Annotated in this window: 50 protein-coding genes (1 of these 50 running past the window's edge); 31 read left to right on the forward strand and 19 right to left on the reverse strand. The window is 61.7% G+C overall.

Going from position 1 to position 57512, the window contains the following annotated elements; translation table 11 throughout:
- Nucleotides 1-213: 213 nt before the first annotated feature.
- Nucleotides 214-1956 carry a PAS domain-containing protein gene (locus tag EOB59_RS00410; protein WP_128287391.1) on the forward strand — a complete coding sequence of 581 codons (1743 nt, stop codon included), beginning with the start codon at nucleotides 214-216 and terminating at the stop codon, nucleotides 1954-1956.
- Here the strand turns inward: EOB59_RS00410 and EOB59_RS00415 are convergent.
- Nucleotides 1949-2623, reverse strand: a complete 675-nt coding sequence (locus tag EOB59_RS00415; RefSeq protein WP_127811191.1) for a response regulator transcription factor — start codon at nucleotides 2621-2623, stop codon at nucleotides 1949-1951. The two genes, EOB59_RS00410 and EOB59_RS00415, sit on opposite strands and share 8 nt — an antisense overlap.
- Nucleotides 2624-3133: 510 nt before the next feature.
- Here EOB59_RS00415 and EOB59_RS00420 point away from each other — a divergent pair.
- The 7 genes from EOB59_RS00420 to EOB59_RS00450 all read left to right on the forward strand — a co-directional run bounded on the left by EOB59_RS00420 (nucleotide 3134) and on the right by EOB59_RS00450 (nucleotide 10106).
- Nucleotides 3134-3856, forward strand: a complete 723-nt coding sequence (locus EOB59_RS00420) for a sugar phosphate nucleotidyltransferase (RefSeq protein WP_127396530.1) — start codon at nucleotides 3134-3136, stop codon at nucleotides 3854-3856.
- 39 nt (nucleotides 3857-3895) lie between these two features.
- Nucleotides 3896-5032, forward strand: coding sequence for a DegT/DnrJ/EryC1/StrS aminotransferase family protein (locus tag EOB59_RS00425; RefSeq protein WP_127811192.1), 1137 nt, complete (start codon nucleotides 3896-3898; stop codon nucleotides 5030-5032).
- Nucleotides 5029-5703, forward strand: a complete 675-nt coding sequence (locus EOB59_RS00430) for a sugar transferase (protein WP_127811193.1) — start codon at nucleotides 5029-5031, stop codon at nucleotides 5701-5703. Before EOB59_RS00425 ends, EOB59_RS00430 begins: the two co-directional genes overlap by 4 nt.
- A gap of 86 nt (nucleotides 5704-5789) precedes the next feature.
- Nucleotides 5790-6794, forward strand: a complete 1005-nt coding sequence (locus EOB59_RS00435; protein ID WP_127398900.1) for an SDR family NAD(P)-dependent oxidoreductase — start codon at nucleotides 5790-5792, stop codon at nucleotides 6792-6794.
- On the forward strand, nucleotides 6791-8050 hold the full coding sequence (locus EOB59_RS00440; RefSeq protein ID WP_128287392.1) for a hypothetical protein: 1260 nt from the start codon (nucleotides 6791-6793) through the stop codon (nucleotides 8048-8050). Before EOB59_RS00435 ends, EOB59_RS00440 begins: the two co-directional genes overlap by 4 nt.
- A 37-nt stretch (nucleotides 8051-8087) precedes the next feature.
- The gene (locus EOB59_RS00445; protein WP_236383137.1) at nucleotides 8088-9299 is read left to right on the forward strand and encodes a polysaccharide biosynthesis/export family protein; all 1212 of its coding nucleotides are present in this window, start codon (nucleotides 8088-8090) and stop codon (nucleotides 9297-9299) included.
- Between the two features lie 114 nt (nucleotides 9300-9413).
- Nucleotides 9414-10106: a class I SAM-dependent methyltransferase gene (locus tag EOB59_RS00450; protein WP_164873900.1), complete on the forward strand. Its 693-nt coding sequence runs from the start codon at nucleotides 9414-9416 to the stop codon at nucleotides 10104-10106.
- A 58-nt stretch (nucleotides 10107-10164) separates the two neighbouring features.
- On the opposite strand, the gene EOB59_RS00455 is transcribed toward EOB59_RS00450, so the two are convergent.
- The 10 genes from EOB59_RS00455 to EOB59_RS00510 all read right to left on the reverse strand — a co-directional run bounded on the left by EOB59_RS00455 (nucleotide 10165) and on the right by EOB59_RS00510 (nucleotide 24008).
- The gene (locus EOB59_RS00455; RefSeq protein ID WP_127398978.1) at nucleotides 10165-10431 is read right to left on the reverse strand and encodes an acyl carrier protein; all 267 of its coding nucleotides are present in this window, start codon (nucleotides 10429-10431) and stop codon (nucleotides 10165-10167) included.
- Between the two features lie 40 nt (nucleotides 10432-10471).
- Nucleotides 10472-12025 (reverse strand): AMP-binding protein, encoded by a 1554-nt coding sequence (locus EOB59_RS00460; RefSeq protein WP_164873901.1) that lies wholly within the window; start codon nucleotides 12023-12025, stop codon nucleotides 10472-10474.
- A complete protein-coding gene (gene asnB, locus EOB59_RS00465; RefSeq protein WP_128287393.1) occupies nucleotides 12022-14043 on the reverse strand; it encodes an asparagine synthase (glutamine-hydrolyzing) in 2022 nt (673 codons plus the stop codon). The genes EOB59_RS00460 and asnB overlap by 4 nt, the downstream gene beginning before the upstream one ends.
- 3 nt (nucleotides 14044-14046) lie before the next feature.
- Nucleotides 14047-15030, reverse strand: coding sequence for an NAD(+) synthase (gene nadE / locus EOB59_RS00470; RefSeq protein ID WP_281061695.1), 984 nt, complete (start codon nucleotides 15028-15030; stop codon nucleotides 14047-14049).
- On the reverse strand, nucleotides 15027-17720 hold the full coding sequence (locus tag EOB59_RS00475) for an AMP-binding protein (RefSeq protein ID WP_348629343.1): 2694 nt from the start codon (nucleotides 17718-17720) through the stop codon (nucleotides 15027-15029). Before EOB59_RS00475 ends, nadE begins: the two co-directional genes overlap by 4 nt.
- Before the next feature lie 1325 nt (nucleotides 17721-19045).
- Nucleotides 19046-19639, reverse strand: a complete 594-nt coding sequence (locus EOB59_RS00490) for a DJ-1/PfpI family protein (protein ID WP_013533129.1) — start codon at nucleotides 19637-19639, stop codon at nucleotides 19046-19048.
- 72 nt (nucleotides 19640-19711) lie between these two features.
- The gene (locus tag EOB59_RS00495; RefSeq protein WP_023808960.1) at nucleotides 19712-20662 is read right to left on the reverse strand and encodes a substrate-binding domain-containing protein; all 951 of its coding nucleotides are present in this window, start codon (nucleotides 20660-20662) and stop codon (nucleotides 19712-19714) included.
- 54 nt (nucleotides 20663-20716) lie between these two features.
- Nucleotides 20717-21715: an ABC transporter permease gene (locus tag EOB59_RS00500; protein WP_127395959.1), complete on the reverse strand. Its 999-nt coding sequence runs from the start codon at nucleotides 21713-21715 to the stop codon at nucleotides 20717-20719.
- A complete protein-coding gene (locus EOB59_RS00505; protein ID WP_127395958.1) occupies nucleotides 21703-23295 on the reverse strand; it encodes a sugar ABC transporter ATP-binding protein in 1593 nt (530 codons plus the stop codon). The genes EOB59_RS00500 and EOB59_RS00505 overlap by 13 nt, the downstream gene beginning before the upstream one ends.
- 11 nt (nucleotides 23296-23306) lie before the next feature.
- On the reverse strand, nucleotides 23307-24008 hold the full coding sequence (locus EOB59_RS00510) for a GntR family transcriptional regulator (RefSeq protein WP_127267874.1): 702 nt from the start codon (nucleotides 24006-24008) through the stop codon (nucleotides 23307-23309).
- 176 nt (nucleotides 24009-24184) lie between these two features.
- Here EOB59_RS00510 and EOB59_RS00515 point away from each other — a divergent pair, with 176 nt between their 5' ends.
- From EOB59_RS00515 to EOB59_RS00555, 9 genes are all read left to right on the forward strand, one after another.
- On the forward strand, nucleotides 24185-25411 hold the full coding sequence (locus EOB59_RS00515; protein ID WP_128287395.1) for an iron-containing alcohol dehydrogenase: 1227 nt from the start codon (nucleotides 24185-24187) through the stop codon (nucleotides 25409-25411).
- Between the two features lie 16 nt (nucleotides 25412-25427).
- Nucleotides 25428-26909, forward strand: coding sequence for an NAD-dependent succinate-semialdehyde dehydrogenase (locus EOB59_RS00520; protein WP_127811198.1), 1482 nt, complete (start codon nucleotides 25428-25430; stop codon nucleotides 26907-26909).
- 10 nt (nucleotides 26910-26919) lie between these two features.
- Nucleotides 26920-27744 carry an alpha/beta hydrolase gene (locus EOB59_RS00525; RefSeq protein ID WP_164895541.1) on the forward strand — a complete coding sequence of 275 codons (825 nt, stop codon included), beginning with the start codon at nucleotides 26920-26922 and terminating at the stop codon, nucleotides 27742-27744.
- A gap of 393 nt (nucleotides 27745-28137) precedes the next feature.
- The gene (locus tag EOB59_RS00530; protein ID WP_236383139.1) at nucleotides 28138-29091 is read left to right on the forward strand and encodes an ABC transporter permease; all 954 of its coding nucleotides are present in this window, start codon (nucleotides 28138-28140) and stop codon (nucleotides 29089-29091) included.
- Between the two features lie 35 nt (nucleotides 29092-29126).
- Nucleotides 29127-30143 carry a sugar ABC transporter substrate-binding protein gene (locus EOB59_RS00535; RefSeq protein ID WP_127320431.1) on the forward strand — a complete coding sequence of 339 codons (1017 nt, stop codon included), beginning with the start codon at nucleotides 29127-29129 and terminating at the stop codon, nucleotides 30141-30143.
- A 12-nt stretch (nucleotides 30144-30155) separates the two neighbouring features.
- Entirely contained in the window at nucleotides 30156-32273 is a 2118-nt protein-coding gene (locus EOB59_RS00540; RefSeq protein ID WP_127811199.1) for an SMP-30/gluconolactonase/LRE family protein, read from the forward strand.
- Complete coding sequence (locus EOB59_RS00545) at nucleotides 32270-33364, forward strand: strictosidine synthase (protein WP_127811200.1); 1095 nt, start codon at nucleotides 32270-32272, stop codon at nucleotides 33362-33364. Before EOB59_RS00540 ends, EOB59_RS00545 begins: the two co-directional genes overlap by 4 nt.
- Nucleotides 33365-33367: 3 nt before the next feature.
- Entirely contained in the window at nucleotides 33368-34867 is a 1500-nt protein-coding gene (locus tag EOB59_RS00550) for a sugar ABC transporter ATP-binding protein (RefSeq protein WP_127811201.1), read from the forward strand.
- Between the two features lie 125 nt (nucleotides 34868-34992).
- Nucleotides 34993-35889, forward strand: a complete 897-nt coding sequence (locus tag EOB59_RS00555; RefSeq protein ID WP_128287396.1) for a LysR family transcriptional regulator — start codon at nucleotides 34993-34995, stop codon at nucleotides 35887-35889.
- Between the two features lie 97 nt (nucleotides 35890-35986).
- Here EOB59_RS00555 and EOB59_RS00560 read toward each other — a convergent pair whose 3' ends face one another.
- On the reverse strand, nucleotides 35987-37483 hold the full coding sequence (locus EOB59_RS00560) for an aldehyde dehydrogenase family protein (RefSeq protein ID WP_128287397.1): 1497 nt from the start codon (nucleotides 37481-37483) through the stop codon (nucleotides 35987-35989).
- A 141-nt stretch (nucleotides 37484-37624) separates the two neighbouring features.
- On the opposite strand from EOB59_RS00560, the gene EOB59_RS00565 reads away from it, so the two are divergent.
- Together EOB59_RS00565 and EOB59_RS00570 are read left to right on the forward strand one after the other, a co-directional pair.
- Complete coding sequence (locus EOB59_RS00565) at nucleotides 37625-38368, forward strand: glucose 1-dehydrogenase (protein ID WP_128287398.1); 744 nt, start codon at nucleotides 37625-37627, stop codon at nucleotides 38366-38368.
- Between the two features lie 25 nt (nucleotides 38369-38393).
- Nucleotides 38394-39491, forward strand: coding sequence for an isocitrate/isopropylmalate dehydrogenase family protein (locus EOB59_RS00570; protein WP_128287399.1), 1098 nt, complete (start codon nucleotides 38394-38396; stop codon nucleotides 39489-39491).
- 70 nt (nucleotides 39492-39561) lie between these two features.
- Here EOB59_RS00570 and EOB59_RS37125 read toward each other — a convergent pair whose 3' ends face one another.
- Entirely contained in the window at nucleotides 39562-40416 is an 855-nt protein-coding gene (locus EOB59_RS37125; RefSeq protein WP_281061692.1) for a hypothetical protein, read from the reverse strand.
- A gap of 4 nt (nucleotides 40417-40420) precedes the next feature.
- Between EOB59_RS37125 and EOB59_RS37130 the strand changes: the two genes are divergently transcribed.
- Nucleotides 40421-40735, forward strand: a complete 315-nt coding sequence (locus EOB59_RS37130; RefSeq protein ID WP_281061693.1) for an alpha-hydroxy-acid oxidizing protein — start codon at nucleotides 40421-40423, stop codon at nucleotides 40733-40735.
- A gap of 192 nt (nucleotides 40736-40927) precedes the next feature.
- Here EOB59_RS37130 and EOB59_RS00580 read toward each other — a convergent pair whose 3' ends face one another.
- Nucleotides 40928-41527, reverse strand: a complete 600-nt coding sequence (locus tag EOB59_RS00580; protein WP_128287400.1) for a TetR/AcrR family transcriptional regulator — start codon at nucleotides 41525-41527, stop codon at nucleotides 40928-40930.
- A gap of 363 nt (nucleotides 41528-41890) precedes the next feature.
- Here EOB59_RS00580 and EOB59_RS00585 point away from each other — a divergent pair, with 363 nt between their 5' ends.
- Nucleotides 41891-42622 carry an NAD(P)-binding domain-containing protein gene (locus EOB59_RS00585; RefSeq protein WP_128287417.1) on the forward strand — a complete coding sequence of 244 codons (732 nt, stop codon included), beginning with the start codon at nucleotides 41891-41893 and terminating at the stop codon, nucleotides 42620-42622.
- Between the two features lie 249 nt (nucleotides 42623-42871).
- Here EOB59_RS00585 and EOB59_RS00590 read toward each other — a convergent pair whose 3' ends face one another.
- The gene (locus EOB59_RS00590; RefSeq protein ID WP_013533150.1) at nucleotides 42872-43777 is read right to left on the reverse strand and encodes a LysR family transcriptional regulator; all 906 of its coding nucleotides are present in this window, start codon (nucleotides 43775-43777) and stop codon (nucleotides 42872-42874) included.
- Between the two features lie 135 nt (nucleotides 43778-43912).
- Between EOB59_RS00590 and pxpA the strand changes: the two genes are divergently transcribed.
- The 10 genes from pxpA (at nucleotide 43913) to EOB59_RS00640 (ending at nucleotide 53118) form a co-directional block, all read left to right on the forward strand.
- Complete coding sequence (gene pxpA / locus EOB59_RS00595) at nucleotides 43913-44635, forward strand: 5-oxoprolinase subunit PxpA (RefSeq protein WP_128287401.1); 723 nt, start codon at nucleotides 43913-43915, stop codon at nucleotides 44633-44635.
- A gap of 66 nt (nucleotides 44636-44701) precedes the next feature.
- The gene (locus EOB59_RS00600) at nucleotides 44702-44935 is read left to right on the forward strand and encodes an acetyl-CoA carboxylase (RefSeq protein ID WP_013533152.1); all 234 of its coding nucleotides are present in this window, start codon (nucleotides 44702-44704) and stop codon (nucleotides 44933-44935) included.
- A complete protein-coding gene (locus tag EOB59_RS00605; RefSeq protein WP_127811208.1) occupies nucleotides 44935-46299 on the forward strand; it encodes an acetyl-CoA carboxylase biotin carboxylase subunit in 1365 nt (454 codons plus the stop codon). Before EOB59_RS00600 ends, EOB59_RS00605 begins: the two co-directional genes overlap by 1 nt.
- Nucleotides 46300-46308: 9 nt before the next feature.
- Complete coding sequence (locus tag EOB59_RS00610) at nucleotides 46309-47184, forward strand: carboxyltransferase domain-containing protein (RefSeq protein WP_127811209.1); 876 nt, start codon at nucleotides 46309-46311, stop codon at nucleotides 47182-47184.
- Entirely contained in the window at nucleotides 47174-48145 is a 972-nt protein-coding gene (locus EOB59_RS00615) for a biotin-dependent carboxyltransferase family protein (RefSeq protein WP_127319973.1), read from the forward strand. Before EOB59_RS00610 ends, EOB59_RS00615 begins: the two co-directional genes overlap by 11 nt.
- A 249-nt stretch (nucleotides 48146-48394) precedes the next feature.
- Nucleotides 48395-49147, forward strand: coding sequence for an ABC transporter ATP-binding protein (locus EOB59_RS00620; RefSeq protein WP_027163992.1), 753 nt, complete (start codon nucleotides 48395-48397; stop codon nucleotides 49145-49147).
- Nucleotides 49144-49878, forward strand: a complete 735-nt coding sequence (locus EOB59_RS00625; protein ID WP_027036290.1) for an ABC transporter ATP-binding protein — start codon at nucleotides 49144-49146, stop codon at nucleotides 49876-49878. Before EOB59_RS00620 ends, EOB59_RS00625 begins: the two co-directional genes overlap by 4 nt.
- 1 nt (nucleotide 49879) lies before the next feature.
- Nucleotides 49880-50785: a branched-chain amino acid ABC transporter permease gene (locus EOB59_RS00630; RefSeq protein ID WP_027036291.1), complete on the forward strand. Its 906-nt coding sequence runs from the start codon at nucleotides 49880-49882 to the stop codon at nucleotides 50783-50785.
- A 4-nt stretch (nucleotides 50786-50789) separates the two neighbouring features.
- Nucleotides 50790-51881, forward strand: coding sequence for a branched-chain amino acid ABC transporter permease (locus tag EOB59_RS00635; RefSeq protein WP_127326909.1), 1092 nt, complete (start codon nucleotides 50790-50792; stop codon nucleotides 51879-51881).
- 43 nt (nucleotides 51882-51924) lie between these two features.
- A complete protein-coding gene (locus EOB59_RS00640) occupies nucleotides 51925-53118 on the forward strand; it encodes an ABC transporter substrate-binding protein (RefSeq protein WP_127317803.1) in 1194 nt (397 codons plus the stop codon).
- Between the two features lie 156 nt (nucleotides 53119-53274).
- On the opposite strand, the gene EOB59_RS00645 is transcribed toward EOB59_RS00640, so the two are convergent.
- The 4 genes from EOB59_RS00645 to EOB59_RS00660 all read right to left on the reverse strand — a co-directional run.
- Complete coding sequence (locus tag EOB59_RS00645; RefSeq protein ID WP_127396157.1) at nucleotides 53275-53943, reverse strand: nuclear transport factor 2 family protein; 669 nt, start codon at nucleotides 53941-53943, stop codon at nucleotides 53275-53277.
- Nucleotides 53940-55322 (reverse strand): aspartate aminotransferase family protein, encoded by a 1383-nt coding sequence (locus tag EOB59_RS00650; protein ID WP_127396158.1) that lies wholly within the window; start codon nucleotides 55320-55322, stop codon nucleotides 53940-53942. The genes EOB59_RS00645 and EOB59_RS00650 overlap by 4 nt, the downstream gene beginning before the upstream one ends.
- Nucleotides 55323-55416: 94 nt before the next feature.
- Complete coding sequence (locus tag EOB59_RS00655) at nucleotides 55417-56148, reverse strand: LamB/YcsF family protein (protein ID WP_127317797.1); 732 nt, start codon at nucleotides 56146-56148, stop codon at nucleotides 55417-55419.
- A 12-nt stretch (nucleotides 56149-56160) separates the two neighbouring features.
- Nucleotides 56161-57512 carry the 3' portion of a xanthine dehydrogenase family protein molybdopterin-binding subunit gene (locus EOB59_RS00660; RefSeq protein ID WP_128287402.1) on the reverse strand. 997 nt of this gene lie beyond the right edge of the window, so the window shows 1352 of its 2349 coding nt (coding positions 998-2349); the start codon falls outside the window, past its right edge — the gene reads right to left on this strand; it ends in the stop codon at nucleotides 56161-56163.

The raw sequence follows: 57512 nt of genomic DNA on the forward strand, positions 1-57512 counted from the left end.
TTTCTTACCTCCCGCAAAACGGCAACGCCCCCTAGTCAAAAGGAGGTGCCTTAAACATGTCAGTCAGGTCGCTTGGAGAGTTGCGGTCAGATCCGCCCCCGACATCGGACAAAATGCGCGCTACAATCCCGGGGAACAATCCTGCGGTCGGACTAGTCTGTACGCTTTTCGGTCTAATCTCGACGGACTAGTCAGAAGGTTCTAATCTGGCACATGCGTTTGCATTCGCTCAGTTTGCACCCGAACAGCTCAAGCAAGTTGCTAACCCACCTTGCCTCGATGTCGCTCCTGATCGCGACACTTGCAGTGGAGACAGCGCTGCCGGCGTCTCTGGCATACGACATCGGCTTTTTTGAGTTTGTTCCCACCATTATTGCCATCTCATATCTCGAAGATCGCCTGGTCGCCCTTGCGGCAACGTTTGTGATGGCGGCTGTCGGCTTGTTGGCGCGGGATATCCTGAACAATCCAATTGACGTCGAGGTTTGGATTAGGGCCATTCTGCTGCTGGTTGCAGGCGGGATGATCGCCCTGACTTTCCACCGGCAGAGGCAGGACTACCGCACCCTTTTGCAGGTTGCAGAGGCCAGACTCGTGGCCTTGGAGGCAACCGAAAACAGCTATCGCTGGGCATTCGAACGTGCCGCCATTGGCTTTGCCAACATGAGCGAGAACGGAGAGTTGCGACGGTCCAACAAACGTCTTTGTGAGATGACAGGGTATGTCGAGGAGGAGCTTTCGAGTCTGCCGCTCAGGGCACTCGTCCATCCTGACGACAACCACACTTTGGCGGAAGCGTTGACTAGCCTCAAAGACACGACTTCTTTCGGCTCGGAGATCCGTCTCCTGAGAAAGGATGGCACGGTTTTGTGGACAAGATTGGCGCTGTCTTTGGCCGTGCCAGCCGATGCTCTCCCTCAAAGCATCTTTGTAATGGTGGACGATATATCTGGAGAGCGAACCGCCCGCGAGGCACTCCAGGCTCAAAAGGAATGGTTGGACCTGGCACTGTCGTCCAGCCGATTGGGAACGTGGCGTATAGATTTCGAGAGCGGGTCCGTGAATGGCTCAGCCGCGTTCTGGGAAATGATGGGACTGGCACCCGCGCCGAGCCGTCCATTGCAGGAATTGGCCGCGGTCGTTCACCCGGCCGACTTGCCTAATCTGGCGGCCCCGGGAGAGCTTGCATCAGGCGCCAACTATGATGCGGAGATCCGCATCAGGCGAGCTGGCGGGCATATCCGCTGGATTGCTCTTCGGGGCCGGGACGAATTGCGCGACGGTCGTGCACAGCGAATAGGAGTCGCCGCGGATCTCACCGATCGACGCATAACCATTCTGCTGCGGGCTGCGGCGAAGAAGCGAGAGCGGGCCATGCTTGAACAGCGCCATAGGCTCAACAATCTGTTTCCGGTGATCACGGCGCTTGTAAATATGGTCGGTGCCCCCGACAACGATATTGCCCGTTACAAGCAGACACTGATCGAAAAAATCGGCGCACTCCAGGCGACGCATCTGCTTCTTTCACGCGATGGCAGCCTGTCGGCTTCCCTCCGTGACCTCATTGCTCAGGAATTGCAGCCCTATATGGGGACGCACAACATTTCGATCAGTGGACCCGAAGTAAAAATGGCAGAGGGTTCGGCTGAGAGCTTCGCAATGATCGTTCACGAACTTACGACCAATTCCGTGAAGCATGGGGCTCTCGGCACTCCGGCAGGCCGGATCGAGGTCGTGTGGCAATTCGCAGCCCAAGAGCCCGGCGCCGACATAGTGTTTGAATGGTCGGAATCGGGAGAGCGCCGGGTCTCCACCTCGGCTCGGCGTGGCTTTGGGTCGTTGATTATTGGAGCTGACGGTGAACCTATCGTGGGCCACTCTTCCAAGCTTGAGATGCTGGATCACGGACTGAAATATTCGGTCCGGCTGCCGCCAAAAGCAATCGGCGCTAGTTGACGTCTCTGGCGGCCCATGTCTTCAGCAGAACCGCGGCCTCTGTCCGATTTCGTGCCCCAAGTTCGCGCAGGACGGCGGCGGCATGAATCTTCGTCGTCGCTTCTGCAATTTCAAGAGAGCGGGCAATCTCTTTGTTCGAGTAACCCTCGGCCATCAACCTGAGGACTTCCTTCTGTCTGGACGTAAGCCTGCCCAGATTGTTGACGCTGGTGGTCCTGTGGGGCATTTGCGTGGGAGCCACGGATGGAAGGCGTACCGACTCCTTGGGCCTTTGTGAAAGAAGTGCCGGAACGTAAATACGGCCGGCCAGGATTTCGTTCACCGCCAGGACCACCTCCTCGTCCGTTTGGGACTTTACGATATAGCCATGAAGCCCAATCGAAAGGGCAGTCAGAATCTCGGCGCGTGAATCGGTCCCCGAAACAATTGCAAACCGTGTGTCGGGATGAGCCGGTAAGACGTCGCGAAGATCATCCTGACCCGACAGTCCCGGCATGTTCAGGTCGAGGATGGCGAGATCGACGGGCGCCCGATCTTCAAGCAGGCTTAAGACGGTATCAAAACACGCCGCTTCGAATATTTCCAAGTCTGGCATGCCGGCCATCAATGCCAGTCGCAGCCCACGACGATACAGGCCGTGATCGTCGGCGATGATAATACGATACATGAACCACCCACCTTTTGGCAGCCCCGCATGTGTCCCTAGCTGCCGAAACCTCCGTCTGGATGGACCGTACGGTGACCCAACACAGATCAGCCGCCCGCTGATCCCCCGTATGTCGACGCTCGCCGCCGCCCATCCGCATATTTCAACTTTCTAATATAGCTTACACTCGCACGCATTTCAGGGCCAGATATTGAAGTGTTTTTTTCGTACGAATGGTAGCGATGCCCTTCCGAGAAGGTCGTTACCGGCGCCGGACATGCGCACAGCAGTTGCCAGTCGAGCGGCTACAGCTCCCCAGCGCTGATTGATTGCCCTGCCGCGCCATGCCCTGCCGGCTGGAATATTGAAATCAAAAGGCCGGGAAAGTGCCATTCAAATGCACGACGACGCCTTCTCGGGCGCCACTTACCATCGCTGCACTCCGGAGAGGCGAAGCCAACACTGGCGTACCTTCCGGCCGGGTGGGCTGGACCCATCACACCGCGACAGTCGTATCAACAGGAGGACGAGATGAAAGCGGTCATTCAGTGCGGTGGAATGGGAACACGCCTTCGGCCTTTCACATCCATCTTGCCCAAGCCTCTCATGCCGATCGGTGCTCGACCGGTTCTTGAATTGCTTTTGAAGTGGCTGCGACGGAACGGCATTCAGGATGTCTACGTCACGACCGGCTATCTGGGGCACTTGATCCGCACCGTATGCGGAGACGGATCACAGTGGAATCTAAGGATACGCTATACCCAGGAGTTGGAACCTCTCGGCACTATTGGCCCGCTCTCCCTGATCAGGGAGGAACTGGACGAGCCGTTCATTGTTCTCAATGGGGACGTACTTACCGATCTCAGTCTCAGCCGGTTTGTGGCGTCACACCGCACTCATACGGATCCAGTCACCATAGCCACAGCTTCCCGCATCATCAAGATGGACTTCGGCGTCATCGACGAGGTCGGCAATACTGTCCAGGTATTTCGCGAAAAACCGACGCTGTCTCATCTGGTAAGTATGGGTATATATTGCATGAATCCAGATGTTTTTCGTTTTATACCTGACGGCATCGCCTTTGGATTCGACGACCTCATGCTGCAGATGATGCAAAACGGCACGAATGTGCACGTCTACAAACATGACGGGCTTTGGCTGGATATCGGACGCGTTGAAGATTTTCAAAACGCACAAACCATCGCCTGGGAAGAGCAGTCCGCATCGATCGAGGTCTCGGCAGCGGCCGCTTGAGGGCTGAACGCCCTGCCGCGCCAATATGAGGAGGTCGTAATGCTCTTGGTCAGCGCTCCTATTCTTGGCTTTCCGGAAAAGGCAGCCCTGGCCAAAGTTGTCGACAGTGGGTGGCTGACGATGGGGGACCAGGTAAGAGCCTTTGAAGAGGCCTTCGCAGCCGTGCATGGTGCGGTCGATTGCGTCGCCGTCAGCTCTTGCACCGCCGCCCTGCATCTCATTCTCCATGGACTTGGGATCGGCCCCGGAGACGAAGTGCTGGTTCCCTCGCTGACCTTCGTGGCGACCGCGAATGCAGTGCTCTACGTAGGAGCAACACCGGTATTCGTCGACATAGAGTCGGCCGAAGTGCCACTGATGTCCCTAAGTGACGCGGAGGCCAAATGCACCGGACGTACCAAGGCTGTCATTCTCGTCCACTTTGCCGGCTATCTTGCCGACCGGGAAGAATGGCAGAGATTTGCCCGTGTGCGAGGACTGCATATCGTCGAGGATGCCGCGCATGCTCCCGGCCTTAAGGAGGTGGGGACTTACGGTGCGGCCGCGGCCTTCAGCTTCTACGGCAACAAGAACATGACCACCGCGGAAGGTGGGGCCGTTATTGCCCGGGATGCACAGCTCCGTGAAACGATCCGCCAGGCTCGCGGACATGGAATGACCAGTGGCACACATCAGCGGTTGAACAGCCGCACGCCGCAATACGACGTGACGATGCTCGGTTTCAATTATCGCATGGACGAGTTGCGCGCCGCTATTGGCTTGGTCCAACTTCAGAATCTGCAGGAATGGAATGAAATCCGGCGCATATTGGTCGTCCTCTATCGGCGTCTGATCGCAGATTATTGCTCCGCTGTGACAGTCCCGTTCGGCAAACCGCGGACCTCGGCGTACCACATCATGCCTGTCCTCCTGCCACATGACGTCGACCGGCAAACGGTGATCGACCATCTGCGAACGAAGGGGATACAGACTACAATCCACTACACGCCCGTGCACCAGATGACACTTTATCGCCAAATGTTCACTGAAATCCATCTGCCGAAGACCGAGGACTTCGCGCAGCGGGAATTGACGATTCCACTACACCCGCAAATTACGGCAAGTGCGATCGAGTCGGTGGTTGTTGCATTAGCCACCGCGATTGAAAGCAGCGGGCGTGCGGGAGCCGCGGCATGAACGCACTCGACGTGACGATGCATCGGCCCGCCGTCGCTGGCACCAGCCACGGAATTGCCAGACGCGCGATGGACATCATCCTCGCTGCAGCAGCGGGAATGGTACTCGCTCCACTAATGCTCCTGATTGCCGTTGCACTCTTTGTCGAAGGTGGTTGGCCGGTGTTTTTCGTACAGACGCGCCTGGGTGCCGGCGCAAAACCGTTTCGCATGTACAAGTTCCGCAAATTCAAGACGACAGCCGATCCTTTCGGCCTTGCGCTGACCATGAACGATGACAGCCGCATGACGCAGGTAGGCCGTTTTCTCGCGGCAACGAAACTTGATGAGCTGCCCCAACTGTGGAACGTTTTCACGGGGGACATGGCAATTGTCGGGCCGCGGCCGGAAAGCCTTGCCTTCGCCGATTGTTTCCGCGGCGGCAATGAAGCTGTCCTACAGTGGAAGCCTGGCCTGCTCGGCCCGACCCAGGTTCTCTTCCGTCACGAAGCCTGTTTTTACCCGCCCTCCCTTGATCCGCTCCTGTTTTATCGAGAGGTCCTGTTCCCGGCCAAGGCAACGATCGACCTCGCCTACTATCCGCGGCGCACGATTGCATCGGACCTCGTCTGGATAATGCGGGGCTTTAGGGCGGTTTTCGGCGTGTCCCTGCCTCCCGCGGCAAGTGGGTAGAGTTGGCAAGTGAGGAGAGTTGGCATGAATGGATTGTTGTTCGTTCGCCAGTTTGACGGCTCACACGATCGAAGGAGTGCACGGTCGTGAGCTATCGCGGCAGGAAAGTCCTGGTCACCGGTGCGGATGGATTTATCGGATCCCACCTCACGGAAGCGCTGGTGCGCGAAGGGGCCGATGTCACGGCACTGGCCCTCTACAACTCGTTCGACAGCCATGGCTGGCTGGATGATTTGCCCGACCACGTTCGAAGCCAGTTGCAATGCATTCGTGGCGACGTTCGTGACAGCGCGTTCATCAACCGGATCGTGCGCGGCCAGGCGGTGGTGTTTCATCTGGCTGCGCTGATTGCGATTCCCTATTCCTATGCGGCTGCCCAATCCTATGTGGAAACCAATGTGCTGGGTACCGTGAATGTCCTTGAAGCGGCACGCCACTGGGAAACCGAGCGCATTGTGCATACGTCCACGAGCGAGGTTTATGGCACCGCTCTGACCATGCCGATCCACGAATCCCACCCGTTGCAGGGACAGTCCCCCTACTCCGCATCCAAGATCGGCGCGGACATGATGGCGGCGTCTTATGCCAGGTCCTTCGATGTGCCGGTGGTAATCCTGCGGCCGTTCAATACATACGGGCCGCGCCAGAGCGAGCGGGCCATCGTGCCGACCATCATAAGGCAGGCTCTGGACGAGAACTGTCCGGCGATCATGGTCGGCGACACCAGCCCTATCCGCGACCTTACCTTTGTGGAAGACACTGCGGCGGCATTTGTGGCGGCAGGGGCCGCCGAGCTTGAATTTGGCCATGCCTACAATGCCGGCAGCCAGCGCGCCATCAGTGTCTCGGACGTTTTGGAGTTGGTGCTCGAGTTGAGTGGCACCAGGAAACCGGTCCGTCGCGACGAAAGCCGGATGCGGCCGCAGAACTCCGAGGTTCGCGCGTTGCTCGCCGATTCCTCGAACCTTGAAAGTAAAGTCGGATGGCGGGCGCATACAAGCCTGCGTGACGGTCTGGAAAGAACCATCGAGTGGTGGCGTTCGCGCCTCAGCGAGGGCCGCGTCCGTCGCGAAATGAGCTATATGACATGACCTTTCCGCGGCTCATACCGGCTGTGCTGCTGATGGCCGCTCTGCTGGCGCTGCACACAGCCGGAAACCGGCCGAGCGGTGCGGCAGGCACGCAGCCGGCAATGGATCTGCCCGCTTACCTGAAACCTGCAACCGATCCGGCGACAGGGATCAGCTTCACTCGGATCACCAAGCCCGGAGCTCTTGGCGGCGGAATTGTCTGCGGCAAAATATATTGCAGTCATCGGTACTCGAGCGCGCAAGCGTGGAATGCCGATCAGAGCCTCCTTGTCCTCATGAACGGCTGCAACGGCATGTGCTTCCTCGACGGGAAAAACTACGTTCCTTTGTTCCATCGCAACAAGCCGGGTGAGTGCGAATGGCACCCTCGAAACGCGGATCTGATGATTTGTGTCGATGATCAGAAGATCTCGACCTGGGCGCCCCGCAGCAATCGTGAGGACATAGTTTTTGCCGCTGCGAAATATCGGGATCTCAAATTCGGCCCGTCCAAGGGAAATCCAAGTCGTGACGGCAGCCGCATTGCCGTACGCGCGACCCGCGATGATGGTGCTGCCGTCGCCTTCGCATATGATCTCGACCGGCGTCTGAAATACCCGGACATCAATCTCGCCCAGGTTGCCGGAACGACCAGTTCCTGCACCATTTCTCCGCTTGGAGAAAACATCCTGTGTTTCCAAAACCTGGCCGACGGCACCGAGCAGCGAGCCATTTTCGCAATCGACGGCACCTTGCGCCAGACGTGGAAGGACCATCATCGGCCCGGCCATGGCGATATGACTCTCGACGCGGACGGCAGCGAAATTTACGTCGGAATCAGCAAATCCAGCCCGGACAAATATCAGGTGATCAAACGTCGGCTGTCCGATGGAAAGGTCACGTCGCTCATGAAGTTCGGCGAGGCCGAGCATGCGTCGCTGCGCGCTTTGGACCGGCCCGAATGGGCATTCATGAGTTACGGGGGCAATCCCGAGGAGGTTCGAAGCCAGCCGGACTGGGCTCCATACTCGCGCGAGGTGATCGCGCTGCGTGTCGACGGCAGTCGAGAGGTCCGACGGATCGTGCAGACGCGGAACGCTCCGTTCGATTATTGGAGCGAGACACACGCCTCCCCGTCCCCTGATGGGTCGCAAGTGATCTGGTCTAGCAATTGGGGGGTACCGGGCGGACCGGTCTACGAATTCGTCGCCCATCTCGATTGGCCGCCGCAGCCGGTTCTGAATCAAAAGGAGATTGCCACCAATGGCCTTCGTTAGCCGAATTTCCTTTGCAGCACTTGTCGGATGCCTGGCCTTGAGCAGCGCAACCGCGGCCGAAGCGCCGGCCGCCTACAAGCTCTCCCCCGGCGACACGGTGGAGATAGGAATTGCCTCCATAGCGGAACGAACGCAACGCGCGGTTGTCCAGATGGATGGCTCGATCGCGCTGCCCGAGTTCGGGATGATCCCGGTTGGCGGGTTGACGCCGGCCGAATTGCAGACGCGCATGGAAGCGGTGCTGCCAACCAAGATCGTCCACCAGCGTCTGCCTGATGGACGGGAGCAAATGATCGTCATCAAGCCGAGCGACGTCACGGCCGTGATCGCGGAGTACCGGCCGATCTACGTGACTGGCGATGTGCTGACGCCAGGGCAGCAGGCTTACCGGCCACTCATGACAGTCCGGCAGGCGATTGCGGTCGCCGGCGGTTTCAGCCTTCTGCGGTCGCGGGCAAGCCAAAGCGGACCTGATCCCGTTGATCTGCGACGCGACTACGAGTCGATCTGGGGGGATTACATCAGGGACTACTTTCATGGCGCCCGCATCCGCGCCGAACTTCAGAACCAGGCAGAATTTGACATGCAGCCGCCGCAGGGCTCGCCCCTGTCGAATGTATTGATATCGGCGGTCGCGCAGGCGGAAGCGGAGGGTCTCAGAATTTCGCTGAACAATTTTCAACAGGAGCAAAGCTATCTCGACAAGACCGCCAAGGATGCCGAGGCTGAGGTCGAGGTTCTGCTCAAGCGCGAGCAGACGGAAGCGGCAGCGGTGAAACAGGATGAGGACGATCTGGCGCGGGTCACCAAATCGTTCGAATCGGGCAACCTGACCAACAGCAGGCTCGCCGATGTCAGACGTGCGGTGCTGATGTCGTCGAGCCGGGCGCTCGAGACCTCGGTCGAACTCATGAGAACGCGGCGCCAGCAGGAAGACTTCGTCAGGCAGCAGGAACGCAATGAAAATCAACGAAGGATCGGCCTTCTGAACGAGTTGAGGGACACCGACCTTCGCCTCGCCGAGACCACTGCAAGGCTCCACGCAGCCAGCCAGAAGCTTCAGCCATCAGGGGCGTCCGCTCTTCCACTGCCGGTCGCCGGCGAAACCTTCCAGGCGCGGATCACAATAACCGGTGGAGCCGGCGACGCGTCGAGAAGTCGACCGGTCGACCAGGACACTGAGGTCGCGCCTGGAGACACCATCGAGGTGAGGTTCAGCAGCGACCTGCAGAGCGCGGCGATCCAGTAGTTACGCGACGTGAACCGACCCGGGAACGACGGTGGCTGATGCCTCGCCTCACGGCATGAAGACCCGGGCGACCTGAGAAATCGGGCATGGGCAAATCAAGAAAGCGGGGTTGTCGTGATTGGTGAAATAGATGTCGCCAGCGCCTACATCACCGGCCGCATCGGCTTCATGGGGCTGAAGTTGGTTGTCGCGCCCGGCGTGCTCGTCCCTCGCCCGGAGACGGAATTGCTCGGCAGCACCGCCCTCAATGTGCTTCGTGAACTTAATCGGCCGGTCCCGCGTGTCGTGGACATGTGCTGCGGAGCGGGCAATCTCGCCTGCGCCATTGGATACAAGGTCCCCACCGCGCGCGTCTGGGCGAGCGATCTCACTGACAGCTGTGTCGAAACCACCTGCCGGAATGTCGCCCATCTTGGCCTGGCCGGACGCATTTCGGTGCTGCAGGGCGACCTGTTCAATTCCTTCTCGGGTCTAGAGCTCGAAGGCACGATCGATCTGGTCGTTTGCAACCCGCCTTACATCTCCGAGAAGCGGCTCGAAAACGACCGCGCGCATCTGATGGAACTTGAACCACGTGAGGCGTTCGCTGCTGGGCCTTACGGCCTGAGCATTCATATGCGGGTGATCAAGGAGGCGCGGCGCTATCTGCGGCAAGGTGGTATGCTGCTTTTCGAGGTTGGGCTTGGCCAGGACCGGCAAGTCATGAATTTGGTTGAGCGTTCCAAAGCCTACGAGAGCATTCGCACGGTTGCGAACAAAGCTGGTGAAGCCAGGGTGGTTTGTGCACGGGCCAAAGCGCCAGTATGAGCCGCGCCATGGGTTGCGCGCTCGGTTGGGAAGACGCCCTTAAACCGTAGCCCGGCGATCAGTTTTCCTTGCTGAGGACGTAACGTGCAATTCCCTGGATGGAATCGAAATTCTCAGGCAGAAGTTCATTGTCCTCGACAGTGATGCCGAATGTCTCCTCGACGAAGCCGATAACTTCAAGCACTCCAGTCGAGTCTATGATGCCCTGGTCGAGCAACGACGTTTCAACCTCCAGCGCACGCGGGTCGGCCACGTAGAAGTTTGACGCCAGAAAGGCGCGTATCTGATCGCTGTAGGTGTCAATTCTGTTGTTCGTGCTCAGCATTGAATTGGCCTCCGATCCAAATGATTTCCAGGTGTTCGCTTTATGAAAGCGCTATTTTCTTGAGCTTGCCCGTGTCCGTCATCGGTAGACTGGACACAATCTGGATGGACTTCGGAATCATGAAGTTTTCCAGCCGCTTCTGACATTCCATCCGCAGCTGCTTTTCGCCCATGATCGTTCCTTGCTCCATGACGACAAACGCTTTCACTGCTTGCCCTAGCAGGTCGTCGGGAACTCCAACGACCGCGGCTTCCCGTACTCCCGGGATTTCCATCAGCACGTTTTCGACTTCCCTGGGCGCCACCTTTTCTCCCCGCGATTTTATGATCTCATCGCTGCGGCCGACAAAATAGAGGTAGCCTTCCTCGTCCATTCGGCAGTAGTCGCCGGTGTACAGAACCTGCTCGCCGGGCGAAGGGCCAGGCTTGAGCTTCCTCGCGGTAGCCTCCGGCTTACCCCAGTAGCCCTTCATGACCGTTGCCCCGCGAATGACCAGCTGGCCGACGACATTGGGACCGACCCTTCGGTCATCCTCATCGACAATCCACATTTCGGTGTTCGGGATGGCGATCCCCACGCTCAACGGTTTTCGAGCAAGATCTTCCGGCGGAAGATAGGTGCAGCGTTTGCATTCGGTCAGGCCGTACATCGAATAGATGCGAGCATCGGCAAACAGTTCCTGGAGCAGGCGAATGTGCTTGAGCGGCAGTGCCGCGGCAGTGTTCGTGACATACCTTATGCTTGCAAAATCATCTGCCTTCAGCGTCTTGAGATCCGACAGCGCGGCAAAGATGGTTGGCACGCCGGGAAAGCCTGTAACTCTCTCCCTTTCGATGATCGCAAGTATCTGTGCGGGGAAGGCAAACGAGCGCTCGAGGACCAAGCGCGCCCCGGTACGGAATGCCATTATCATCTGATAGAGGCCGTAGTCGAAGGCCAGGGGCAAGACATTGAGGATCACATCGTCTTCGCCAAGTTCGAGGTACGAGGCAATCGACGTGCAGGCTGCCATCATGTTCCTGTGCGTCAGCATCACGCCTTTGGGTTCGCCGGTCGAGCCCGACGTGTAGATGATGGCTGCGAGATCGATATCGATGCGGCGGCGGGCCGGCGCTTTGCCGTGGCCGGCAGCCGCCTCATCCCAGCGCACGGCATGCGGCAATCCCCGGAGCTCGGCGACGTCCACCGGACCGGAGACGATGAGCCGCCGCAGCGACGGACAGTTACGCGCCGGTTCAGTAAAGATTGCCTGCAAATGTTTGTCGGTGATCAATGCTGCCGGCAGGCAATCGTTGAGCAAATACCCCAGCTTGTCGCTCTTGGTGAGCGGATTGACGATGCACACAACGGCGCTCGCCTTGAGAACCGCCCAGAAGCTGACCACGGTCTCGACGGTGTTGTCGGCGAAGATCATGACGCGGTCACCGGGGGCGACCCCGGACGTGACGAGATGATGGGCGACCGCGTTGGAACGTGTCTCAAGCTCATCATAGGCGAGCCGGTGCCCGCCGCACACCAGCGCCACCTTGTCGCCGAGCCGGCCGGCCGAATGGCTGAGGTAGTCGTGCAGCAGAGGGACGGCGCCATGCATCATACCAGCACCTCTTCCCTGTGCAGGCGATCGACATCTATCCTGAGGTCGACCGCACGCCCGCTTGATGGACGGCTTGCGACAAACTGCTGATGGAGGAGCTGCGTCGACAGCACGCCGACCAGCGCCATGTTGTCCGAGTTGGACAGATCGCCATCGCCGGTCTTGGCAGCGCATTTGTCCAGCAGGCGCGCGACCGAGTTCGGATCAAAGACATTCGCCGCGCGCAGGGCAGTCTCCGAGAGTGCTTCGCGGACATAGGCGGGTGCGCTATCGCCCATGAAGCAAAGTGCGTTGGGCGCCCGGTAGGGCTGCTTCTTGCGGGCCACGACTTCCGCGGGGACGATCGATTTCGCCACACGCTTCAGCACGTGTTTCTCATCCAGAATGCGCAGCTTGTAGTCGGCCGGTAGCGAATTCGCCAAGGCCACGAGCCTGTCGTCCAGGAACGGGAAGCGCCCCTCGACGGAGTGGGCCATCAGCATCCTGTCACCCTGAGAGGAGAGCAGGTAGCCCGACATCAGCGTCCTGATCTCAAGATACTGGTCCTGCGCGAGAGGACCCCATCGTGGAAACTCTTCGGGCAGACGGCAGAGCAGGTCCGCCACTGCGTCGTGGCGCGCCGCTTCGGCATGCATGTCGGCCGAGAACAGCCGTTTGATGGCGCTGGTGGTGCGCCAGCGGGTGTCATGCGCGAAGCCGGGCGCGCCAAATGCATGAAGACCGTGTCCGAAGAACTGGCGCGCCATCGCCTGCTGCTTGACCGGCGAGCGGCTCAGATAGGGGTAGAGGCGTTCCAGCAGTCGCGCGCGGCGGGCGGATGCGGGCTGCCGCCCCCAGAAGCGGCGGACCTTGCCTTCCCGGAACAGGTCGTAGCCGGCGAACATCTCGTCGGCCCCCTCGCCGGTCAGCACGACCTTGATACCATGTTCGCGCACCAGCCTAGAGAGAAGGAACAACGGCGCCGGCGCCGTCCTGAGAATCGGACGCTCGGCGTGACGGATCACATCCGGGAAGATGTCGGCGATGTCACCGCGCGAAACCACCACCTCGTGGTGCTCGCCGCCGCTCGCACCGGCAACCAGCCGCTGGTAACGGGTTTCATCATACTCGGCGTCAGCAAAACGCAACGAGAAAGTCTGGAGCGGCGCGCCGGCGAAGCGCCTCCCGAGCATGGCGACAAGTGAGCTGTCGAGCCCGCCGGAAAGGTAGCAGCCGACCGGCACATCCGCCTTGACCATTCTAAGCGCCGTCGCGGCCTGCAAGGCGCCGCGCACTTCGTCCACCGCATCCTCCAGCGAGCCCCTGAAGGTGCCATGGGCCAGGTCCTCGCTCTCGGGATAGCAAGGTTTCCAGAAAGCGTGCTCACGAACGCTGCCATTGTCGTAGATGCGGACGTGGCCGGGGGTAAGTTCCTGTATCCCCTGAAATACGCCTTGCGGCGGTACGACCGTCCACAGCGTGAAAGTCTGGTCGACCCCCGCCGGATCGAAGGCCCGCGGTATCGCCGGGTCGGCTGCGAAGATGGCCTTAACTTCGCTGGCGAAATGCAGGCGGCCAGCGTGTTCGCACAAATGCAGCGGGCAGATGCCGAACCGATCGCGCGACAGGACGAGGCGGCCTGTCAGCGAGTCCCAGATGGCGAGTGCCCATTGCCCGTTCAGCCGCTCGAACGCGCCCACACCCCAGGCGCGGTAGGCATGCACGACGACCTCCGTATCGCTGCGGGTGCGGAAACGATGTCCCAGGGCTATGAGCTGGTCACGCAGCTCGACGTAATTGAAGATCTCGCCGTTGAAGACGATCCAGGTGGTATTGCCTGTGTCGGCAAGAGGCTGCTGTCCGGTCGAGAGATCGATGACCGACAGGCGGGTATGCGCCAGCCCCGCTCGCCTGTCGCGGTAAAGGCCGCTCTCGTCCGGGCCTCGATGGGAGAGCGCGGCTGCCATTCGTAGAAGCGCGGCTCGTGAAGGAGGCTCCGCAGCCGCGTTCAGCGCCACAATTCCGGCGATGCCGCACATGGGTCAGTCCCTGTCCATCGCAGCGGGCAGCTGTGGCCGTGCGTGAAGATAGCGTGCAGCGCGGCGTTTGCTGACGATATCCTTATAGACCTTCTCGACTTGCGCGGCAGTGAGGCCGGCGGCAGCGGCAACCACGCCGGCCGAAATTCCGTGATTCATGCCGTAGAGGCACAAATCCATCAGCTGATAGGGCAAGGCGAAGTAGAACTCCTCCTGGGTTTGCGCCATGGAAAACGTGTCCGTGGTCGGCGGCCTTGTTCGCACCTCCTGGTCAATACCAAGATATTCCGCCAGATGGTAAACCTGGGTCTTGTAGAGATGGACGATAGGCATCACGTCGGCGACGCCGTCGCCCTGCTTGACGAAGAAGCCTTGGTCGTATTCGAGCCGGTTCGGCGTGCCTGCCACTGCATAGTTGAGGCGGTCCGCGTGATAATATTCAGTCATCTTGCGAACCCGCTGCTTGTAGTTGGTGGCAGCGACGATCTGCAGGTAAGCCGCCGGCGACAGACGCACGGTGTCGATCTTTCCGTGCGGATCCTCGACCGTAAGGCGCGTGATATTGAGGCCGCTGCTCTCCAGCACCGATGCCATGACCAGCTTGCATTTCCAGCCTTCGCCATATCCAGGGACGGCAGTTCGGATGGCCTCGATCTGTCGGGCGTAGGCGCCGATGCCTTCAAGCGCCGGCTCGATATCTTCAAGGATTGTGTCGATGCCAAGCTGCCCGGCGACGCTGCGGCCAAGCCTCAACGAGTCGCCTGACGAATGGCGCTCCGGCATGAACAGGCCGAGCACCTTGTCCTTCCCGAACGCCCGTGCGCACAGCGTTGCGACGACCGAACTGTCGATGCCTCCGGAGAGCCCGACGACCACTCCGCGACGCCGTTGTGTGCCGAGAACCTGTTCGCGCAAAGTCTCGACGATGCGATCGATCTCCAGCCGGGCATCGAGCGCCAGCACATCGCTGCTGAATTCCCCGATCAGGTCGATGACACTGCCTCCTGTTGGCGTGACTCGACTGAAGAGTAGGTCTCGGTCACAGCGTTTTCGATGAGCGGGCGATTGATGGTCAGATGGGGCTCCACGACCATGTCGATGTGAGTGCCGGCGATCGGAATGACGTCCAGATGGACGAATGCCCGGTCCCACCCGAGTGCAAGCGGCATTCCGGGCCGCGCGCAACGGAACAAGGTGCCGGTGATCGGCAGTATCGGCCTGGGTTCTGCCAGCCATTGGAAGAAGGCGCGCGCCCGCAGAACCTCCTGCAGTTCCAGTTTGGTTCTGAAGCTCGTCGGGTTGAACTGACCCTCGGCATAGCGGTCGAGGAAGCTGGCAAGCCGGGATTCGCAGTGCATTTTGACCGCGACCTTGGCAAGCGCGCGGCACGCCACCCGACTAGCCGATATACGATTGGTTCGGATCCGGTGAAATGTCCGGGTAATGGTCTCCCAACGCTTGCTGCGCTCGCCGACCAGACTGGTATCCAGAATGCCCGTGAACGCTACCGCTCGCCCTTGATCAAGCAGACGCGCGGCAACCTCAAAAGCGACCGCTCCTCCGAGCGAGTGGCCAAGCAGGCGAACACAGCCGGTAGGCTGCACGCGGTTGATATGATCGATTGCAGCTTCGACCATTGCGGCGACAGTGTTCTGACCTTGCAGGATCATGCCCAGGGCCGGATATCTGATGGGAGACACCCTGGCGACCTTGCTTATTGCCGATGCGAACGAAGCAAGGCTCGGACCATAGCCGACCGAACCGGGGAAAAGGAAAAGCAGCGGAGGCTCGTGTTTCCAGGCGGGCGCGTGCTCTCCGCCTCCTTGAGCGGAAATGACCGCTGCAACCATCTCATCGAAGCTCATTCCAACCGTGAAGGCTTCCAATCCGAGCTCCTGCCCGATCGCGCTTTCGATTTCCATCACGCAATGGAGCAGCTTAAGCGAATCTCCCCCCGCTTCATCCCAGCACCCCAGGGCGACCCGCGTCTTAAGGACCTTGGTCCAGGCACGCCGTACTATCTGATGAGCAGGAACTTCATTTCCCGCATGGGCGATTTGCGGTGGGGGCGTTGTTTCCCGAACCGAAAGGTCGATTGCAGCCAGCGTTGCCATATCGATCTTTCCGCTGGCCAGTCGCGGTATCTCGGCGCTTGCATGGAGCCGCAGCGGGCAAAGCGCCGGCGGCAATTTTGTCCTGGCAAGTTGGCGCAGCTCGTCGCAAAAACTGGCTCCCGCCCCGCCGTGCGGGACGGCGAACGCAACCAGTTCATTCGCCGGGGTGACGATAACCACGGCATCCTTCACCGACGGCGCGCCACGCAGAACCCGTTCGAGTTCGGCCGGCTCAACGCGCCGCCCATTGACCTTTATCTGGCGCCCTTTGCGACCGATGATCCGCAACAGGCCATCACTCCCAATTTGCACAAGATCGCCCGTCGCAAAGATACGAAGCGTCTGGTCGTCGGGATCTATTTCAAACGGAACGACTGCCCCATTTTCCCAATATCCGAGTGCGACATACGGGCTTCTGATCAACAGTTCTCCGATCTTGCCGGGCTGAACCGGGTAACCCTCTTCATCGACAATCGCGAAGCCGATTCCCGGAAGCAGCCAACCGACGGGAGCTGAGGAATCGAATTCCGGCCAATCGTGCGGCAAGAACCACTGCGATCCAGTCGTTTCCGTCGATGAATAGCCGATCTGCACCAGGCAAGTTGGCGGGACAGCCTTGCGCACCAGGCGGATGTCGGCCGAGGACACCTTCTCGCCTCCAATTCGGGCAACCCTGAGTGAACCAAAGGCGTCCGCGGGCTCATCCGCCAGGAGAGCGCGAAGCAATGCCGGCACCAGATAGGTGATCGTCACGCCTTCCGATTGCATGCGGCCGCGAACCGCGCGCAGGCCCACGGCTTCGACCTCCACAAGCTGCAACGTAGCACCCGTAAGAAGAGCGGCAAGGATTTCCCGACAACCGGCGATGGTTGCCGGGCCGGTCAGGGGCAGGAAAACATCCTGCGCATTGATGTGGCACGCGTCGACATATTGCTGCACCCGGCACAGCAAGTTCCGCTGGCTGTTGACAATTCCCTTGGGGCGGCCCGTGCTGCCGGAGGTATAAAGCACGATTGCCGGTGCATCGACAGAAACGGTACGGTGTCCAGCTGGACGAAGCGTTGCCTGCAACGATTGCGCTATCTCGATCCGGGCAACGTGCTGGGGCAGATCAAGGCCGTGGAGGCCTTTGTCGCCAATTATGGCGGAGAGCCTCGCGTCGGCGACGATTTCGTTGATGCGCGAGTCCGGATCTCGCACGTTAAGCGGCACCGACGGTCGACCGGATGCCATGCTGGCCAGCATGGCAACGGTGTACCAGACCGAGTTGGCCTGAAGTATTCCAACCGCATTTCCGTCGGGAACGACGGCTTCAATCCGGCTGGCCAAGGCCTCGACCGCCCGAAAAAGCTCGGAATAGGTCAGTCGGTTGGTGCCGTCGCTGGCGGCTAATTTCTCGGAATAACGCCCGGCGATTTCCCTCAGGTGATCAAAGACCGGAATATCGACGAAGCCAGTTCCCATCCGTTGATGCAGGCGTAGAACGGGCCCGCCCTCGTCAAGAGCATGATCGGGAACTTTTGACCATCGACAAGAGACCACCGCTTGGTAGTCAGCCTGCACCGTTTGAATCGCCCTCGAAGATTCTAAATGCGCCAGAGACATAAGGGCCCCACGCTAGGATTGTTGCCGCTTATCGCCCCGCGGCATGATCTTTTCATCAATCATTCGGATGATGCGCGAGGCGGTCTTGATCGCTTAAATCGTTCGAAGTTGAGCATGCCAGCCTGCGCTCGCTCGGCTGTGCTACCTTACCGAAGTGTCGGGCTGTGCGCTGCGGTCCGCTTCGCCAGTGCCTGAAACGAAGCAGTATGCGAATACTTCCCCTCCAAGCTCATCCGTGACACGAACCCAGTTGTTTTCCCATGTCCTCAGGGTAACCTGGCGTCCTGTTGATATAGTCGCCGCCGTGAACGGGCTGGACGCATTGACATTACTCGCCGCAACCACGTCGTCCCCTTCCATTTGCTCTACCAGGTATGTTTGCATCACTGCTCCTGACTGCAGGGCATGGCCGGTTCAATTGCGTGTAGCTGGAGGCATGACCTTCCAACCGCAGGGAACGGATTTCGTTCCATGCAACAGGCAACCCTGCCGCCGGCAGTCAGCGTTCAGTCGCCCCGCCGCCCCCGGGCAGGACCATGGCCTAGCCGCTGAATGACTTGGTCAGGACTGAGCTATGCTTTGGCGAAGGTGGAGCCTCGCGCTGCGCCGCATGCTTCTGGAACAGTGCAATCTTGTCGGGATAAGTAATCCGGATTTCGCTGTGACACCCCTCGCAGCGATATTTGGATGCAACCTGAAACCAGCGCCCGGGTTTCAGCAAAGCCAATCCGCAACGCGGGCATTTGAACGTCATTTCAAGAGGGCATAGATTCTGACACAGCGGCATTTCGCAACTTCCATAAGAGATATCTAATGTTAGGCAACGGCAGCCGGCCGGAATCGTTCCTAGACGCCGTTCTTTTCGTCAGGCCGATGACCAACCCGGACGCCGGGAGACCATTTGCCCGCGATGCCAGCTTGACTGACGCAGGCCTGAACTCAGGCGCATCCCGCTTTCATGGTGACGTCGCGCCTGAGCGCCGATCGAACGGTTGTCAGAAGGTTTTGTGGGAACTTGTTCACCGGACCTCGGCACCGAGCGTGATCGCTTGGGGCGACGACGGGCCGCACGGTCGACGACACGACCTCTAATCCGGACGCCGAAACAGCGCCGCGCGCCAGCACAAGAAGGACGAAAGCAGCGCAACCAGGCGGCACTCCTTGAGCATCTCGCCTATACCGGTGCGCTCGACAGCCGCGATCCCGACCGAATTGATATGGATATGGAGGCGCTATTGAAGAGAACCGACGCATCCCTTGGGGAATGCGTCGGTTCCAGAAGCTTACGCGTGGCGGATTTCCGTTCCCAGCACCTTCAAACATTCGCGGATGAACGCAGCAAGCGCCGTCCAGCCTTTGGCAGAAACCATTGTCCCGTCCACATAGGCCTCGGTCGGCGACAGGTCGATATAGGTGCCACCCGCCAGTGTCACTTCAGGCTCGCAGGCGCCGAGTGCTGCGACCTTCTTGCCACGCACCACGCCGTCGACAGCGATCAGGATCTGCACACCGTGGCAGATGGTGAAGATCGGCTTCTTGGCCTCGTGGAAATGGCGCACGATCGCCTGCACGCGCTTGTCGGTGCGGATGTATTCCGGGCCGCGGCCGCCCGCGCAGTAGACGGCATGATATTGATCGAGCTGCCTCTCAGCTTCCGAGAAAGTCTTGTTGATCAGCGCATAGTGGCCGAGCTTTTCGGTGTAGGTCTGGTCGCCCTCGAAGTCGTGCAGCGAGGTCTTGATCAGATCTCCGGCGTTCTTGTCCGGGCATACCACGTGGATGGTGTGGCCGACGGCTTCCATGGCTTGCTGATAGACAAAGATTTCGTATTCTTCGGTGAACTCACCGGTCAGCATCAGTATCTTTTTGCCTGGCATGGCTCTTCCTCTCAGTGTTTGAGCTAGGCGAGGCGCAGACCGCGCCCTGCCTTTCGGTGAAATCGGATAGGGTTAGAATGGCGAGTCAGGGAAATAGTATTCCTTGGCGTTGGCTTGGGTGATCAACGGCGCGTCGAGCTTGACGGTGCCACGGACGGGTGCCTGGCCGATCAGGTTGGCGACGGTCATGTAGATCGCGGTCTTGATCATCGACGGCGGATATGGCGTCTCGACCGGCGTCATGGCGTCGCCGTCGATCACCTTCTTGACGATGTCCTTCATGCCGTTGCCACCGAGCGCCAGCTTGATATCGGTCCGGCCCGATTGCTTGACCGCTTCGAGCACGCCAAGCAGCATGTCGTCGTCATTGGCCCAGACCGCATCGATATGCGGGTACTTGGCCAAATAGTCCTGCATCAGCTTGAAGGCCTCGTCGCTGTTCCAATGCGCGTATTGGATGTCGAGGACTTTCAGGTTCGTACCCTTGATCGTGTCCTGGAAGCCCTTGATGCGCTCGTCGTCGATGACGGTCGGAATGCCGCGCAGCACAACGACGTCGCCCTTGCCGCCGAGCTTGTCGATCATGAACTTGGCTGTGTTGGTGCCAACCGCGATATTGTCGCCGGCGAGGTAAAGATCCTGGACGGAGGCGTCAGTCAGACCGCGATCGACGACGGTGATGAACGTGCCCATGTCCTTGATAGCCTTGACCGGCTGAGTCAGCTCTTCCGAGCTGTAAGGCAGGATCACCAAAGCGTCCAGCTTGCGGCTGGCCGACAGGTCCTCAAGCGCGCTGACCTGCTCCGCCGCGGACGGCGACGTCTTCACGACCACCTCGACGTTCGGGAACGCAGCATTGATTTCCTTGGCCGCCGCTTGTGCGTGATAGACGATGCCCGCCGTCCAACCGTGGTCGGCTGCCGGTATCGACACCGCGATGACCTTCTTGTCTTGCGCCATGGCCTGGCCGGCCAGCAGCAGCGCGCCAAGTGTCGCCGCCGCAATCCATTTTCTACTGAACATTGTCTTCTCCCTTGGACCTACAAGAACGTTGATCCGCGTGGTCCGGACGCGGCGCTATTTCGAATTCGAAAACCGCTGGATGAGCATGGCGATGATGATGATGACGCCCTGAACAGCGGCGACGAGGTATTCGGAGACGAAGTCCGACAGCACCATGAGGTTGGCGATGAGCTCCAGGATGACGGCGCCGGCGACTGTTCCCCACACATGGCCCTTGCCGCCGCGCAGCGCGGTGCCGCCAATCACCACTGCGGTGATGACCTGCAGTTCCCAAAGCTGTCCGGTCGTCGGCGTTGCGGCGCCCAGGCGCGGCACGTAGCAGATCGCGGCAATGGCCACGCAGACACCCTGGACGATATAGGCGACGGTCCGTGTCCTGATCACCGAGATGCCGGAATAACGGGCGACATCCTCATTGGCGCCGACCGCCGCGCATTTGCGGCCGTATTTCATCTTGTACAGGATGAAGGATGCGACCGCGGCGACGGCGATGGATATGAGGATTGGAACCGGGATGCCGGCAACCGTGCCGAAATAGACAGGCCGGTAGGCCTCGCGCAGCGATCGGTCGATCGGTATCGTGCCGCCGTCGGTCAGATAGGTTATCAGCGCCCGGAAAATCCCCATCGTGCCCAGCGTGGCGATAAACGGTTCGATCCTGCCGACCGTGACGATGAGGCCGTTGGCAAGCCCGCACAGCAGGCCGACCAGGATCGCCACCGCCATGCCGGCGGGAATAGCCCAGATACCGGCATGCGGCGCCACCGTGTTCATGAACATGATGGTGATGCCGGTGATGAAGGCGGCCATCGAGCCGACGGAAAGATCGAGCCCGCCGGACGAGATCACAAATGTCGCGCCGACCGCGATAATGGCGATGAAGGCGCTGCGAGTGATGACGTTGGCGAGGTTGGTGGCGGACAGGAAATCGTGGTTGATGAGGTAACCCACGACCAGGAGGGCCGCCAGCGCAAGGAAGGGTCCGATGTCGGTCCAACTGACATTGAGATCCAGGGCGCGACGCCTGGGTGCGGATTCGGTCATGACAGCCATTCTGTGCCTCCCTTGGCTTTTGGCCCTGGCTTGGGGCCACTGGTCGCCAGTACCGCCACGTTGCTTTCGGTCATTTCGGCGCCGCTGACCTCGCCGGTGATGCGGCCTTCGCGCATCACCAGGATGCGGTCGCAGATGCCGATCAATTCCTGCATCTCCGAAGAGATGACGATGCAGGCCTTGCCCTTCGCCACAAGCTCCTGGATGAAGGCATAGATCTGCGCCTTGTTGGCGATGTCGATGCCACGCGTGGGCTCGTCGATAATGACCACCGAAGGATCGGTCAGCAGCACCTTCGCCAGCAGCAGCTTCTGCTGATTGCCCCCGGAAAGCTGGCCCGCTTTGGCGCCGAGGCTCTTCAGCCTGATGTCATATGCCTCCACGGCCTGTTCCAGGGCCTTCGCTTCACTGCGCCGACCCATCGAGAGGCCGGGATGGAACACACCGAGCGCCGACAGCGTCAGGTTAGGCGCCAGGTGCTCCTGCAGCAGCAGTCCCTTGCCCTTGCGATCCTCGGTCAGGTAACCGACGCCGGCGTCGATCGCCGCGCGCGGCGATTGGAAATGGATCGACTTGCCCTCAAGTTCGACCTTGGCGGCCGACGGGCGCAGGCCGATAATGCCTTCGAAGAGTTCGGTTCGGCCTGCGCCGACCATGCCGGCGAACCCGAGGATCTCGCCTTTGTGGACCGTGAACGACACGTCCTCCGCATAGCCGGGAACGGAGGCGTTCCTCACGCTCAGCATCGGTACATCCGAAGGCGCTGCGGTCCTTTCAGGATAGAGTGCGGTCAGTTCGCGACCGACCATCAGCCGCGCCATATCCATCTGGCTCAGCGTCTTGCCGGGATAGGTGCCGACCATCTTGCCGTCGCGCAGAACGGTCACCTTGTCGGCCACCCGTTGCACCTCGTCCAACCGGTGGCTGATATACAGCACGGCGGTGCCGTGAGCCTTCAGTCGCAGGACGATCTCCAGCAGGCGCTCGACCTCGCCACCGGTCAGAACGGCGGTCGGCTCGTCGAAGATAACCAATTTATAGTCGTCAAGCAGAGCACGAGCGATCTGCACCATCTGCCGGTCTGCCAGCGAGACGTCGCGCACCAGTGCCCTCGGCGAGACCACGCAACCGATCTGCTCCAGTTTCTCGGCTGCCAGCCGGCGCATGGTGCGGTCATCCACGACCAGGCCACGCGAAAGCTCTCGCCCGAGAAACAGATTGTCGGTGACCGTGAGCCCCTCGGCGAGCAGGATCTCCTGGTGAACCAAAGCGATACCGGCATCCTGTGCCTGGCTGGGCTTGGCAAATTTCACCGCGTGTCCGTTCATCGACAATGTGCCGTGGCTTGGCTCGACATAGCCGGACAAAAGCCGCATCAACGTCGACTTGCCGGCACCGTTCTCGCCAATGATGGCGTGGATCTCACCGGGGAGGACGTCTAGGGTGACGTCCGACAACACCGTCACCGGGCCGTATTGCTTGGACAATTGCTGGGCGCGCAGCACCGGTTCGAGCGAACCATGCGCATTGCTGGACAACGTGCTCCCGCCCTCCCCGGCGATATTCGCGGCAATGGACATCCGTTCCGACCTCAATCGAATGCCGGGAGCAGGCGATCGCGCGAGTGCTCTATATGGATGCGCATCGCCTTTGCGGCGGCATCGGGATCGGCAGAGCCGAACGCGGCAAGAATCGCCTCGTGTTCGTCAAGTGCCTCTTCGGTCACACGTGCATGAAACATCAGGCGGAAGATGTGGAAGTGCGTGTGCTGGTGGCTCAACGTCTCGCGGATGAGTTCGTTTTGAGAAAACTCCAAGATCTTGTCGTGGAAGATCGCATCCTGCCTGGCGAAGTTCGAATAGCGTACGCGATCATCCTTGCCTTCGCGGCGTGACATCACGCCGGCGGCTTCGAGCAACACATTGAACTTGGCCTCGTCCATCATTGCGGCGGCCTTCGCGGCGCCATGCGGTTCGAGCAGCAGACGCATTTCGTACAATTCGTCGAAACGGCGCCGGGTGATCTGGGGTGCGGCACGATAACCGATCAAATGCGTCTTGAGCACGAGGCCTTCGCCTTCGAGCCGGCCAAGGGCTTCGCGGATCGGCGTGTGCGAGACGTTGAATTCCTTGACCAGGCTGTCGACTGTAATGCGTGAGCCTGGTGGGATCTTCAGCGCCATCAACTGCGCGAAGATGGCTTCATAGACATCTTCGACGAGACTGTTGGCGCGCTGGATGCGACCAGCTCCAATGGTGGCGTCGCTTGGGTCGGGTAAGTTTGCGGTCTGCATATTTTGCCTCTTGACAGTGAGGACTGCTAACACGATGGTTCCGTCGATGCAATCCTATATCCTATACGATTTTGAAGCGGATATTTTTTAAGGGCGTGAGACACGCTCTTAGACCGTCCGATCCAAGCCCAGTTCAATGCCTCCGTTTCCAGTCAGCCGCCGTCAAAGGACCGATCATGACCCTCTTCGCCGCCCTGCGGTTGCCGCGTGAAATCCTGTTCGGGAAGGGGCAGCGCCATGTGTTGCCGACGGTCGCCGCCCGGTTCGGCCGACGCGCGCTGGTCTGCACCGATGAGCGTTTCGCGGGCACAGCGGTATTCGCCGACATCATCAAGTCCCTTCAGTCAGCCTCGATCGAAGTCCTTGTGCATGACCTCGTTCTGCCCGACGTGCCACGCGACACGGTCGGCATCTGTGTCGAGGAAGCGAAGGGGTTCAGGCCGGACATGGTGATCGGAATCGGCGGCGGCAGCTGTCTCGATTTCGCCAAATGCACCACGCTGCTTCTCAGCCATGGCGGCAAGCTCCAGGACTATTACGGGGAGTTCAAGGTGCCGGGTCCGACACTGCCGCTGATCGCCGTGCCTACCACGGCCGGCACCGGCTCCGAGGTGACGCCGGTCGCGGTGATTTCCGACCCGGACCGGACGCTCAAGGTCGGCATATCGAGCCCTCACCTTATCGCCGCAGTAGCTCTGTGCGATCCCGAACTGACTATGACCTGCCCCCCCGGCCTGACCGCGATCGCCGGCGCTGACGCGCTGACCCATGCGATCGAGGCCTTCACCGCCATGCGGCGCGGTGAAGACCCCAATCTGCCGCAACAGCATGTCTTCATCGGCAAGACTGCGCTGACCGACCATTTCGCGTTGCTCGCGATAAAACTGCTTGGCAGGAGCCTGGAGAAAGCCTGCAGCGACGGCACCGATGCCGACGCGCGCGCCGATGTCATGATGGGCGCTCTGGCGGCGGGCTGCGCGTTCGGCACCGCCGGCACGGCGGCGGCACATGCCGTGCAATATCCGGCAGGCGCCCTCACCCACACCGCCCATGGTTTGGGCGTGGCGACAATGATGCCTTACGTGATGACCTATAACAGCCGCGTCGCCGCTCACGAGATGGCAGAGATCGGCGCGGCACTTGGCTTGGAGACCAAGGCCAGAACCGCCGCCGAGATGGCAGCCGCCACAATCGAGGAGATCAGGCGATTGTTCGCGGCGATCGGTATTACGCCGACACTGGCGGATTTAGGCCTCCCCGCCGATAAGCTTGACTGGACAGCCGAGCAAGCGCTCGGCATCGACCGCCTGATCAAGAACAATCCGCGTGCCTTCGATCTCGGCACGATGCGACGCCTCGTCCAGGCTGCCCATGACGGCGACCTCGCCGCCTGCGTTATGTGAAAAACGGAACAAAGCGATGAACTTGAACGCTCAGCAACTCGACCAGGACGGCTATGACGTGCGCGGTTTTTCGCACGGGCTCTACATTGACGGCACTTGGCGACCGTCCTCCGACGGTCGGCTCATCGATGTCGTCGATCCCTCCTCCGGGGCGGTGATCGCGGCGGTTCCCGATGCGACAGTCGAGGACGCGACCGCCGCCGTCGAAGCCGCGGCCAAGGCGGCCAAAGGATGGCGGGAGACGGCGCCGCGCAAACGCTCGGAAATCCTTCGGCGCTGTTTTGAACTCATGGTCGAACGCTCCGAAACGCTTGCCATGCTGATCTCCCTGGAGAACGGCAAGGCGCTGCGCGACGCGCGCGGCGAAGTGGCGTACGCCGCCGAGTTCTTCCGTTGGAATGCTGAGGAAGCGGTCCGTATCACCGGCGAGTTCGGCACCGCGCCCTCCGGCAGCAATCGCATCGTGGTGGATTATGAGCCGATCGGAATTTGCGTGCTGATCACACCGTGGAATTTTCCGGCCGCTATGGCGACCCGCAAGATCGCGCCGGCGCTGGCGGCAGGCTGCACTGTCGTCCTGAAGCCGGCAAGTGAAACACCGCTGACGGCCTATGCGCTGGCGGCACTCTACAGCGAAGCCGGCGTGCCTGCCGGTGTCGTCAACGTGCTGACCACGACCAGTCCCGGGCCGCTGACTTCGGCCATGCTCGCCGATCCGCGCGTCAGGAAGCTGTCCTTCACGGGGTCGACGGGTGTCGGCCGAACCTTGCTCGGCGAGGCTTCAAAGCATGTCATTTCCTGTTCGATGGAACTCGGCGGCAATGCCCCGTTTGTCGTCTTCGACGATGCCGAACTCGACGCCGCCCTCGACGGCGCGATGATCGCCAAGATGCGCAACGCCGGCGAAGCCTGCACCGCCGCCAATCGCCTCTATGTACAATCGGGAATTTGTGATGCTTTTGCCGACGGGCTCCGCAAGCGCATGGCGGCACTTAAGGTGGGAGCGGGACCGAATGCAGACACAGAATGCGGGCCGATGATCACCAGAAAGGCTGTCGACAAGATCGACCGCCTGGTCAAGGACGCCGTGGGCCGGGGGGCCAAGGTGCTTTGCGGCGGGTCAATTTCGGAGGAAGAAGGATTCTTCTATCCGCCCACAGTGCTGTCCGATGTGCCGCCCGATGCGGAGATGGCGCACGAGGAGATTTTCGGCCCGGTGGCACCCATCACACGCTTCGACACCGAGGCCGAGGCGATCGCACATGCTAACAACACGGAATATGGCCTGGCCGCTTATATATACACACGCGATATTGGACGCGGCATGCGGGTGGCGTCGGGGATCGAGGCCGGCATGATCGGTCTCAACCGAGGACTGATGTCGGATCCGGCCGCACCATTCGGAGGCGTCAAGCAGAGTGGCCTTGGCCGCGAAGGCGGCCAGCACCACGGCATCGCCGAGTTCATGGAGGCTAAATATATTGCCGTCACCTTCTGAACCGGCAGTCATGTCAAAGGACCCTTTCCGCACGCGCGACCATGTGGCCGACTTTGACGATATCGTGGCCGACATAGTAAGCCGCAGCGCCGAAACCCGGGCGACCCTGCCAATGTCGGCTGATATCGCCTATGGCGAGGGCAAGGCCGAAAGGTTGGACCTGTTCTTTCCGCCCGGCGCGCGCAGGGATCTTCCCGTGCACATCTTCATCCATGGCGGCTACTGGCGCATGTTCTCCAGGAGCGACTATTCTTATGTAGCGAACACAGTCACCAAAGCTGGGGCGATCGCGGTCATCGTCGACTATGCGCTGATGCCCGAATTCAGGATGGCGGCAATCGTCGCCCAGGTCCGGCGCGCCAAACAATGGGTGCTGGACAATATAGCCGCTCATGGCGGTGACCCTGCCCGGCTAAGCGTAAGTGGTCATTCGGCGGGCGCACACCTGGCCACATTCCTGTTCGAAAAGACGCCAATGCCATCGCGCATACGTGCGGCGCTGCTGCTAGGCGGCCTTTACGACCTCAAGCCCCTTCAGACGTCCTTCGTCCAGCCGCTAATCGGAATCACCGATGAGGAGGCAGCTGCCTTCACCCCAATGACGCGGTGGCATGACCCGGAGACGGCAGCGACCATTCTCGTGGGAGATCAGGAAACGTCACCTTTTCACCAGCAGGCCGCCGACTTCGGAAAGCGCTTGCGCGCGCAGGGGCACCTTGTCTGCGACCTCCGCCTGAATGACCGAAACCACATGAACAGCGTGCGTGATCTGGGCATCAGCGGCACACAATCTGGCGATTGCCTGATGGCGATGATCGAGGGAAACTGCCTATAGGACGGAACCTGGGGAAGCAGAGCCGCTTGACTGCCGGGCCAGACACTCCCGTCACTCAAGAAAGTACCGTCACGGGATCGCGGCACGCTACCGGCATCGGGCTGAGCTTTGCGGCAGGTGAAATCCGGCAGAGGACACAACCGACGATTCCTCATCCTCTTTCTCCACACTGACGAACTGCACAGCGCATCAGAAAATCGAAATTGCCCCTGGCGCCCTGAGTCGCGATGGTCTTAACGCATGCAGCCGGCTTAGGGCTGTGGAGGAAACGTCGTCGCGGCAAAGCCCCTGGGGCAAGGCCGCTTTGGCACGCCGCTGGTTCAAACCGGCAGCGAGGGAGGAACTGACTTGGCTGGTTCGGGCAAATCCGACACCGCGCGCTTGGGCATCAAAATGTCCCAGGAACTCGTCGTCGGCGCGATCTCGGCCGTCCTGTTCCTGGTGTTCTCGGCGACGCTCAACAATTTCCTGAGCCAGGGCAACATCCTTGCCATTCTCAAGAATGTCTCGATCCTCGGCACGCTGGCCGTCGGCATGGGGTTCATCGTCGTCGGGCGCGGCATCGACCTGACCATGGTGGCGGTGATGGTGGTCGGCGTCGCCTTCAGCATTTGGATCTCCACCTGGGGCGTCGACTTCACGCTGGCCATCATGTGCGGCGCCATCCTGGTCGCGGTCATCGGCCTGTTCACCGGCGTCATGGTGGCAGTGGCCGAAATTCCGCCGATCTTCGCCACCCTTGCCATCGCATCCTCGGTCTACGGCTCTGGCCGCATCGTCTTTGCGTCCGACGTGCTCTATGCCCCCTCCGATATTGGCTGGCTGAAATTCGTCGGCAACGGAACCATCCTCGGCATCCCGATGTCGGTGATCATCTTCGCGGCGGTGGCCGCGCTCATGGGCTTCTTCCTGAGGAAGACCCGCTTCGGCCGGCTGGTCTATGCCACTGGCGACAACCCGAACGCGGCCCGCACCACAGGGCTGCCGACGCGCCCGATCATCGTGACGCAATATGTCATCAGCGCCCTCATTGCCTATACCGCCGGCATCATCATGCTGGGGCTGGTCACCGGCATCGACACCCGCCTCTACAATTCCAGCCTGATCTACGACGTGCTGCTGGTGGTCGTGTTGGGCGGCATCGGCCTCTCCGGTGGCCAGGGCGGCGTACGCAACGTCATCGTCGGCACCATTCTGGTCGGCATCCTGACCAACGGCATGACGATCCTGAACTTCAGCTACACCAGCCAGAATCTGATCAAGAGCGTGATCCTGCTGGGCGCGCTGGCGATCGACGCCATCATCAATCCGCGCGACGAGCAGACCTCGCAAAGCGGCGACATCTGAAACAAGAACCGAGACATAAATCTGGGAGGAGAAACATGAAATTGTTCAAGAACTGCCTGTTCGCGGGCATGACAGCGCTCGCGCTGCTGGGCGCGGCGAAAATCACCACGGCGCAGGAAACCGATCAGGTCGGCCGCTCCACTTATCTCGAGGCGCTCAAGGGCAAGAAGGTCATCTTCGTGCCGATCTCACAGGGCATGGACCTCAACCAGGCATGGGTGGTGGTGTGGCAGCGTCACGCGGCACGCTACGGCTTCAGCCTCGAAGTGCGCGATCCCTCCGGCGACACCAATGCCGGCATCCGCGCCATGCAGGGCGCCATCGCCGAGAAGCCGGACCTGATCATCGTGCAGAACCCCGATGTCCAGACCTACGCACGCCTATTGAAACAGGCGCAGGCGGCCGGCATCAAGGTGCTGCAAGTCAACATGCAGTCGGCCACCCAGACCGACAGTTATGTAGGCAATGACTGGATCGAAATGGGCCGTCTCGAAATGGGCGAACTGGCCAAACACTGCACCGGCCCCAATGCCGTCTCGCACAAGGTGGTCTGGCTCGCCGGTGTCCAGACGGGCGCCGCCAACATCTACATGCGCACCGGCATCGACGAGGTGCTGAAGGCCAATCCCGAGCTGCAGCTCGTCTCCGACCAGCCGGCCGATTACATGAGCGAAAAGGCCCGCCAGATCACCGAGACGGTCCTCCAGCAGCATCCGGACCTGTGCGGCATCATGGGCATCTGGGACAATGCCGAGGTCGGCGCAGGCGCCGCCGTCGCGGCCGCCGGCAAACAGGACCAGGTGACGATCGTTACCAATGGCGCCGGCAGCGCCACGGGCTGCGAGAGCATCAAGAACGGACTGCTCGACGTGATCTTCAACTTTAATGCCCCGATCCAGGCCGAGATCGCCGCACAGCAGATTTCCGAGCTGCTGCAGCAGCCCGAGCGGCAAGCGGGCAGCGAGAAGACCATCTTCTTCGGTCCGATCACCCGCGTCGACAAGGCCAATGCGACCGGCAGGAATTGCTGGAAGCTGGACGAGCTCAAGTAACGGACTTCCTTGATGAGCATGGCCGAAAGCCTTGTGCGCTGGCGCTACCGCCTGCTCCCCGACCACGTGGTCGGGGAGATCCTGACCAAGAAGTGGATCGACAGCGTCATCCCCTTCACGGCGCTGGTCATTTTGTGCGCGATCTTCGGCTCGATCGTGCCGGGCTTCTTCGATCTGGCGACGCTGACCAATCTCAGCGGCCAGACCGCCGAGCTTGGCCTGGTGGTGCTCGGCATGACCATCGTCATGGTGTCGGGCGGCATCGATCTGTCGGTCGGGTCGACCTTCGCGCTCGCCGTGTTGGTCACGCTGTATGGCATGAATGTCGAGCAGTGGAGCTTTGGTACCGGCCTTCTGGCGTGCTTGGGCCTCGGCGTCGTCTGCGGCGCCATCAACGGCTTCCTGGTTGGCTTCCTGCGCATGCGGGCCTTTCTCACCACGCTGGTGACGCTCATCATCTACCGCTCGACCTTCGACATCGTCTTCCCGCAGGTCTCGACGCGGATCGTCACCAGCGGTTCGGATTCGCCGGCCTATGATTTCCTTGGTTTCGGCACGATCTGGGGCGTGCCGACATCCTTTGTGGTCTTCGTCGTCATCGCGCTGATCATCCATCTCGTGCTGTCGCGCGCCCGCTATGGCTGGCGGTTGTTCGCGGTCGGCGGCGCGCGCCGCTCTGCCTACAATGCCGGCATCAATGTGCGCTTCATCTTGTTCAGCGCCTATGTCTTGTGCTCGGTGCTGGTGGCGCTCTCCGGCTTCTTCTTCTCGGCTCGCATCGGCAGTGCTGCTTCCGACATCGGCACCGGGCTCGAACTGCAGGTGTTGACCGCAACCGTGCTCGGCGGCATCTCGCTCGGCGGTGGGCGCGGCTCGGTCGCCAAGGCGCTGATGGGCACCGTCTTCGTGCTTGTCCTGTCGAACAGCCTGCTTGCGCTGGCCGTGCCCGGCCCGGTCAATTTCCTGATTCTCGGCATCGTGCTGCTTTTGTCGGTGCTTCTCGACGTGCGCTGGGTGAAGAACCGCCACAAGATCCTGCGCAGTGTCTACATCTCGCCGACCTTCGCCAAGATGCCGCAGGCGATCTCGACCGCGTCCGGCGCGCCGATGGCGGTGAACGACCGGTTGAAGGACGTCGGCGTCATCGGCCTCGGCTTTCTCGACGGCGCGGAAGATGTGATCTTCGACCGGCAGGACCGCCTCTACACCGGCAGCCGCCAAGGCGATATCCTGCGCTTCCAGCCGCCACACTACACCGACAGCGAAGTGTTCGCACATATTGGCGGCTCGCCGCTCGGCATGGCTTTCGACCGCGACGACAACCTCGTCATCTGCGTCGCCGGCATGGGCCTCTACCAGGTCTCGCCGGCCGGGGATGTAAAACTGCTGACCGCCGAGACCAACCGCTCGCTGACCTCGGTGGTCGACGACTCCACCATGAAGCTCGCCGACGACTGCGACATCCTGCCGGACGGCCGCATCGTCTTCTCGGAAGCGACAGTGCGCTTCGAGATGCATGACTGGTATGCCGACGCGCTGGAAAGCCGCGGCAACGGACGCATCATCGTCCATGATCCCAAATCCGGTTCGACACGCACACTGCTGTCGAACCTCGTCTTCCCCAATGGCATCTGCACGGCCTTCGACGGCCAGTCGGTGCTGTTCGCCGAAAGCTGGGCCTGCCGCATCAGCCGCTACTATTTCGATGGCCCGAAGAAGGGCCAGGTCGAGCGCGTCATCGAGGGCTTGCCCGGCTATCCCGACAACATCAACCGCGCCTCCGACGGCACCTACTGGCTGGCCCTGATGGGCATGCGCACGCCGGCATTGGATCTCTCGCTTGAAATGCCGGGCTTCCGCCGCCGCATGGCGCGGCGCGTATCGGAAGATGCGTGGCTGATGCCCAATCTCAACACCGGCTGCGTGCTGCGCTTCGACGAGAACGGCCAGATCCTCGAAAGCCTGTGGGACCAGGCAGGCGAAAAGCATCCGATGATCACCTCGATGCGCGAGCACAAGGGCATCCTCTATCTTTGCGGCATCTTCAACAACCGCATGGGCACTTTGCCCCTGAAAGGCGTCTATCCCGACTGGTTCAGCTCGGATTCCTACTGGGGCAAAAAGTCATGAGCGGTTTGAACCAGCTTCTTGACCGCTTTCTCGGCCGTGGCGAGTGGGCCGTGACCGTGCCGACGCTCGACGGGCCGTTGCTGCCCAACCAAGGACTGGAGGAAGCCGGCCAATTCGCCGGCCTCGCCGAGGCCGACAATCTCGTGCGCACCGAAAAGGGCCTCCTGGCAAGCAGCGCGAACCGGCTGATGCGCTTTAGCGCCGACGGCCATGCCGAAACCTTGCAGGAATTTCCGGGCGAGATCACCGCACTCGCCCATGCCCGCGGCATGACCGCGATGGCCATCGACGGCAAGGGCGTCGTCATCCGCGGCGGCCTGCATGACGGGCGCGAGGCGACGGGCGAGGAGGCTCGCCGCCTCTCCTGCATCACCGCTCTCACCTTCCTCGACAGCAACACCTTGCTGGTGGCCAACGGCTCGGCCTCAGTGCCGGCGAGCGGTTGGCGTCGCGACCTGATGCAGAAGAGCGTATCCGGTTCGGTCTGGCGGCTCGATCTGAAAAACGGCCGGCTGGAGTTGATCAGGGATGGCTTGGCCTGGCCGGCCGGCATCGCCACCACCGGCTCCAACCGCATCTACGTCTCGGAGGCCTGGCGCCACCGCGTGCTGGCGATCGACCTTGCCACCAAGGCGACGCTGCCCGTGCTGGAGCATCTGCCGGCCTACCCCGCCCGCATCGCACCGGCCTTCAACGCCGGCTACTGGCTGACCTTCTATTCCGTGCGCAACCAGTTGGTGGAGTTCATCCTGCGCGAGGACACCTACCGCACCCGCATGCTGGCGGAAGTCCCCGAGGCCTACTGGATGGCGCCGTCGCTCGGCTCATGGCGCGACTATCGCGAGCCCATGCAAGGCAGCCAGTTGAAGCAGATGAACGTGCTGAAGCCATACGCGGTGACAAGGTCCTACGGGCTGGTGGTCCTTTGCGACCAGAACATGAAGCCGCTGTCGAGTTTCCATTCGCGCGCCGACGGCAAGGTGCACGGGACGCTGAGCGCCTGCGAGCTGGGCGATGACCTTCTGGTCGCCTCGCGCGGCGGATCGCGGATCGTGCGCGTGGCGAGCGCCGCCAGTGGCAAGCGAGGCTAAGCGATGTCGGACGCCAACATCATTGAACTCAGGGACGCCGCCAAGGCGTTCGCGCGCATTCCGGCCTTCAAGAATGTCAATTTCGACCTGCGCAAGGGCGAAATCCATGCGCTGCTCGGGGAAAACGGCGCCGGCAAGTCGACGCTGACCAAGGTCATGGCCGGTGTCTTCAAGCTGACCGAGGGCAAGATGACCTTCGACGGCAAGGATGTGTCCTTCGCCACGCCCGCCGAAGCGCTGCGCGCCGGCATCGCCATGGTGTTCCAGGAAACCAACCTGGTGCCGGCCATGACGGTGGCGCAGAATCTCTATCTCGGCGAAGAGAAGATGTTCAACCGGTTGCGCGGCCTCTACATTCAGGCGCGGCAGTTCCTCGCCGGCATGGGCTTCCAGGTCGACCCGTCCGCGCAGGTCAGCACGCTGGGCGCGGCGCACAAGCAGATGGTGGAGATCGCGCGCGCCGTCCACCACAAGGCCCGCGTCATCATCTTCGACGAGCCGACCGCGACGCTGACGCCCGAAGAGAAAAGCCACTTCTTCAAACTTTTGCAGCGGCTGGTGAAGGAGGGCATCGCCGTCATCTTCATCACCCATGCGCTGGAAGAGGCGCTTGCCGTCGCCAACCGCATCACGGTCATGCGCGATGGTGAGATCGTCGCGTCCGGCGAAGCCAAGGGCTTCACCCGCGCTTCGATCGTGCAGGCCATGGTCGGCCGTACGCTGACCGAAACGCTGCATGGCGAGGTCAAGCGCACGGCGCGGCCCTATGGCGACAAGGTGCTTTCGGTCGAGAACCTGTCCTGCGCCGGCCTGGTGCGCAACTCTTCCTTCTCGGTGTTTTCGGGCCAGGTCACCGGCATGTTCGGCCTTGTCGGCGCCGGCCGGACCGAAATGGCCAAGGTCGTCGCCGGACTGTTGAAGCGCAACATCTTCCACGGCGGCGAGATCCGCCTGCTCGGCAAGTCGGTGCGTTACCGGGTGCCCAGGCCTGCGGTGCGCGACGGCATCGTCTATGTCACCGAGGATCGCAAGGTCGACGGCTTCTTCGAAACCATGACTGCGGGCGAGAACCTTCAAGTGGGTGAACTGACCGAGGGCGCCAATCCCGTCTCCATGGTGTCGCTGGCGCGGGCCAGGCAACTTGCCCGCGAATGGGGCGAACGTCTGAGCCTGCGGCAGACCAGCGACCGAGCCCGGATGATCGAGCTCTCCGGCGGTAACCAGCAAAAGGTCGTGATCGCCAAATCGCTGATCCAGAAGCCTAGGCTGGTGATCTTCGACGAGCCGACACGCGGTGTCGACGTCGGCGCCATCGTCGAGATCCACCAGCTCATCAGCGATCTCGCCGAGCAAGGCATGGCCGTCGTTGTCATCTCGTCCTATCTGCCTGAAATTCTCGCCGTTTCGGATCGCATTCTGGTGGTCAAGCGCGGCCGCGTGGTCGAGGAGATGATGCTGTCGGAGGCCACCGAGGAGCGCGTCATGTTCGCCGCGGTTCATTGAGCGGCTCGACAAGGAAGACACTTTTGCCGGTCAAGCCAGGACCAATGTCTGGCCGGTCCTATTGCCTTGCAATCGGTTCCGCGTCTGAATAGGTCAAAGGGTCAGATCACCCTGCCCGAGCGGATATGCCCAGCATTAACCTCAAACTTCTGCAGACGTTCCTGCTTGCCGCCGAAAACGGCAGCTTCCGTCGTGCTGCCGAGGAGAGCAATCGTTCGCCATCGGCGGTCTCGATGCAGATTCGCGACCTTGAGGAGCAGATCGGCATCTCGCTGTTTATCCGCACCGCACAGCGTGCAAGCCTGACGCCGGAAGGCCAGATCCTGTTCGAGGAGATCGCCAATGTGATGTCACAGGTGCAGACCAGCCTCGACCGGCTGACGGAGGTCGCCGCTCGGCGCAAGGGCAAGGTGCAGATCGCCTGCGCCCCGACGCTCGCGGCAAGCCGGCTGGGCGATATCCTGGCGACATTCAAGTTGCGCTATCCCCGCAGCATCGTCGAGGTCATCGAGAGCCCGCCGCAGGCCGCGCTTGGCCTTTTGCAACAGCAGGAGGTCGAGTTCTACATCGGCCCGGAACTGCCAAACCTGACGGACTTCCAGTTCGAGTCTATCCTCGACGATCCGCTGATGGCCTGCATTCCCACGGAAATATACGGCGGCGAAAAGAAGCTGCTGCTCTCCGACCTGCTGCGCTATCCGCTCATCCTGCTCAACCGCAAAACCGCCGTGCGCGGCCTTGTCGATCGGCTGACGGCGGCGGAAGGCATCGAGCTCAAGCCGCAATACGAGGTCGAAAGCGCACAGACGGCGGTGGCGCTGGTGTGTTCGGGACTTGGCGTCTGCGTGGTGCCCGGCATCGCCATTTCGCGCAATGACGAGCGCATGCGAGTGGTGCCGATCGACCATCGCGACGCCCACCGCTCCGTCGGCATCATCACGGCGCGGGGCTATGTGCACCACTCCTTCTCCGAACAGCTGATGAACCTCATCCGCACCAATTTGCACGAACTGGCAAACTGAGCATCGCGCCTTCGGACAGGCACCTTGCACGAGCGCCGAGAATAGTGCGGGAACGCCGTCATTCGCAGCCCGGCCTCACCTGAATATCAGCGCACCCTCAGTCGGTCTGGATCCAGACCGATTTGGTCTCCAGATATTCATGCAGATGTTCGATGCCGCCCTCGCGGCCGTAGCCGGACATCTTCATGCCGCCGAACGGCACCGCCGGGTCGATGGCGTGGTACATGTTGACCCACACCGAGCCGGCCTTGATGCGGCGGGCGAGCTTGTGCGCGGTGCCCAGATGGGTGGTGAAAATGCCGGCTGCCAAGCCATAGGGCGTCGCATTGGCCCGCGCCACGGCTTCGTCGAGCGTGTCGAACGGCATCGCCGAAATCACCGGACCGAAGATTTCTTCACGCGCGATGGTCATCTTGTCCGACACCGCGCCGAAGACGGTCGGCGCGATGAAATTGCCGCCGTCGTAGGGCTCGCCCGTCAGTCGAGATCCGCCCGCTATCAGTTCCGCGCCTTCGTCGCGGCCGGCCTTGATATAGCCCACCACCTTGCCGGCCTGCCTGGCATTGATGAGCGGGCCGATTTCGGTTTCCGCCTCGATGCCATGGCCGATGCGAAGCCTGCCGGCAAACTCGGCGACCCGGCGCACGAATTCGTCATGGATTTCGCGCGCCACGAACAGCCGCGATCCGGCGATGCAGATCTGGCCCGAATGCACGAACACCGCCATCGCGGCGACAGGAACCGCCTTGTCGATGTCGGCATCGCGGCAGACGATGATCGGCGATTTGCCGCCGAGTTCCAGGGAAACGCGCTTGAGGTTTGTCACGCCCGCCCGCGCGATGGCCTGCCCGGTCAGCGTCGAGCCGGTGAAGACGATCTTGTTGACGTCGGGATGTTCAGCGAGCCGCGCACCGGCCTCCGCCCCGGTGCCGGTGACGACGTTGACGACGCCGTCGGGAACGCCGGCTTCCTGCATCAGCCTGGCGATCAGCAGCGGCGTCAACGAGGCGTCCTCCGAGGGCTTCAGCACGATGGTGCAGCCGGTGGCCAGCGCCGGCGCGATCTTCCAGATCGACGCGGCGGTCGGAGCGTTCCAGGGGATGATCGCGCCGACAACGCCCACCGGCTCGCGCCTTGTGAAGCTGACGATCTCGCCGGGGATCGAATTGTCTATGGATTCGCCATGCAGCGCGGTCGCCATGCCCGCATAGAAGCGCAGCATGCCGATGACGCGCCGCCGGTTGGCGAGCGTGCGCGTGATCGGCAGTCCCATGTCGAGAGTGTCGGAAACGCTGAGCTCTTCCCAATGAGTCTCGAAGAGATCGGCGATGCGCAGAAGCACGCACTGCCGCTCATAGGGCGAGAATTTTGACCACGGCCCTTCGAAAGCCGTGCGCGCAGCCGCCACCGCCGCATCGACGTCGGCGGCCGAGCCACGCGGGACGGTGGCTAGCACTTCGCCAGTCGCCGGGTTGAGCGCCTGCATCTCCTGGCCGGATTGTGCCGGAACCCACCTGCCGCCGACGAACATCGGCCGGAATTCGCCGTGGTAGAGCGCCGTGGCCTTCGCCCGCGGGTCGAAATTCAGCGTCATCCCTTCCTCCTCACAATTCCGTGGCGACTATGCCTCCGACGCCGGTCGACCTCAAACAAGGAAAGCTAAAAGGGCGTTCAGATAATCGGACTGTGCAATGTACGCGACTTCCCCGATGGTGCCGGCAATGGAGGAACAGATATGAGACTTGCTGGCAAGGTCGCCATCGTCACTGGCGGCGGTTCGGGATTTGGCGAAGGCATCGTCAGGAAATTCGTCACCGAAGGTGCGCGGGTCGTGTTGATGGACCGTGATGGGGCCGCCGCGGCCCGCGTTGCTGCCGAAGTCGGCGAAAATGTGCGGCCAATCACTGGCGACGTCTCGACACTCGCAAGCTTCGAAGCGGCGGCAGACCTGGCCCGCTCGGCCTTTGGCGGTCTCGACATACTGGTCAACAATGCCGGCGTGGCCCAGCCGCCCCTGGCGCTCGAGACGATGGACGAAGAGACGTTCGACCGGATCGCCAACGTCAACATGCGATCCATCTACAATGGCGCCCGTGCGGTCGTTGCGCATTTCAAATCCATCAAATCGGGCGCCATCCTCAACGTCGCCTCCACCGGCGGCGTCTCGCCGCGCCCGAATTTGACCTGGTACAATGCTTCCAAAGGCTGGGCGATTGCCGCCACCCGGGCCATGGCCGTGGAACTCGCCCCCTTCGGCATCCGCGTCAACGCCATCAACCCGGTTGCCGGCGACACGCCGCTTCTGTCCACCTTCATCGGCTCCGGCGAGGAAAACCGCGCCCGCGTCGTCGCCACCATTCCGATCGGCAGGCTGTCTACGCCGGCGGACATGGGCAACGCCGCGGCATTCCTGTGCTCCGACGAGGCCAGCATGATCACCGGCGTCGACCTCAATGTCGACGGCGGCAAGTGCATCTGAGCGTTAGACCATTTGGGAGTTGGCGATGAAGCCTGTCTACGAAATCGCCGTGGTGCATGGCGACGGCATCGGCCCGGAAGTCTGCGCCGCAGCGGTTCAAGTGGTGAAAGCAGCGCTTGGTCCCGGCAACCCCTTGCACTTCAGCGAATACCCGGCCGGAGCCGAGCATTTCCTGAAGACCGGCCAGAGCTTTCCCGAGCCGACCTTCCAGGCCTGCCGCGCGGCGGACGCCATCCTGCATGGTGCGGGCGGCTTGCCGGGCGTCGTCCATCCCGATGGAACCGAAGCAGGCCTGGATTTCACGCTGAGGCTGCGCTTCGAACTCGATCTCTATGCCAACATCCGCCCCGTCAGGCTCTTCGAGGGCGTGCCGAGCCCGTTGAGCGGCGTGAATGCCGGAGATATCGACTACATCATCTTGCGCGAGAACAGCGAAGGGCTTTACGCCGCGCGGGGATCGGGCGCGCTGTTGCGCGGCGAAGTCGCGGTCGACACGCTGGTGCAGACCCGCTCCGGCATCGTGCGCATCGTGCGCAAGGCCTTCGAACTGGCGCGCCAGTCGGGCGGCGCGCCTCGTGACGGCGTGCGCCGGGTCACCTGCTGCGACAAGGCCAACGTGCTGCGCAGCTATGCCTTCTTCCGCTCCGTCTTCGACGAAGTGGCGAAGGACTATCCCGATATCGCGACCGAGCACGCGCTGGTCGACGCCATGGCGATGCATCTCGTGCTGAAACCGGGCCATTTCAACGTCATCGTCAGCGAGAACATGTTCGGCGACATCCTGTCCGACCTCGCCGCCGCGACGGTGGGCGGGATGGGCATGGCGCCTTCAGCCGAGATCGGCGCGGCCAACGGCTTCTTCCAGGCCGCGCACGGCTCGGCGCCCGACATTGCCGGCCAAGGTATCGCCAATCCGTATGGGACGATCCTGTCGGCAGCCTCGATGCTCGACTGGCTCGGCCACAAGCATGGCGACGAGAGGCTCAACCAGGCCGCGGCGCGCATCCGTCGCGTGACCGAGGACTGCTTGGCCAACGGGCTTCTGAGCGCCGACCTGAAAGGCAGGGCGTCGACCAGCGAGATAACCCGCTCGATCTGCGACCGGCTCGCGGCAGCGGCGTGACTGATGATCAAGGTGAAGATAGATCTTGTTGGACCTCGCAAGGTCGGCCAGACGCTCATGCGCCGGATATTCATTGCCGACCGGCACGAGGGCGAGGCTTGAGATGGGCGCTCTCGATCGCCAGGTTTCGGTCGAGGATTTTCGCAGGCTTGCCCGTCGTCGCCTGCCGAAATCCATCTTCGAATTCATCGATGGCGGGGCGGGGCAGGAACTCACCCTTAACGCCAACCGAAGCGATTTCGAAAAGATCAGACTTTTGCCGCGCGTGCTTACCGATGTTTCGCATCCGAACGTTTCCACGACGCTCTGGTCCGAGACCTTGCCGACACCGCTCGTGATCAGCCCGATGGGTTCCTGCGCGCTGGTCAGGCCCGGAGCCGACATTGCGATCGCGAGGGCGGCAACCGCTCGCGGCATCCCCTACACACTCTCCACCATGGCCACGGCCAGCATCGAAGGCATGGCGCGAGCCGTACAGGGGCCGCTGTGGTTCCAGCTTTATGTGCTCAAGGATTTCGACTTCAATCGCCAACTGGTGAGGCGAGCGGAAGAATTTGGCTATTCGACGCTGGTGGTGACCGTTGATCTGCAAGCCGGGGGCAAGCGCGAAAAGGATCTTAGGAACGGCATATCCATCCCACTGCGGCCTTCGGCCCGGCATCTCTGGGAAGGCATGCTTCATCCTGGCTGGTCGCTGCGCCTGCTGCGCGGTCGTCTGCCCCAGTTCGAGAACGTCCGCGGCTATCTCGGTGACAACAGCGCCGGCCTGACGATCGCCGCGCGTGTTGGCGGCAGCCTCCATGCAGGTTTCGACTGGGACGATTTCCGCCAGATCCGCGACTGGTGGAAAGGCCGGCTGCTGGTCAAGGGCATCCTGCACCCCGGGCGACGCGTCGCGACTGGTGGCGGCTGGTGCCGATGGCATCTGGGTGTCCAACCATGGAGGCCGTCAGCTCGACGGTGCTGTATCGAGCATCGATGCCCTGCCCGCCATCCGTCAGGCACTGGGCGCCCAAGTCCCGATCCTCATCGATTCCGGTATCCGCACGGGCACGGACATCATCAAGGCCAAGGCACGCGGCGCCACCGTCGCGGCGATCGGCCGGGCCGCCCTGTTCGGCGCCGTGGCTGGCGAGGCCGGTGTGGCCAAGGCACTCGATATCATCCTGGACGAAGTGGTGACTTGCCTCAGGCTCTGCGGAATCCCCCGTTTTCAGGAAGCGGGATCAGAAATCATAGCATAGCGCCAAGACGTGTGCTCACGCTTGGTCGCAAAGTTTCAGCCACCAATTGCCGCCCTCGCACGCCGCTCTTCCCAGGCCCAAAAGCCGCCGTCCATCCAGACGACGGCAGCCATTCAGAAAGCGTTTGTTTGATGCACACGCGCTGGCGACAGCGTTATGAAATTCGAAAGGCTGCGCAGTCGGATAGGCGGACTAAACTCCGCCGCCCGGTGCTGTTTTCGGTTCCATCCATCCGTTCTTCAGGACATCGCGAAGCACGTTCCGAGTGTCTTCGCCCGCTGCCGTTGCGCCGCTCGCCCAAGCGATCGCCAGTGCTCCGAAAAAGATGTCGCGCCCGGTCATCGTCCGTCGTGCAAGCCCTTCGTCCTGTGCAGCCTTCAGGATTCGCTCCGTCGTCGCGATGACAGCATGGCAGGTCGGCGTCAGCGGGGATTCTACTCGGCAAGCGGCCCGTAACGGTTCAGGCAAGCCCTCATAAGCCAGCATCCAGTCGCCGAGAGCTTCAACCCAGAGTTCGAGTGCGCGGCCTGCATCGCTCTCCCCGGCTTCGATTTCAACGCGACGATGGTCGAGGCTTTCATAGTGAAGAATTAGCAGCGCAGCCAGGAGGGCGTCTTTGTTTGGAAAATGGCGGTAGAGCGTCCCTGCCCCCACGCCCGCCAGCTTCGCGATAGCATCCATCGAGACGTCAACACTGTCGTTGCCGAACGCTTGTCGCGCCACCTCGAGAATGTGCGCCCGATTGTGTTGCGCGTCCCTGCGGAGGGCTGACGTGATCGACGATTGAAACATGACTGACCTTTGAACCCTTGAAGATCGGAGACACTCTCCGTATCTAAAGTCGAAGCGGAGATAGTCTCCATATATCCCGTGGTCGACTGTTCTAACAGGTCGGCATGAGCCGGCGAAACGAGGACGATGATCAGGCAGATGATACCGGCATGCATCTGGGCAACGGTACGGCAACCTGCCTGGGGCCTGGCGCGCGGTCAGTAGATGCCGCGAGCAAGCTATACGAAGTTCGAGGCGGGCTGTTCCATCGGGGGTTATGGCGGCACCACCCTGCGCGACCATCTGGATGTCCCGCTCAACACGGGATCGATCCGCGCATCATGCGCTGAGCTCACAATCACAATTACCTGGAAGGAAATCGACATGAACATCGGCATTATCGGCGCGGGAAATATCGGCACCACCCTCGCACGAAAGCTGACAGCGGCCGGACACGCGGTGAAGCTGGCGGGCTCGAAGGGGCCTGATGACATCCGCGAGAAGGCGATGAAGGTTGGTGCGCTCCCGGTTGCCGCGCACGAAGCAGCCAGGGATGTCGAGGCGATCGTTCTATCGATCCCGTTTGCGAAGATTCCCGATGTCGCCAACATCTTTGCCGATGTACCAGCCGACGTGGTCGTGATCGACACCTCCAATTATTATCCTATGCGCGACGGGAACATCGCGGAGGTTGACGATGGCAAGCCGGAAAGCGTCTGGTCCAGCGAACAACTCGGCCGGCCGGTGGTCAAGACGTTCAATGCGGTCCTCGCCCAAACGCTCGCCGAAGGTGGCGGAACGGCCGAACGGATCGCGATCCCCGTCGCAGGCGATGATGCGCATGCCAAAGCGATCGCACGCGAACTGGTGAACGAGACCGGTTTCGACGCACTTGATGCCGGCGATCTCGCGAGTTCCTGGCGCCAGCAACCGGGCACGCCAGCCTACTGCACGGAACTGACGTTGCCTGATCTTCAGCATGCGCTGTCCACGGCGGAAAAGGCGCGCGCACCCGGAGCTCGCGACGCACTGATCAAGGGCTTCATGGAGGCGACGGCCCCCCTCCGCCACGAGCAGATCGTAGCCCGCAACCGTGAAGTCACCGCCCTCCGATGAGAGACTTTTCCGATTCCGGCCCGAGGTGGTGACCAAGAAGACTCTCCAAGAGTTCCTTCTGTTTGTCGGGAACAACCTGCCAGCGACGATGACGAGGCCGGCGTGAACCGGCTCTTTAGAGTTTTGTGAAGCCCTTGGCGTTATTTGCGACAAAGGTGAAATCCCCCTTGATGATGCGAGGCATCAACTCCCACGCTCCGCTGCTCAACCAGCGAGCCTGAGCCATAGCGCCTGCCTGACGGCAGGCGGTTAGCCGCCGCCGCCCATGGTCACGGACATGAAGGCCCGGAAGGCCGCCGCGGCCGGTTCGATTGATCTGTCCCGCGACCAGGCCAGGCCGACATCCATGGTAGGAATGGGCTCGACAAGCCCGCGCACTTCGATGCGCTGCCCCTCCAAGGACCAGGGGCGGTAAACCATGTCGGACAGGACAGTGACCCCCATGCCGGCAGCCACGAGCGACCGCACGGCCTCGACCGAACTGGTGGTAAGGACGGCGCGAAGCGAAAGCCCCGCGGCATCCCAGTAACGGGCGGCCGTCGTACGTGCCTCGTCAACCGTCAGCATGACATAATCTTCCGCCGCCACATCGGCGAGGCTGATTTCCTGCCGCGCGAGCAGATGATGATCAGCCGAAAGCCAGAGCCGGCGGTTCGACCGCATCAAGACCTCCTGCGCCAACTCCTTGGTGTGCTCCAGGTTGGACACCAGCATCACGGCCATGTCGATGTCCCCGCACATCAACCCGCTTTCGAGAGCGTCTCGGGGCAGTTCCAGCACCTCGACCTCGATCTCGGGATAGGTCTTTCGAAACCGCGCGTAGTGGCGCGACATGTAGTAGCCGACGACCGTGTAGGTCATGCCAAGCCGCAGCTTGCCCGCCAGGCCTTTCCTATCGCGCAACGGGCTTCGGACGGCGGCAGCGACGGCCCCGGTGATAACACGCGCATGTTCAAGAAACCGCGCGCCCTCCATAGTCAGTCTTACGCCAGCGTGGTTACGCTCCAAAAGCCGTACGCCCAGGTCAGCCTCAAGCGTCTTTATCGCCGCAGTGACGGCCGATTGCGAGATGTTGAGTTCCACCGCAGCATGACTGACCTGTCCGCTCTCGGCGGTCGCGATAAAATAATCAAGCTGTTTCAAGGTGATGGTCATGGTGCGCTCCGGCCCAGAACCATTATCTGTTTTTTTGATATGACAATCAATAAACTACTATTTCACAAACGCCCTCGCATGCGCAAAAAATGCTGCAACGCCGCAAAGACGGCAGCTTCGAGGGGTAACAATGCGATGGCGGTGACGCTAAACTGCGACATGGGCGAAAGCTTTGGCCTCTACAAGGTTGGCGATGATATGGGCATGATGCCCATCATCGACGTTGCCAATGTCGCCTGTGGTTTTCATGCCTCCGATCCGGATCACATGCACGCCGCCGTCCGCAGCGCCAAGGCGAGTGGCGTAAAGATCGGCGCCCATCCAGGCTTGCCCGACATTCAGGGTTTCGGCCGGCGCGAGATGCGGATGACCCGCGAAGAAGTCAGGAACACCATCATTTACCAGGTGGGAGCGCTTGCCGGCTTCCTCAGGGCCGAGGGTGTGGAACTCCACCACATCAAGCCGCATGGCAGCCTCTACTTCATGGCCATGCAGCAGGAGGCAATCGCCCATGGCGTGTGCGACGCGGCAGAGATTTTCGGCGTACCCCTCTTCGGCATGACGGGCACCCTGCATGAGAAGATCTATCAAGAGCGCGGTATCCCATTCGTCGCCGAGTTCTATGCCGATCTCGACTACGATGCCTCCGGCAAGCTGATCTTGACGCGCGTTCATGACGCCAAGGACCCCGCAGAGATGGCCGAGCGGTGCGTGCGCGCCATCAGGGAGGGCGAGGGCACGGCAGAGGACGGCGGTTTCTTCCCCGTACGCTGCGAAACCATCTGCGTGCATTCCGATACGCCGAACGCCATCGAAATAGCCAGGGCCGTGCGCACCGCAATCGCTCCCTGGCACTGAACTCGACCGAACCCGCCCGCGCAGGCGGTTCCAAATTAGTCTGTCTGCAGTTTTCCGGAGCTTTTTATGGCCCAGATTCTTTCGCCTCTTCCCGGCACTTTCTATCGCAGCGCTTCGCCAGACCAGCCGCCCTACAAGGCGGATGGCGACGCGGTTTCCGCCGGAGACGTAATCGGCCTCATCGAAGTGATGAAGTCGTTCCACGAAGTGAGGGCCGAGACGGCCGGTACGAACATCCGCTTCATTGCCGACAATGAAGACCCGATCATGGCCGGCGCACCTATCGCGGATCTCGACTGATGCTGAAAAAGCTTCTGGTTGCCAACCGGGGCGAGATAGCGGTCAGGATCATCCGGGCCGCGCAAGATTTGGGGATCGCCACCGTGGCGGTGTATTCGGCCGCAGACGCCGAGTCGCTCCACGTCCAGCTTGCGGACGAATCGGTCAACATCGGCCCACCAGCAGCAAAGAAGTCCTATCTCAATGTCGAAGCAATTCTGAAGGCTGCCCGCGACACCGGTTGCGACAGCGTTCATCCTGGCTATGGTTTCCTTGCCGAGAATGCCGCGTTTTCCGACGCGGTCACAGGCGCTGGATTGGTCTTCGTCGGCCCGTCGGGAGATGCGATCCGGATGATGGGAGACAAGGTCTCGGCGCGATCGGCCGCCGCCGCTGCAGGTGTCCCTGTGGTGCCTGGCTCGGCTGGCCGGGTCGAGGGCCTCAAGGCTGGCCACGAGGTGCTGACCGCAACCGGTTTTCCGGTGATGATCAAGGCGGCGGCAGGCGGCGGCGGGCGGGGCATCCGCATCGCCAACTCGCTCGCCGAGTTCGAACAAGCCTTTCCTCAGGCCGAAGCAGAAGCCCTCGCCGCCTTTGGCGACGGTGGCCTCTACATGGAAAAAGTGATCGGCAAGGCCCGCCATATCGAGGTGCAGGTGCTGGCAGACGGAAGCGATGCCATTCACTGCTATGAGCGGGAGTGCTCGCTGCAGCGGCGACGCCAGAAGGTTTGGGAGGAGGCGCCGTCGCGCGCACTTTCAGACAGGCTGCGCGAGGATCTCTGCGCTTCGGCGGTCGCTTTGGCCAAGGCGGTCAAATACTCTGGTGCCGGCACGGTAGAGTATCTTTATGACGATGAAGCAGATCGCTTTTACTTCATCGAGATGAACACCCGTATCCAGGTCGAGCACCCGGTCACCGAAGCGATCACCGGCATCGACCTCGTTGCGGAGATGCTTCGCATCGCCGGCGGCGAGAAGCTGCGGATTCGGCAAGGCGATGTCTCCGTCAAGGGGCATGCGATCGAAGTCCGACTCAATGCCGAAGACCCGGCGAAGGAGTTCGCTCCATTCCCTGGGCAGGTGGCCGAGCTTCGCATTCCCGGCGGTCCGGGCGTACGCTTCGATTCGATGCTCTACCAAGGCTATCAGGTGCCGCCCTTTTATGATTCGCTGCTTGCCAAGCTGATCGTGCATGCAGAAACGCGCGAGGCGGCGATAGTGCGCCTGATCCGCGCGCTCAACGAGTTGAAGATCGGCGGGCTCAAGACCACCAAGCCGCTGTTTCTTGCGCTGGCCGCCGATCCGGCGGTACGGGCGGGAGACGTGCATACCCGCTGGCTGGAAGGCTGGCTCATCGAAAACGCCGCAACATTGGCGGGTTAAGGAGGACCGATGTCGATACGATTCAACTTCGGCGGTGACGAACATATCTTCGGCGAGGTGTCCGAAGAAATGTCGCTCACCTCCTTCTTTACCGGCCTTTCGATGACGAACGCGGTGCGTACGGCAGGCATCCGAGGTGTCACCGAGATCTGCCCAGCCAACGCCAGCTTCCAGATTCGCTTCAACCCCGACATCGTCAAGCCGCAGGATTTGCTCAGCGAACTGAAGTCGATGGAAGAGGCGGCCTCGAAGGCGGACCCGGTGCTGAAGACCCGGATCATCGAACTGCCGGTTTATTTCCAGGATCCATGGACGCGTGAAACCTGCCTGCGCTTCCGCGAGCGCCATCAGGACCCCTCCTCCACCGATCTTGAATATTCGGCACGCATCAACGGCTACGCCACGGTGGAAGAGTTTATCACGGCATATTCCGGCCAGCCCTGGTTCGTGTCCATGGTCGGCTTCGTCGCCGGACTCCCCTTCCTGTACCAGATGGTTGAGCGCAAGAAACAGATTCAGGCGCCGAAATATTTGCGTCCACGCACCGACACTCCCAAGCTCACCATTGGCCATGGCGGCTGCTTTGCAGCGATCTATTCGGTGCGCGGCGCTGGCGGCTACCAGATGTATGGCATAACCCCGGCTCCGATCTACGACCCGACCAGGAAGGTGCGCTACCTCTCAGATGATATGTGCCTGTTCGAGCCAGGCGACATCGTCAAGTTCAAGGCCATTGGCCGCGATGACTACGACGCCACGCTGGAGGAAATCGAAGCCAATCGGTGGCAGCCGACGGTTCGCGAGTGCACCTTCAGCCTGAAGGACTTCAACGGCGATATTTACGGCACCAATGCAAAGCTGATGGAGCTTATCAATGGCCGTTAAGGTAATCTCACCCGGCCTCTCCACTTCCGTGCAGGATCTTGGCCGACCGGGCCACTACCATGTCGGCATTCCAGAAGGTGGCGGCATGGACCGCTTTGCCACACGCATCGCAAACCTGCTTGTCGGCAACGATCCGGGTGCCGCGGTGCTCGAAGCCACCTTCATGGGCCCCGAACTCGAATTCACCCAATCCGCGGTCGTCGCCGTCACGGGAGGAGAACTCCCCCCCAAACTCAATGGCGAGGAACGGCCGACCTGGGAAAGTTTTCCGGTGAAGGCCGGTGACCGGCTTTCCTTCGGCTTCCTCAAGGGCGGCGCGCGCGCTTATCTGGCCGTCTCCGGCGGTATCGACGTACCCGTGGTTCTCGGTTCGCGCTCGACTTACATTCTGGGCGCACTCGGCGGCCATCAGGGCCGCACGCTGAAGGCGGGTGATGAGCTTCCCCTCGGCGAGGGTTCCGGCAAAGCCGGTCTTTCACTGCCTGCAAATCTGCGCCGCGCGGGCAATAGTCCGGCGGAACTCAGAATGCTTCCCGGCATGTACTGGCATCGGATCACTGAAGCTGCCGGCACTCGGTTCTTTGAGGAAACCTGGAAGGTCGCACCCGAAGCCGACCGCATCGGCTATCGCTTCCGGGGTGGGACGCCGCTGGAATTCGTCGAGCGCGAGCAGCCTTTCGGTGCGGGCTCCGACCCCTCGAACATCGTCGATGCCTGCTATCCCTACGGATCCGTCCAGGTGCCGAGTGGCACGGAGCCGATCGTTCTTCACCGGGACGCGGTTTCGGGTGGCGGGTACATGATGCTGGGCGTGGTGATATCGGCCGACATGGACCTTATCGCCCAGCTCCAGCCGCACACCCCGGCGCGCTTCGTTCCGGTGACGCTGGAAGACGCGCTTGCCGCGCGAACCGAACAGCGCGCCGCGCTGGCGCGTGCTGAAGGGCATCTGGCCGGCTGACGTCAGCCGGGAAAATGCCGGCGGAGGAGCCGGTGGCGAGGAGATCGGCCGGCCAAAACCGACCGTGCGTGGCGGAAGACAAAATCCGGTGCGCGAAACGACAAGACGACGCCGGGCAACGGCGTGAATTTGGCACCCGAGCAGTCCGCTAGAGACCGCCGGAACCGACAGGGGAAGACATTTGCAACGTGACTGGCCGCAAGGCCGGATGCTTCGCGCCTTTCCGTCGGTAGAAAGAAGGAAAGGGTCATGAGTCATCTGAGCGCGGAGAATGTCTCGGTATCGTTTGCGGGGCTGAAGGCCCTGTCATCGGTAGACCTCCAAATTACGCCCGGCCGCATCAGTGGCCTCATCGGCCCGAATGGCGCTGGCAAGACCACGCTCGTCAACGTGCTGACCGGCTTCCAGGCACCGACGGAAGGCACCATCAAGCTCGACGGGGCAGCACTCACAGGTCTCAAGCCGCATCAGGTCCGGCGGCGCGGCATTGCCCGCACCTTCCAGGGTGGGCGGCTCTTCCGCGACCTGCCTGTGCTGGACAATTTGGAGGTAACCGGCGTTGGTCTGGGAATGAGCCGGCGCGCTGCCATCGCCGAAGCGGAAGCGATGCTCGACTGGATAGGCATCGGTGCGCTGGGCACCCGCATCGCCGGAACGTTGCCATATACGGACGAGCGCCGCGTCGCCATTGGCCGCGCCCTGATGGGACGGCCCGCGTACATCCTGCTCGACGAGCCCGCGGCTGGCATGAGCGCGCTGGAGGCGCGGGAGCTTTCGGCCCTGATAAGACATATCGCCAGCGATCTCGGCTGTGGTGTCCTGCTCATCGAGCACAATGTCGGGCTGGTGCTCGGCCTTTGCCAGCATATCGTCGTGCTCGATTCCGGAGCGATCATCGAGGAAGGCCCGCCTGCCGCGATCCGCGACAGCGAGAAGGTGCGCCACGCCTATATGGGCACGGCCGCGAACACCGACCTGCCTGTGCTGGAGGCGATGGAATGAGCCTGCTCGCCCTTTCCGATATCACTATCCGCTACAGCCGTCTCACGGCGGTCCGAAATGTCTCCTTCTCCATGGACGAGGGAGAAATCCTGTTCATCACCGGCCCGAACGGAGCCGGGAAGTCTTCGCTGCTGCGCGCGATCGCCGGTGTTACGCCAGTGGCGGGCGGCCGGATCGACCTTGCAGGTCATGAGATCACCGGCCAGGCGCCGGAGAACATCGCCCGGCTCGGATTCTCCATGGTGCCGGAGGGGCGCGATGTCTTCGGCTCGCTGACGACCGAAGAGAACCTTCTGGTCGGAACCGGCATGCACGCCCGCGAACGCGGCTGGCGCAGCCGAGCGGCCGACGAACTCGAAGCCGTCTACGCAACCTTCCCGATGCTGAAAGAGAGGCGGCATGGGCAGGCGGGATTGCTGTCCGGCGGGCAGCAGCAAATGCTGGTCATCGGACGCGCGTTGATGACCAATCCGCGGCTTGTAGCCATCGACGAGCCTTCGCTGGGCCTCGCCCCCAACATCAACGACCAGGTCTATGAGCGGCTGATCGCGCTGCGTGCGCAGCGCCAGCTCACGCTCCTGATCGTTGAGCAGAGCTCGGCCCGGGCGATGATGGTGGGAGGGCGGATGATCCTGATGCGTGGCGGACAGATCGTGCTCGATGGCGACGCGCGGACGCTCGGCAACGGCGAGGCGATCCAGGCTGCCTATTTCGGTTACGAGGACCACTGAGATGCTCCAGATCCTGTTCGACGCACTCTCGCTTGGTTCGCTCTACGCGCTTGGGGCGCTTGGCATTGCCCTCATCTTCGGCGTCATGCGGCTGGTGAACTTCGCGCATGGCGACGTCATCGCCTTCTGCGTCTTCGCGCTGCTATGGCCCTCAACAGACGCCATGGCCATCGTCTTCGCTGGCCAATTGCCGTGGTACCTGCTGGTGCCCTTCGTGCTCCTTTGCGGGGCCGGGCTGTCGGTGCTGTGCGAAATCGTTGTCTTCAGGCGGTTCCGCCAGGCAAATCCGGCAACCATGATGATCGCCTCCTTCGCGCTCGGTTTCGTCATTCGCTACTTCCTGCTCATGCTTTTCTCCAGTCGGCCGAAATCGATCTCGCTGCTGCCCGAACTGTCCCAGCCGGTGGAGATCCTCGGTGCCAGGCTTCCCCTCCTCCAGCTCATAACAATCGTCGCCACGATGGTCATCCTGATCGGCCTGACACTGTTCCTGCGTCAAACCCGCTTCGGCCTGGAGATGCGGGCGGCGGCCGAGAACTTCTCGATGGCCCGCATGCTGGGTGTGCGTGCGAACCGGGTTATCATGGGCGCGTTCGCGCTCTCCGGCGCGTTGGCCGCCGCCATTGCACTGATCTTTGGCGCCCAGACAGGCACGCTGGACATCCAGATGGGCGCCTCGATCATGTTGATGGCCTTCATCGCCACCGTCATTGGCGGCCTCGGCAGCCTCGGGGGAGCCGTGCTCGCCGGCTTCTTGCTGGGTGCCGCCTCGGTGATCATGCAGGTCATGCTGCCCATCGACGCCCGGCCGTTCCGCGATGCCTTTGTCTATGGAGCGGTCATCCTCGTTCTCCTCTTCCGCCCGCAAGGGCTTATTGCCGCGCGCGGCACCAAGGAAAGGGTCTGATTTCATGGGTGTCGCCGCCTCCCTCACCAACTCTACCGCTGCCGGTGCCGCGGCTGCCGAGCGAAAGCCCGCCCGCTTCGCGCTTGCCCGCCGCACAATCCTGACGCCGGTCCTGCTTTCTCTGCTGCTGCTGGCCATCGCGCTGATCACGGTGATGACCGGATCGCGGCCCTTCAACCAGACGGTGATCGACGTGTTCGTCCGTGTCATCCTCGTCGTGGGCCTATACATCTTTATCGGAAATTCGGGCGTTCTCAGCTTCGGGCATATCGGCTTCACCTGCCTTGGCGCCTACGCGGCCGCATGGCTCACCATCAATCCGATGATGAAACGCGGTTCGCTGCCGGGATTGCCCGAATGGCTGCTGGCGACCCGTTTGCCGTACTGGCAATCGGCCGTGCTGGCGGCATTGTTCGCCGCCCTCGCCGCTCTCATCTTCGGGCGGGTGCTGATGCGGCTATCCGGCATCGCGGCTTCGATCGCGACCTTCGCGATGCTCGCCATGATCAACACAATTTATTCCAACTGGGAGAGCGTGACCGGAGCGACCTCATCGGTCGTCGGCATTCCGATCGTGCGCATGATCTGGCCGTATCTCATCGGCGCCGTGGTCGCAATCTTCATCGCCTGGGCGCACGCGATCTCCCGGTCCGGCCTGGCCCTTCGTGCTGCCCGCGACGAGCCCACCGCCGCCGCGGCTTCCGGTATCGACATTCCCAGGGAAAGACTCGTGGCGTTCGTCGTATCGGGCGCGGTGATGGGGCTGGGCGGTGCGCTTATGGCTCATTCCATCGGCGTGGTCACACCCGATACATTCTATCTCGGTCTCACCTTCATCACCCTTTCCATGCTCGTCGTCGGCGGCATGGGCAGCCTGTCGGGGGGTGTGGTGGGTGTCGTCCTGCTGTCCGCCCTGATCCAGGCGCTGCGCTGGCTGGAGGCAGGCGTATCGCTCGGCGAGTCCACTTTCGCCCTCCCGAAAGGGGTCCAGGAAATAGCCCTCGGCGTCATCATGATCGTGATCCTCGCGCTTCGCCCATCCGGACTCATGGGCAACCGCGAGCTCACCTTACCTCGCAGCAGTCGCAACAAGTGACCGGCGGCACAAGCCCGACCGGAAAACAAAAAAGGAGACGTGCATGACATACAAAATGAGAATTGTCGCAACCGCTCTGGCCTCGATGTCCATCGCATATCCGGCGCTGGCCGATGACAAGACTATCGTCATCGGCTTCGCCACTGCGGAGTCGGGCTTCATGGAAGCTTATGACAAGCCTGCGCAGGAGGCGGCCTTGATCCGCATCGACGAGATCAATGCGGCTGGCGGCCTGCTTGGAAAGCAGATCAAGGTTGTCAAGGCCGACACCAAGTCCGACCGGGCCGAAGGCGCCAAGGCGGGCCTCTCCGTGCTCGACCAGGGTGCGGATCTCGTGGTCGTGTCCTGCGATTACGACTTCGGATCGCCGGCTGCGCTCGCGGCCGAGGACGCGGGCCGTATCTCCTTCTTCCTGTGCGCGGAATCGGTCAAGGCCGGTATCCAGGGTGTCGGCCCGCACAGCTTCTCCGCGTCGGTGCTGGCGGCCGTGCAGGGCGCAACCATGGCCGAGTGGGCATTCAAGGAAAAGGGCGCAAAGGACTTCTACCGTCTGCTCGATACCTGGACGGCCTACAACAAGGGCATCTGCGACGGCTTCGACTGGATGATGCCGAAGCTCGAAGCCCAGGGCGCGAAGCTTGTCGGTGAAGACACCTTCAAGAACGAGGACGCCTCCATCGCCGCGCAGATCACCCGCATCAAGTCTCTGCCGAAGGAGCCGGATGCGATCATGCTTTGCACGATGATGCCGGGCGCTGTCTCGGCCATCAAGCAGCTTCGCGCCGCGGGTATCAACTCCATGATCCTGAATGGATCGGGCGTCGACGGTAGCTATTGGCTTTCGGCTGTGCCCGATCTGACGAACTTCTACGTCCCCGTTCAGGGATCGATCTATGGCGACGATCCCAATCCGGCCGTGCTGAAGTTCAATGCCACCTACAAGGCGAAGACAGGCGCCGATCCCTCGAGCCAGTATGTCTTTCCGGGTTACGTCATGGTCGACGTCTGGGCCAAGGCGGTGGAGCGTGCAGGCACGGCCGATGCCGACGCGGTCGTCGCGGAACTGGAAAAGATGAAGAATGAGCCGACGCTGTTCGGGCCTCGTACCTTCTCGCCGGAACTGCATCACCAGAACCAGACGCGGTACCTGATCGTCGAGACCAAGGCCGGCAAGCCGGGTGTTGTAGGCAACTGGACGATTTCCGAGCCGGTACCGATGGAAGCCTTGCTCAAGTAGGAGAAGATGGGCCGGATAAGTCCGGCCCTTCATCTACGAAAGGCCCTGTTCCTCTGGGACGACCGGGCCTTTCGTCTTTGAGGATCTTGCCTTTGGACAAAAAATGAGGGCGGCCCGTTTGGACCGCCCTTGTCGCCCGATGAATTCAGATTTTCGCTACCCTCGCGCTTTGCGGTAGGAATCCTTGAGCGCTATGAGCTCCCCCGAGAAAGCGAAGATATCGCAGCCGTCGACTTCGATTTTCTGCCCCGCTGCCGTGGTGCCGACGAAGCGCCATGATGAAAGCCCGGTGTCGCCCGTCACGACGTGCCGTCCCCTGGTCCACTCGGCTTTCGGGAAGGCATCGAACAGCGCTGCATAGGCGGCGCGCACGGCGTCACGCCCCATATGCTTGCGCCCTTCGGCATCGGGTCCAGCCGAGCCGTGGAAAGCGCAATTCTCAGCCATGCAGTCCATCAGCGCGCCCACGTCGCGGGCGTTCCAGGCCGCGAGGAACCGGTCGAGCACGGCCAGCCGCCTGGCTGCGAGATCGCCGGCTTCAACGACCTCGACCTCCAGGAACGCGAGCGGTGCATCGCCGGCATTGATGACGTTGTGAGCCACACCCGTCCGCCGCGAATAGGGCACCCCTTGGGTGAGAGCGGCTTGCGACTGCGCGCCGTCCGGGCCTTCGAGACCGAGTTTGCCGCCCGTAAGCGGCACGATGACGTAGTCATGGCCATGGATGTGCCAGCCGGTCTCGGCCCCGGTGGCAAAGCGCCATTCGGTGACCCGGAAGCGTTCGTCGTCGATATGGACGACCGGTTCGGCTTTCATGCGGGTCATTCAAGTCCCTCCTTGGCGACCGCACCGGTCAGGCGCTCAAGCGTCCGGCCCATGCGCGTCATGATTTCCTTCACATCGTCTTCTGTCGAGATCATCGGCGGACAGAGCGCGAGCTGGTCGCCGATGGCGCGGAAGATGAGGCCTTCCTCGTGGCCGATTCCTGCTGCGATAGCCCCTACACGCCCAACCTTGGCGAAGGGGCGTTTCGTCGCCTTGTCCGCCACCAGTTCAACGGCGCCGATAAGACCGGTGCCCCTCGCTTCGCCGACAAGCGGGTGATCGGCGAATGAGCGGATGCCGGCCTGGAACGACGTCTCAAGGCGGGCCGCGTTTCCGATCAGGTCCCGCTCCTCGAAGATGGCCAGATTCTCGAGACCCACCGCCGTGGCGACCGGATGACCCGACGCGGTGAAGCCGTGGCCGAAATTGCCGATCGTGGCGGTGTTGTCGGCGATCGCCTGATAGATCGCATCGGAGAAAATGACGGCGGCAAGCGGCATATAAGACGACGTGATTTGCTTGGAGACCGTCATGATATCAGGCGTGAAGCCGTATTTCTGAGCGCCGAAGGGCGTACCAAGCCGCCCGAAACCACAGATCACCTCGTCTGCTATCAGAATGATATCATTTGCCCGGCAGATTTTCTCCACGCCTTCCCAGTACCCGACCGGTGGTGGCAGAACGCCGCCGGCTGCCATAAGCGGCTCTCCTATGAAGGCCGCGATGGTGTCAGCCCCTTCTTCCGCGATCACCGCTTCCAGTTCGGCGAGCAGGCGCGCCGTGAAGGCGGCTTCGTCTTCGCCTTCCATGCCGAAGCGATAGAAGTGCGGGCAGGTCAGGTGGCGAACGGGAATCGCTGGCAGATCGAAGTCGCGATGGTTGACCGGCAGGCCTGTCAGGCTGCCGGAGGCGACGGTGATGCCGTGATAGCCCTTGGTCCGCGCCAGGAATTTCTTCTTTTTTGGCCGGCCCAGCGCGTTGTTCATGAACCACATCATCTTGACGATGGTGTCGTTGGCTTCCGAGCCCGACGACGTGAAGAAGACACGCGTCAGGTTTTCCGGCGTCATCTCCACGAGTTTCTCCGCGAGCCGGATGGATGGCTCATGCGCCTTGGAGGAGAAGGTGTGATAGTAGGGCAGCTTCAGCATCTGCTGATAGGCAGCGTCGGCCAACCGCTTTTCCGAAAAGCCGACGCCCACCGACCAGAGCCCGGCGAGCCCTTCGATGTATTCCTTGCCGCGTTCGTCATACACGCGGATGCCGTCGCCGCGGCTGATGATCAGCGGCCCGGTTTCTTCGTGCTGACGCAGGTTTGTGTATGGGTGCATGGTGGTGGCGATGTCGGCGGCGGCGAGAGAGTTGGAAAGCGCATCCATGGAAGTCCTCAGCGGCTTGGGGAAATGGTTCGGGCGGTGAGTTCGAGATAGTCCTCGATCCCATGCGTGGAGCTTTCACGATTCGGGAAACGAATCATGGCAGGCTGTTGGAATGGGTGTCGATGATCCGCCGCATCAGCGCGGCTACGTCGCGCGCATTCGGAGGATCGGAGTGGATGCAGACGGTGTCGAAGTCGACCGGGCGGATCGTACCGTCTGTCGTGACGAGTTCGCGTCGGGTAAGCGCCCCCACCATGCGATGCTCGGCAAGTGTCAGGTCGATGGCCGACTGGACGCGCGGGATGATCAGGCTGCCGCCGGGAGCGTAGGCAAGATCGGGAAAGAACTCGCCCACGAAGGCAACGCCGAGCTCGGCTGCCGCCGTCTCGTGACGGGTTCCCGCCAGGCCGAAGAGCGGGACGCCGAACGGCTTGACCGCCGCGGCAATTGCCCGGGCAGTGTCTATGTCGTGCGCGGCCATGCCGTAGATGATGCCATGCGGCTTGACATGGCTGAGCTGCCCGCCCTCGGCGGCCAGCATCCCCGTCAGAGCACCGATTTGGTAGAGGAAGGCGGCTGTCAGTTCCTCCGGTTGAAGTTTCATCTCGCGCCGGCCGAATCCCTCGCGATCGGGAAGGGACGGATGCGCGCCAACCTTCTTTCCGTGCGAAAGCGCGAGCCGCACGGTCTTCAGCATCGTCCATGGATCGGAGGCGTGGAAGCCGCATGCGATGTTGGCGCAATCGATGTGAGGCATGATGCCGGCATCGTCGCCGAAACGCCAGTTGCCGTAACTTTCCCCCATGTCGCAGTTCAGGGTGACCATGGTTTGCTTGCCTCAGCCCAGAGTGTTCGACGCCCAGCCGGGGGCGATGTGCGGGAATTCCGGCGGTGGTTCGCGCTCATGCAGCAGTCGAAGCACGCGCGGCGGCGTCAGTGGCAGCTGCCGCACCGGTTTGCCGATAGCGCGTGCCACAGCGCAGCCGATCGCGGCGCCCACGGCCAGGATCGGGACCTCGCCCGCGCCCTTGGTGCCTAGAGGCCCCATCGACGGTGCGCCCTCGTAGAGGTCGGCGGCGACCGGAACCACGTCCTGCGCCAGCGGCAGGCGATAGGTCTCGAAATCGTCCTGCGCGATGCGTCCGTCAGCGGTGATCGTCACCTCCTCATGCAGGGCGTAGCCGAGACCCTGCACGACACCACCCTGTATCTGGCCCATGACCGCGCGCGGGTTGAGTGCGCGGCCGACATCCTGCACCACGCGATAGGCCAGCACCTCGACATGACCGGTGTCCGGATCAACCGCCACCTCGGCCTCGTGAACGACGAAGACGGGGATGTCGAGCGCATCGATGAAGTGCCCCATCGCGCAGCCGGACATTGCCGGAGTGTTCCTGGCGGTAAAGGCTCCGCTTCCGGTGACCGGGCCGGTGGTTGCCTGCGCATGGGCGACGACAGCGGGGATCGACATGCCGGAACCGGGACGTCCCGTGATCTCGACACGACCATCCCGCACCACCAAGTCTTCCGGTCGGGTCTGGAGCATCTCACCGGCGGTCCGCAGCAGCTTCTCCCGCACTTCCGCGCAGGCAGCCACACTTGCCGCACCGATGGAGACGGTGGTGCGCCCACCGCCAACGCCGACATCGAGACCGGCGGCATCCGTATCGGCTTCGCGCACGATCACCTGGTCGGGAGCGAGGCCGAGCTGCCCGGCCACGATCTGCGGCAGGGATTGCACCATCGTGCCGGATCCGATCTCCACACCCGAGGTGACTAGCGTTGCGCTACCGTCGGCGTTCAAATTCACCGTCGCCGCCGAAGGCCCTACGAAAACAAACCATGTGCCGACCGTGGTTGCAATTCCATAGAGCCTGCCGTCGGCCTTGGCCTCTGATGTACCGGTACTGGCGCGTAACGCCTCCATGCGATCGAGCATCGGACCTAGCACATCGGCCTCGAAAACCTGGCCCGTGGCACCGAGATCGCCATCTCCCAGGACATTTTTCTTCCGGAACTCCATAGGGTCGAAGCCTAGCGCATCGCAGATTTCGTCGGTATGTCGCTCCAAAGCGAATGTGTTGTAGACGCCGTTGCAAGCTCGGAAAGCACCGTTGGGTGGTGTGTTGGTGTATACGGCGCGGCTGACGAGCCGCGTTGCGCCAACCCTGTAATTGCCGCCCAGCGTGT

Source organism: Mesorhizobium sp. M7A.F.Ca.MR.176.00.0.0, from assembly GCF_004023165.1.
Classification (GTDB): Bacteria; Pseudomonadota; Alphaproteobacteria; order Rhizobiales; family Rhizobiaceae; genus Mesorhizobium.

What these genes read in the sequence shown, in the direction of transcription:
- EOB59_RS00545 (WP_127811200.1), top strand. Translation starts at nt 32,270, where the DNA reads ATGAGCGGTTTGAACCAGCTTCTTGACCGCTTTCTCGGCCGTGGCGAG.
- EOB59_RS00495 (WP_023808960.1), bottom strand. Translation starts at nt 20,662, where the DNA reads ATGTTCAGTAGAAAATGGATTGCGGCGGCGACACTTGGCGCGCTGCTG.
- EOB59_RS00630 (WP_027036291.1), top strand. Translation starts at nt 49,880, where the DNA reads ATGCTCCAGATCCTGTTCGACGCACTCTCGCTTGGTTCGCTCTACGCG.
- pxpA (WP_128287401.1), top strand. Translation starts at nt 43,913, where the DNA reads ATGGCGGTGACGCTAAACTGCGACATGGGCGAAAGCTTTGGCCTCTAC.
- EOB59_RS00410 (WP_128287391.1), top strand. Translation starts at nt 214, where the DNA reads ATGCGTTTGCATTCGCTCAGTTTGCACCCGAACAGCTCAAGCAAGTTG.
- EOB59_RS00610 (WP_127811209.1), top strand. Translation starts at nt 46,309, where the DNA reads ATGTCGATACGATTCAACTTCGGCGGTGACGAACATATCTTCGGCGAG.
- EOB59_RS00605 (WP_127811208.1), top strand. Translation starts at nt 44,935, where the DNA reads ATGCTGAAAAAGCTTCTGGTTGCCAACCGGGGCGAGATAGCGGTCAGG.
- EOB59_RS37125 (WP_281061692.1), bottom strand. Translation starts at nt 40,416, where the DNA reads ATGCCATCGGCACCAGCCGCCACCAGTCGCGACGCGTCGCCCGGGGTG.
- EOB59_RS00570 (WP_128287399.1), top strand. Translation starts at nt 38,394, where the DNA reads ATGAAGCCTGTCTACGAAATCGCCGTGGTGCATGGCGACGGCATCGGC.
- EOB59_RS00535 (WP_127320431.1), top strand. Translation starts at nt 29,127, where the DNA reads ATGAAATTGTTCAAGAACTGCCTGTTCGCGGGCATGACAGCGCTCGCG.
- EOB59_RS00430 (WP_127811193.1), top strand. Translation starts at nt 5,029, where the DNA reads ATGAACGCACTCGACGTGACGATGCATCGGCCCGCCGTCGCTGGCACC.
- EOB59_RS00650 (WP_127396158.1), bottom strand. Translation starts at nt 55,322, where the DNA reads ATGGATGCGCTTTCCAACTCTCTCGCCGCCGCCGACATCGCCACCACC.
- EOB59_RS00415 (WP_127811191.1), bottom strand. Translation starts at nt 2,623, where the DNA reads ATGTATCGTATTATCATCGCCGACGATCACGGCCTGTATCGTCGTGGG.
- EOB59_RS00440 (WP_128287392.1), top strand. Translation starts at nt 6,791, where the DNA reads ATGACCTTTCCGCGGCTCATACCGGCTGTGCTGCTGATGGCCGCTCTG.
- EOB59_RS00640 (WP_127317803.1), top strand. Translation starts at nt 51,925, where the DNA reads ATGACATACAAAATGAGAATTGTCGCAACCGCTCTGGCCTCGATGTCC.
- EOB59_RS00460 (WP_164873901.1), bottom strand. Translation starts at nt 12,025, where the DNA reads ATGATGCATGGCGCCGTCCCTCTGCTGCACGACTACCTCAGCCATTCG.
- EOB59_RS00420 (WP_127396530.1), top strand. Translation starts at nt 3,134, where the DNA reads ATGAAAGCGGTCATTCAGTGCGGTGGAATGGGAACACGCCTTCGGCCT.
- EOB59_RS00510 (WP_127267874.1), bottom strand. Translation starts at nt 24,008, where the DNA reads ATGCAGACCGCAAACTTACCCGACCCAAGCGACGCCACCATTGGAGCT.
- EOB59_RS00555 (WP_128287396.1), top strand. Translation starts at nt 34,993, where the DNA reads ATGCCCAGCATTAACCTCAAACTTCTGCAGACGTTCCTGCTTGCCGCC.
- EOB59_RS00530 (WP_236383139.1), top strand. Translation starts at nt 28,138, where the DNA reads ATGTCCCAGGAACTCGTCGTCGGCGCGATCTCGGCCGTCCTGTTCCTG.
- EOB59_RS00600 (WP_013533152.1), top strand. Translation starts at nt 44,702, where the DNA reads ATGGCCCAGATTCTTTCGCCTCTTCCCGGCACTTTCTATCGCAGCGCT.
- EOB59_RS00425 (WP_127811192.1), top strand. Translation starts at nt 3,896, where the DNA reads ATGCTCTTGGTCAGCGCTCCTATTCTTGGCTTTCCGGAAAAGGCAGCC.
- EOB59_RS00550 (WP_127811201.1), top strand. Translation starts at nt 33,368, where the DNA reads ATGTCGGACGCCAACATCATTGAACTCAGGGACGCCGCCAAGGCGTTC.
- EOB59_RS00560 (WP_128287397.1), bottom strand. Translation starts at nt 37,483, where the DNA reads ATGACGCTGAATTTCGACCCGCGGGCGAAGGCCACGGCGCTCTACCAC.
- EOB59_RS00515 (WP_128287395.1), top strand. Translation starts at nt 24,185, where the DNA reads ATGACCCTCTTCGCCGCCCTGCGGTTGCCGCGTGAAATCCTGTTCGGG.
- EOB59_RS00565 (WP_128287398.1), top strand. Translation starts at nt 37,625, where the DNA reads ATGAGACTTGCTGGCAAGGTCGCCATCGTCACTGGCGGCGGTTCGGGA.
- EOB59_RS00580 (WP_128287400.1), bottom strand. Translation starts at nt 41,527, where the DNA reads ATGTTTCAATCGTCGATCACGTCAGCCCTCCGCAGGGACGCGCAACAC.
- EOB59_RS00645 (WP_127396157.1), bottom strand. Translation starts at nt 53,943, where the DNA reads ATGACCCGCATGAAAGCCGAACCGGTCGTCCATATCGACGACGAACGC.
- EOB59_RS00525 (WP_164895541.1), top strand. Translation starts at nt 26,920, where the DNA reads ATGTCAAAGGACCCTTTCCGCACGCGCGACCATGTGGCCGACTTTGAC.
- EOB59_RS00505 (WP_127395958.1), bottom strand. Translation starts at nt 23,295, where the DNA reads ATGTCCATTGCCGCGAATATCGCCGGGGAGGGCGGGAGCACGTTGTCC.
- EOB59_RS00500 (WP_127395959.1), bottom strand. Translation starts at nt 21,715, where the DNA reads ATGGCTGTCATGACCGAATCCGCACCCAGGCGTCGCGCCCTGGATCTC.
- EOB59_RS00540 (WP_127811199.1), top strand. Translation starts at nt 30,156, where the DNA reads ATGAGCATGGCCGAAAGCCTTGTGCGCTGGCGCTACCGCCTGCTCCCC.
- EOB59_RS00655 (WP_127317797.1), bottom strand. Translation starts at nt 56,148, where the DNA reads ATGGTCACCCTGAACTGCGACATGGGGGAAAGTTACGGCAACTGGCGT.
- EOB59_RS00490 (WP_013533129.1), bottom strand. Translation starts at nt 19,639, where the DNA reads ATGCCAGGCAAAAAGATACTGATGCTGACCGGTGAGTTCACCGAAGAA.
- EOB59_RS00455 (WP_127398978.1), bottom strand. Translation starts at nt 10,431, where the DNA reads ATGCTGAGCACGAACAACAGAATTGACACCTACAGCGATCAGATACGC.
- EOB59_RS00620 (WP_027163992.1), top strand. Translation starts at nt 48,395, where the DNA reads ATGAGTCATCTGAGCGCGGAGAATGTCTCGGTATCGTTTGCGGGGCTG.
- EOB59_RS00520 (WP_127811198.1), top strand. Translation starts at nt 25,428, where the DNA reads ATGAACTTGAACGCTCAGCAACTCGACCAGGACGGCTATGACGTGCGC.
- EOB59_RS00625 (WP_027036290.1), top strand. Translation starts at nt 49,144, where the DNA reads ATGAGCCTGCTCGCCCTTTCCGATATCACTATCCGCTACAGCCGTCTC.
- EOB59_RS00615 (WP_127319973.1), top strand. Translation starts at nt 47,174, where the DNA reads ATGGCCGTTAAGGTAATCTCACCCGGCCTCTCCACTTCCGTGCAGGAT.
- asnB (WP_128287393.1), bottom strand. Translation starts at nt 14,043, where the DNA reads ATGTGCGGCATCGCCGGAATTGTGGCGCTGAACGCGGCTGCGGAGCCT.
- EOB59_RS00585 (WP_128287417.1), top strand. Translation starts at nt 41,891, where the DNA reads ATGAACATCGGCATTATCGGCGCGGGAAATATCGGCACCACCCTCGCA.
- EOB59_RS00590 (WP_013533150.1), bottom strand. Translation starts at nt 43,777, where the DNA reads ATGACCATCACCTTGAAACAGCTTGATTATTTTATCGCGACCGCCGAG.
- EOB59_RS00635 (WP_127326909.1), top strand. Translation starts at nt 50,790, where the DNA reads ATGGGTGTCGCCGCCTCCCTCACCAACTCTACCGCTGCCGGTGCCGCG.